We start from the raw sequence: 40541 nt of genomic DNA, 5'->3' as shown, positions 1-40541 counted from the left end.
CAACACCGTGCAGTTGATCTGCGGGGCGTTCGGTGCGGGCTTGGCCGGTGTCATGGTCAACCTCCGCGATTCCGCCGCCGCGGCCGGGCCCTCGGCCGGATCGTCGACACTTCCCATCGCCCAGGCCGACAGATGGGGCCACGCGATACCGATGCCGGCGCCGGTGGTCACCAGCGTTGCAGCCCAGCCCACCACCAGCCACGGCGCCATACCGTCCCGGATCAACATCGCTCCGGTGGCCAAACCGATTGCCATCACGAGCGGCGCGACTGCCACGGTGCGCCCGATCACCCGCCGGCTCTGCAGTGACGCGCTGACGATCTCCCCCGCCGTCCAGCCGACCGACAGCACCGCCCCGAAGAACCCGGCAGCCACCGGCGTCAGGTGCGCCAACCGTTGGCCGAACAGCGGGACGTACATGTCGACCATGGTGGCGGCCATCAGTACCCCGAGGCTCAGGTAGATCCACTTCAGCGGGCCGCGGCGAAATGTGCTGGGCGGCAAGACCGATGCGCGGGCCCGTCGGTCGACGAACACGAATCCGGCGACCAGCACCAGGCCGAGCACAAGCAGTGCCGTCGTGGCTCGAAGGTCGTGGGGAATGCCGGCCACACTGACGGCCATGGCCGCGGCACCCAGCATTGCCAGCGACCGCACCGGCACCGCCACCCGCGGTGCCGGTTCCGCGCCTCGCGCCGGCAACCCGATCGGCACGAGAACTGCCATCGCGACGGTCAGAATGACCAGCACGCCGAAAGCCCACCGCCAGTGTCCGAACTGGGCGAACAGCCCACCGGCCGCGGGCCCGATCACCGTGCCGACGCCCCACATCGCCGATACCAGTGCAGAGGCCTTGGTCCACAATGCTTTCGGCAACGCGGTATTGATGACCGCGTAACCCAGGCCGGCCACGAGCCCGCCGGCGAACCCCTGCACGGTGCGTCCGGCGAGAAGCACCTCCATGCTGGGTGCCAGCGCGCAGCCCAGGCTTCCGGCACCGAAAACCATGAGCCCGGACAAATATGCCCGCCGCGGGCCCAACCGCATCAGCGTCGAGTGGACGGTGGTCGCCGCGATCACCGAGGCAACCAGGTACACCGTCGTCACCCAGGCGTAAAAACGCTGGCCTCCGATCTGGCCCACCGCGCTGGGCAGCAGGCTGATCGTCAGAAACTCGTTGGTGGCGTACAGCAACACGCCACCGCCCAGCACCGTCGACGCCCCTAGGTACCTGGCGCCCAACAAGTGCCGCCAGGTCCCGGCATCGGGCGTCACGGTATCGGTCACACCGATGACGCTAGAAGCTGAACTGCGGTTGAGGTCAATACCGGCCTATTTGAGCCCGGCCGCGTCCATCCCCCGCAATTCCTTCTTCAGATCCTGGATCTCGTCCCGGATCCGCGCGGCCAACTCGAATTGCAGATCCCGGGCCGCCGTCATCATCTGCTCGGTCAGATCCTTGATCAGATCGGCCAACTCGGCACGCGGCATGTTCGTGGTGTCGCGGCCTTCCACGATGCCGGCGCTGACCGCCCGCCCAGGCTCACCCTGGGCGCGACGGCCACGCGAGGCGTTGCGTCCGGAACCACCGACCTCGACCGACTCGCTATCGTCGGCCTCGCGGTACACCTGGTCGAGGATGTCGGCGATCTTCTTGCGCAGTGGCTGCGGGTCGATCCCATTCGCCTCGTTGTAGGCGATCTGCTTGGCCCGACGCCGTTCGGTCTCGTCGATCGCCTGCCGCATCGAGTCGGTGATCTTGTCGGCGTACATGTGTACTTCGCCGGACACGTTGCGGGCCGCGCGGCCGATGGTCTGGATCAGGCTTCGGGTAGAACGCAGGAAACCTTCCTTGTCGGCGTCGAGGATCGCCACCAGCGACACCTCGGGGAGGTCCAGACCCTCACGCAGCAGGTTGATGCCCACCAGCACGTCGTACTCGCCCAGCCGCAGCTGCCGCAGCAGCTCGACCCGGCGCAGGGTGTCGACCTCCGAATGCAGGTAGCGCACCTTGATGCCGAGCTCGAGCAGGTAGTCGGTGAGGTCCTCGGCCATCTTCTTGGTCAACGTGGTGACCAACACCCGCTCGTCCCGCTCGGTGCGGGCCCGGATCTCGCCGATCAGATCGTCGATCTGCCCCTTGGTCGGCTTCACCACCACCTTGGGATCGACCAGCCCGGTCGGACGGATCACCTGCTCGACGAATTCACCGCCGGACTGGCTGATCTCGAAATCTCCCGGCGTGGCGGACAGATACACCGTCTGCCCGATCCGATCGGCGAACTCCTCCCACGTCAACGGGCGGTTGTCCACCGCCGAGGGCAACCGGAAGCCGAAGTCGACCAGATTGCGCTTGCGCGACATGTCCCCCTCGTACATGCCGCCGATCTGCGGCACCGTGACGTGGGACTCGTCGATCACGAGCAGGAAATCTTCCGGGAAGTAATCCAGCAGGGTCGCCGGCGCCGATCCGGCCGGCCGGCCGTCGATGTGGCGCGAATAATTCTCGATGCCCGAGCAGAAACCGACCTGCTTCATCATCTCGACGTCGTAATTGGTTCGCATCCGCAACCGCTGGGCCTCCAGCAGCTTGCCCTGCCCTTCCAGCTCGGCCAGCCGTTGCTCCAACTCGGCCTCGATGGTGGAGATCGCATGCGCCATCCGCTCCGGGCCGGCCACATAGTGCGTGGCCGGGAAGATCCGCAGCGAGTCGACCTGACGGACGATGTCACCGGTCAGGGGATGCAGGTAGTACAGCGCCTCGATCTCGTCGCCGAAGAACTCGATACGCACGGCGAGTTCCTCATACGACGGGATGATCTCGACCGTGTCACCGCGCACCCGGAAGGTGCCGCGGGTGAACGCCATGTCGTTGCGGGTGTACTGCACGTCGACCAGCAACCGCAGCAATCCGTCGCGCGGCACTTCCTGACCGACCGCCAACTCCACCGACCGGTCGAGATAGGACTGCGGCGTGCCCAGGCCGTAGATGCACGACACCGACGCCACCACGACCACGTCGCGGCGGGACAACAGGCTCGAGGTCGCGGAGTGACGCAGCCGCTCCACGTCGTCGTTGATCGAGCTGTCCTTCTCGATGTACGTATCGGTCTGGGCGATGTACGCCTCGGGCTGGTAGTAGTCGTAGTACGAGACGAAGTACTCGACGGCGTTGTGCGGCAACATCTCCCGCAGTTCGTTGGCGAGCTGGGCGGCGAGCGTCTTGTTCGGCGCCATCACCAGCGTCGGGCGCTGCAGCCGCTCGATCAGCCAGGCCGTGGTGGCCGACTTTCCGGTGCCGGTCGCACCCAGCAGCACCACGTCACGCTCGCCCGCCTTGATCCGCCGTTCGAGTTCGTCGATGGCGGCCGGCTGGTCACCGGCAGGGTCGTACTCACTGACCACCTCGAACCGCGCACCGGTCCGGACGATCTCGTCGACAGCCCGATACTCCGAATGCGCGAGCACGGGGTGTTCGGTCGCGAAGGCCATGCTCACCAGCGTAGAACTGCACACCGACAACTTCCGCTCGTGTTCACTGTCCGCGTAGGCTGACCGCATTCACCCGCCCAAACATGAGACCTTCGACCTGCAGGCCCGCACGAACACCGATCCCAAAGGCATCGTGCGGGCCGTCGACGTCTACACGATCGAGCCGTGGGGGCTGTACATGGCCCGGCCGACACCGGGCCGAGCCCAGTTCCACTACCTGGAATCGTGGCTGCTGCCCTCGCTCGGGCTGCGGGCAAGCGTGTTCCATTTCAACCCCGGTCATGAGCGGGACCAGGACTTTTACCTCGACGTCGGTCGATACACCGCCGGGTCCACCGTCTGGCAGTCCGAGGATCACTACCTGGATCTGGTGGTCCGCACCGGCCGCGGCGTCGAACTGTGTGACGTCGACGAACTGCTCACCGCGGTGCGGCACGGCCTGCTGAGCCCCGAGGTCGCCGAGGAGGCGGTGCAAACCGCCGCCCGCGCGATCGAGGGCCTGGCCAGCTGCGGCTATCAGCTCAACAGCTGGCTTTCCGGCAACGGAATGGCCCTGACGTGGCGAGCAGCGTAAGGTCAGGATTCATGAGCTCAGCTAAGTACGCCTGGAGAGCGACTGCTGCACTGGCCGGACTCATCTTCGGCGCGCTGTTCATTCCCGCCGCGGCGCACGCCGACCCAGAAGCTCCGCCGCAGGTCGAGCCCCAACCCGCCCCGCAACTGCACAACGTCACCTACCGTGCCCGGATCGACGGTGTCTCGCGCAACGCGACGATCGCCTACAAGATCGACGACGACAACATCAATACCGCCGACCCGTCGATGCTGCCCGGCCGTGTCTTCGAAGCCACCGGCGTGGTGTCCGATCCGCAGTCTGCCGGCATGGCGGTACGGATCGACTGGCCGTACTCGGCGAACCTGCACTGCGAGATCCTGGTCGACGATCAGATCGTGGCCCAGGCCGACACGTTCGTCGCACCGCGTCTCACCCGGCCCAAGGATGACCCGGACTACGGCAGTCTGCCCTGTGGCGCCGCGCTGAACACCCCGGCGCCCGTCAACGTCGCTCCCGAGGGTCCTGACGCCGGCCTCCCCGAGCCTGCCGTCGCCCCAACCGTGGAACCTGCGCCGCCCGGTGCGGCCGCCTGACATCAACGCTGGAGCCAGGATTCGACCGTGCGCCTGGTGTCGTTGATGTGAGCCTCCATCTGTGTGGCGGCGATTTCCGGTTCGCGGCTCTCGATCGCCGCCAGGATTGCCTCGTGGAAGTCGTTGGCATTGGGCTCCAGACGGCCGAACATCGCACCGACCGGTAGCCACATCCGCCTGCGGGCGTCCGCCACCGCGTCGAGCAGCCGGTCGTTCTGGGCGGCCTGGGCGATGCGGAGATGAAAAGCTGAATCCAGGGTCTGGAACTCGGTGGTGTGCCGGGCCGACTGATCGTTCATCCCGGTCTTCAATGCGGCCTGCATGCCCGTGAGCAGCTTGTGGAGTTCGGTCAGGTCGGTGGATCGGCGTCGCTCGGCGGCCAAACGGGCGGAACCGGTTTCGACGATGACGCGATAATCGAACGCGTCGCGGATTTCTCTGCGGTTTCGGCGCAGCTCACGACGCATCTCGGCCGGATCGTACTGCGGCGCCTGGACGGTGAACCCCCCGCCACGGCCACGGCGCACCGTGATCAGGCCCTCCCCTTCCAGGACCGCGACCGCGGCGCGCACGGTCGTGCGGGACACGTCGAGCATGTCGGAGAGTTCACGTTCGGTGGGCAGCCGGTCACCGGGTCGGAACTGGCCGAGTTCCAACGCCCGCCGCATCTGGTCCACGACCAGCTCATGGGCAGCGATCTGACGAACCGGTACCAACGCGGACTTTGCGATTGTCATGCGCCCCCCTTTGGACGCATCAGACGCTACCGCACCGTCACTGCGGAATTGTGGTACAGCCCAGGGAACTAAGGTGTCCAACCGGTGGCGTCGGCCCACTCTCCGACCCGCCGGTAGGCGTCCAGAAACCACGGCTCTTTCGCCACGGCGTAGTCGGGAGTCTCCAACGCAGCACGCTTGGCGGCCAGGTAGTCGGCCTGCACGCCGGGGTTGGCCCGCAACCAATCGACGAACATCAGAGCGAACCGCTGGTTGGGCCGGCCGTCGACTCGAAGATGCACATTGGTCGGCCGGCCCGGATCTGCCGACGCATGGAATCGTTTGTGCCACATGGCCGGATCGTCGGTGTGCGGGGTGTCGGCGGTGATGGCCGGCACCACGGGATAGCCGGCCGTCAACAGGGCGTCGGCGAGTTCGTCGGCGACGGCCAGGGACTCGACCGTCACCTGCACATCGATCACGTCCTTGGCGTCCATGCCGGGCACCGCCGTCGACCCGATGTGGTCGATCCGCACCGCCCGGTGTCCGCAGGCCGTGTTGAGCCGGGCGACGATGCGCCGGGCCTGCTCCGGCCACGTCGGGTCGTAGGGCACCACAGTGGTGTCGCGCCGGGCCGGCTGCCGGGTCTGAACATTGTGCGCGAACGGCAGGATCCGCTCGTGCCACAGGGCGCGGGCCGCTTCGACGACGGCGCCGGGGCTGCCCGAGTTGTCCAGCCAGACATCGGCAACGGCGCGGCGCTGGTCCTCGGTGGCCTGTGCGGCGATACGGGCACGGGCGTCGGACTCGGTGAACCCGCGGTATTCGATGAGCCGCTTGACCCGGAGCTCCGGGTCGGCATTGACCACGACGACCAACGGGAACATCGGCGCCATCTGCGATTCCACCAACAGCGGGATATCCTCGACAATCACGGCATCGTCATGGGCGGCGGCGATCAGCTCCGAACGACGATGCGCCACCAGTGGGTGCACGATGCCGTTCAGGGTGGCGCGCTTCTCGTCATCGCTGAAGGCGACGGCGGCCAGTGCCGGACGGTTCAGCGCTCCCTCGGGCAGCAGGATCCCGTCACCGAAGGCTTCGACCAGCTTGGCCAGCCCCTCCGTTCCGGGCTCGACCACCTCCCGGGCGATGACGTCACCGTCGACGATGATGCCGCCGAGATCGCTGAATGTGGCCGACACCGTCGACTTGCCCGCACCGATCCCACCTGTCAGTCCAATTCGCAGCACCGGGACACCATACCGTCCCCCCGAACGTGAAGTAGTTGGCGAGTTTTCGCCCGAACATCGCCATTTTCTTCACTCTCGGCGAGAACGACGAACGCCCCGACCCATTGGGTCGGGGCGTTCGTTGTTGCGCTGTTTAGGCGTTGCCTGCGAGCTTCTCACGCAGTGCAGCCAGCTGTGCGTCGCTGGCCAGCGTGCCACCGGTGGACTCCTCCGAGCGCGAGGAACCGTTGGACACCGGACGGGCAGCTTCCTCGGCCTCGGCCGCGGCGAACTTCTCCATCTGCGTGGTGTGCATCTTGTGCCGGCGCTCGGCCTCGGCGTAGCGGGCCTCCCACTCCTCCCGCTGCTTGTCGAAGCCTTCGAGCCATTCGTTGGTCTCGGCGTCGAAGCCCTCGGGGAAGATGTAGTTGCCCTGCTCGTCGTAGCTGTCGGCCATGCCGTACTTCGACGGGTCGAACTCTTCGGTGTAGTCCTCGTTGGCCTGCTTGAGGCTCAGCGAGATGCGGCGACGCTCCAGGTCGATGTCGATGACCTTGACCATCGCGTCGTCGCCGACCTGGACCACCTGGTCCGGGACCTCGACGTGGCGCTCGGACAGCTCCGAGATGTGCACCAGGCCCTCGATGCCCTCTTCGACGCGGACGAACGCGCCGAACGGCACCAGCTTGGTGACCTTGCCCGGCACGATCTGACCGATCGCGTGGGTGCGGGCGAAGTGGCGCCACGGATCTTCCTGAGTCGCCTTGAGCGACAACGAAACCCGCTCGCGATCCATGTCGACGTCGAGCACCTCGACGGTGACCTCGTCGCCCACCTGAACCACCTCGGACGGGTGATCGATGTGCTTCCAGGACAGCTCGGAGACGTGCACCAGGCCGTCGACACCGCCGAGATCGACGAACGCGCCGAAGTTGACGATCGAGGAGACGACACCCTTGCGGATGGCACCCTTTTGCAGCTGGTTGAGGAACTCGCTGCGAACCTCAGACTGCGTCTGCTCCAGCCAGGCACGGCGGGAAAGCACCACGTTGTTGCGGTTCTTGTCCAGCTCGATGATCTTGGCCTCGATCTCCTTGCCGATGTACGGCTGCAGATCGCGGACGCGACGCATCTCGACCAGCGATGCCGGCAGGAAGCCACGCAGACCGATGTCGAGGATCAGGCCGCCCTTGACGACCTCGATGACGGTGCCCTTGACGGCCTCGTCCTTCTCCTTGAGTTCCTCGATGGTGCCCCAGGCACGCTCGTACTGAGCGCGCTTCTTGGACAGGATCAGGCGGCCTTCCTTGTCCTCCTTGGTGAGAACGAGGGCCTCGACCTCATCGCCCACGGAAACGACCTCGTTGGGGTCGACGTCGTGCTTGATGGAGAGTTCGCGGGAAGGAATGACACCTTCGGTCTTGTAACCGATATCGAGCAGGACCTCGTCACGGTCAACCTTGACGATGGTTCCCTCGACGATGTCGCCATCGTTGAAGTATTTGATGGTTTTGTCGATGGCGGCGAGAAAGTCCTCAGCCGAGCCGATGTCGTTGACGGCTACTTGCGGCGAGGTGACGGAGGGACTTGGCATGTGGTGGGTTGCTCCGGACAGGTTTACTCGTAGGGACAATTGTGTTGCGTGTATTGCGTTCGTGCAGATCCGTGACGATGACTAGACGATCACTAGCTGTACGCACAGATACGTAACGAGGGTACTCGACCAGGTACACGCAGGACAAACTGCCGTGCCCGCGGGCGCCGGGCTCACACCGAATTCATGTCCGGAAGACCACTGTCCCACGGCTACGCTTCTGCGGTGGCGTACTACCCGACACCCGGGCCGATGATGCACGGCCCCGCGCACCGGCCGTGGTTCCCGGTCGCCCCACCACTGCCCAGACCGGTCCGCAAGGTCGGGGCGCCGCTGGCGGCGATCATCGCCTGTGGCGTCGTCATCGGCGCCCTGGTCCTGCTGTTCACCGCGCTCAACCCGGTCGGTGCGATCATCGGGTTCACGCTGTCCAGCATCGTGATGACCGGCGCCGTGTTCGCCTACCTGTGGCTGGACCGCTGGGAGCCCGAGCCACCCCGGCTGTTGCTGCTGGCCTTCGGCTGGGGTGCCGCGGTGGCCATCGTCTTGTCCCTCGTGTTGAGCCTGTTCACCGACGCACTGCTGGCACCGGGCGTGGACTCCGCCGAATCGGCGCGCAGTTTCGCCTCGGTGGCCGTGCGGGCGCCGTTGATCGAGGAGGCCGCCAAGGGCCTGTTCCTGCTGATCATGATGACCGGCCGGCGCCGCAACGAGCTGAACTCGCTGACCGACTGCCTGGTGTATGCCGGCCTGGTCGGGCTGGGCTTCGCCTGGCTGGAAGACATCATGTACATCGCCAGCGCCGATTCACTAGCCGGATCCCTGCTGACCGCGGCGATGCGGCTGATCATGGCGCCGTTCGCGCACTCGTTGTTCACCACCATGACCGCGATCGGGGTGTACTTCGCGCTGCAACGACGCAGCGGCCTGGCCAAGACGCTGTGCATCCTCGCCGGCTACCTGGGCGCGGTGCTGATGCACGGGCTGTGGAATGGTTCGTCGCTGGTGGGCGCCGGCACCTACTTCATCGTGTACCTGGTGTGGATGGTGCCGATCTTCATCGCGATGATCGTGGTCGCCGTCCTCAGCCGACGCCGCGAACAACACGTGGTGGCGGCCAAACTGCCCGGCATGGTCGCGGCCGGACTGATCACGCACAACGAGGCCACTTGGCTCGGCTCGTTGAAGACCCGCCACGACGCGATCCGGCAGGCCACACTGGCCGGTGGCCGCCCCGCCGGAAAGGCCGTCGGCGCGTTCGCCGCCGCCGTCGTCGAACTCGCCTTCGTCCGGGACCGCATCGACCGCGGCTTCGGGGACGCACAGGTCTACGCCCTCCAACAAGAAGAGGTGTATGCCGTCGCTGCCGCCCGGTCAGCCGCGCCCATCCTGCACTGGATGATGCACTACCAGGCACCGGTCCGGTACTGAGCCGCTAATGCGCAGCTCGCCGCCTGGCGAGTTGCCAGATCACCAGCCCGGCTTGCAGACCGAGTGCCACCGAGATCATCGAGATCACAGTGGCAGGAAACGCGGAGTCGCCGTCCGCGCCGAACAACTCCGTCACTCCGATCAGCCCCATCGACCCAGGAACCAACAGCCAGAAGCCGGGCAGGATCAAGGTGATCGCCGGGGGCGCGGTGGACCTTCGCGAGATTGTCAACGCAGCCACGGTGAGCGTCAGTCCGCCACAGAACCCGCTGGCATAACTGCCCAGCGCCAGATCACCGACGAACTGTGCGGCGAACGCGGTGTAGGTGATGAGCAGCAGCCAGGGCATGAAAGACAGCGGAGGAGCCAGGAAGAGCATCACACCGACCGAGTAGACGGCGACCCCCAACCAGGGCGCCCACGGCCCGATCTTGTTGATGGACTCGGGACTGAGCTGGCTCCCGTCGACCCCGAGTACCTGCGTCGCGATCAGGATGCCGAAAGCCAACTGGGCGATCTGCATGAAACCTGCGATCAGTCGAGAAGACCCGGAGATGACGTCGCGTGCGGTCAACTCGACCACCGCCAGCGTGATCGCCGCTCCAGGCAGGAACATGGCCAGCGGCGGAATCAGCGCGCGCAGACTCACGTGGTCCAGACCCAGACGCTGGGCACCTGCGATGCAGATCGCCGAAACTGCAAACGCGCTGACCGCTGGGACCAGATGCTGCAGCAGGCCGACCCGGCGCCCGACTGCACAGAACATTCCCACCATGAACCCGAGGACCGTGGCGACCAGAAGGTTCAGCGGTGACGGCTCGAGCACCAGCGCCAGCCCCGCGCTCTGGACGCCGTAGCCCAAGACCGTCACCCAGCCGGGATACCTGCTGGGCGTCTCCAGGATGCGATCCAGCCGGGCCTCGCCCACAGCCGGAGCCACGCGGCCCGTCATCGCGTCGGATACCAGGCGCGCCAAGGGGAACGTCTGGTCGAAACGTAGATCCTCCTTGAGGTGGGCCGCTTTCACCGGGGTCCCGGACTCCATCGTCGGACCGATCACCTGCACGTGGTTGGGGAAGGCGACGTAGTCGTTGGGCACCCCGTACGCGGTGGAGGCTCGTTCCACCATCTGACGCACCAGGGTGACCGGATAGTTCGCGGCCCCCATCGCCGCACCCAGCCGGGCCAGGAAACGGATCTGCTGAGTGGTCGACGTCTCGGTCATGATCAACTCGGTGCGCGTCCTCGGCGGTTGTGCCGCTAGTGCGCGGCGGCATCCCAGCTGCGGCCGTACCCCACCGACACCTCCAACGGCACGTCCAACGGATACGCGTTGCCCATGTGTTCGCGAACCAACGCCTCCAGGGCGTCGCGCTCCCCCTCGGCCACCTCGAACAACAACTCGTCGTGGACCTGCAACAGCATCCGGGACTTCAGCCCGGCGTCCTTGATCGCCGCGTCGACATTGATCATCGCGACCTTTATGATGTCGGCAGCGCTGCCCTGGATCGGTGCGTTGAGCGCAGCCCGCTCGGCGGCCTCGCGCACGTTGCGGTTGCTGCTGTCCAGCTCGGGTAGGTAGCGACGACGGCCCAGGACCGTCGAGGTGAAGCCGTCCTTGCGGGCCTGGTCGACCACGTCGCGCAGGTAGTCGCGAATGCCGCCGAACCGGTCGAAGTACTGCTCCATCTGCACCTTGGCCTCTTCGGTGGAGATCTTGAGCTGGCTGGCCAGCCCGTACGCACTGAGCCCATAGGCCAGGCCGTACGACATCGCTTTGACCCGGCGGCGCAGTTCCGCGGTGACCTCGTCGATCGGCACCGAGAACGCCCGCGATGCGACGAACGAGTGCAGGTCCTCTCCGGTGTTGAAGGCTTCGATCAGGCCCTCGTCCTTGGAAAGATGCGCCATGATCCGCATCTCGATCTGGCTGTAGTCGGCCGTCATCAGCTCGGCATAGCCCTTGCCGACCACGAACGCGTCCCGGATGCGCCGGCCCGCCTCGGTGCGGATCGGGATGTTCTGCAGGTTCGGTTCGGTCGAGGAAAGCCGGCCCGTGGCCGCGATCGTCTGGTTGAACGTGGTGTGGATGCGGCCGTCGGAGGCCACCGCATTGAGCAGACCGTCGACGGTCACCTTGAGCCGGGTGGCGTCGCGATGGGTCAACAGGTGCTGCAGGAACGGGTGGCCCGTCTTGTCGAACAGGGACTGCAGCGCATCGGCGTCGGTGGTGTATCCGGTCTTGGTGCGCTTGGTCTTGGGCATCTCCAGCTCGTCGAACAGCACCGCCTGCAGCTGCTTGGGCGAGCCGAGGTTGATCTGCTTGCCGATCACCGCATAGGCGGCCTCGGCGGCGTCGCGGATCTGGTCGGCGAACTCGCTCTGCAGCTCCTGCAGTTTGTCCAGGTCGACGGCGATGCCCGTTGACTCCATCTCCGCCAGTGCCCGCTGCACCGGCAGCTCCATCCGGCCCAGCAGCGACGACGAATCAATGCGGGCCAGTTCTTCGTCGAGCGCGTCGGCGAGGTCCAGCACCGCGCAAGCCCGCAGGATCAGGGTCTGCACGGCCTGCTCATCAACCCCTTCGGAATCGTCGAGAAGCGAAAGCTGTTGCTGCTCAGGGGATTCCGCCCGCAACTCGCGGCGCAGGTACCGCACCGCGAGATCATCGAGGGCAAAGCTGCGCTGCCCCGGCCGCACCAGGTAGGCCGCCAGCGCGGTGTCGGAGGTGACACCGCGCAGTGTCCAACCGCGCCCGGCGAGATCGTGCATCGCCAGCTTGGCCTCGTGCAGAGCCTTGGGCGGACCCGGATCGGCCAGCCAGCGCGCCAGCGCCTCCTCGTCGTCAGGGGTGAGGGACGCGGTGTCGATATAGCGGCCGTCGCCGTCGGCCGCCACGATGGCCAGCGCGGTGGCGTCGGCGTCGTAGGCCAGGTGAGTACCGACCACCGCCAGGCCGAACCGGTTGCCCAGGCTGTGCTCGGCCAGCCAGGCCGCCAGCTCCCCCGGCTCCAGGGCACGGCCACGCACGTCGAAACCGTGCTCGACCTCCGGCTCAGCGGCGACCAGCGTCTCGAACAACCGGTCGCGCAGGACCCGGAACTCCAGATCGTCGAACAGCCGGTGGATCTGGTCGCGATTCCACGGCTGCATCCGCAGGGTGTCCGGGGTCTGGGCCAGCGGGACGTCGCGCACCAGCTCGGTGAGATCGCGGTTGAGCACGACGCTGGACAGGTTGGCCCGCAGCGCGTCACCCACCTTGCCCTTGACCTTCTCGACGTTGTCCACCAGCTCCTGCAGGGAGCCATATTCGACGATCCACTTGGTCGCGGTTTTCTCACCCACCCCGGGGATGCCGGGCAGGTTGTCGCTCGGGTCCCCGCGCAGGGCGGCGAAATCGGGATACTGCGCCGGCGTCAGCCCGTATTTCTCCACCACCGCCTCCGGGGTGAACCGGGTCAGCTCGCTGACCCCCTTGCGCGGGTAGAGCACCGTGATGTTGTCGGTGACCAACTGCAGCGAATCACGGTCGCCGGTGACCACCAGCACCCGATAGCCCTCTTGCTCGGCCTGGGTGGCCAGCGTGGCGATGATGTCGTCGGCCTCGAAGCCGGGCTCGGCCATCGCCGTGATGCCCAGCGCGCCGAGCACCTCCTTGGTGATGTCGATCTGGCCGCGGAACTCGTCCGGCGTCGCGGACCGGCCCTCCTTGTACTCCGGGTACTTGTCCTTACGGAAGGTCTGGCGCGACACGTCGAACGCCGCGGCCACGTGGCTGGGCTGCTCGTCGCGCAGCAGGTTGATCAGCATCGAGGTGAACCCGTAGACCGCGTTGGTGGTCAGCCCGCCCTGGGTCTTGAAATTCTCGGCGGGCAGCGCATAGAACGCCCGGAACGCCAGCGAATTGCCGTCCAGCAGCATCAGCGTGGGCTTGTCGTCAGTGGTCGACGTCGGCGCGGTCTTCGTCTCGGTCTTCGCAGGGCTCACGGCCCACACTCTATGCGGGGGTACCGACGGGTAGACGGCGACGAGCCAACTGGATCTGGTGCGGGCCGGCGATCACTTAGGTGGCGGATTGCTGCTCGATCGTGACTGCAATCCGCCACTTAAAGTTCTCAATCGTCACAACGTAGAGCGACCGGATAGAGCCTTAACTCAACGACGATGCGGGTGGTTATCGTCGAGACTGCCTACCAGTTCGCCCGACTGGAACGATCGCACAAGTTCGCTGAACATAGCCGGAAGCCCATCGGCCGACCCTCTCTACCGGGTCAGCTGTTGGCACATGCACGGATACGCCCCACGGCCGTCGACGACCCCGCGTCCAATCCACGCCACGACCGTTAGGAGCTCTGCGCGCACGGCCAAACCTCTGGTTACCCATGAGCTTCTCCACTTCCGGGCCTCGGCCGGATGCCGCGACTGGGCACGACTCACAACTAATGCCAAAACTGCTGCACAACCAGCTGCCAATCGACTGTTAGCCTGATGTCGCCTGCCTGACAGCAGGAACCGAAGTGGTTGCTGCTTTTCCAGAAAGCAGTAGCCGCGGCATCAGCTGCCGACGCTAGGGGGGTCAGGCCAATGGATTATCCAGAGCCTTCGAATCGGGGTGCCGGTACGGCAGATGGGCACGGGCGACCTGCGAGTCATATACCGGTCGACAGACAATCGATAAGCCCCCCTCAGTGGGAGGCGCCTCCAGGCGAGATACGTCCGCAATCAGCCCCTGTCCAGCAGTCGAACAGACACTCCGGTCCGGGGCCCACGCGGGGCCGAGTCGAAGGTCCGCCAGTTCACCATAATGTCGACATTGCGGATGGCGTCAGCGAGAAGCAGGCGAGACCGAAAGCAATCCCGCGTGACTTTCCACCTGTCGTCTATTTACCGTGCGCCGAGGAGGTCGATGATCCAAATGACGCACGAATCGACATGCGTGAGACTCGCGATGGACGGACGGCACTCCTCGCATATTCGGCGCTCGATCGATTGCACGAATGTTGCGGCGACGACCAAGCATGGATTGTGGCACCGACTGCCATCTTATCCCAGCTGCAGAGTCTTCATCCGTTTCAATTGCTAATGCTCGATGTTGAAATCCCCGTCGAACAACGCCGAGGGCAAAAATGACACTTTATGTCAATCACGAATCACTCAATAAGATTTCCCAATCCTTGGCGAGGGCCAGCGCCGACCTCGATAGCACAAGCGCGTCAGCACCGACCTCGGTTGACGGCGGATGGGGGACGCCGGCGATTCTCGGGATTCTGGCCCAGCTCACCGACAACGCCGGTCAGCTCGTCGTGGCCGTCAAAGCAGTCGCCGATGGAGTCGCTTCGGCCAGCGCGAGCTATCTCAGCCACGACGAAGCAGGTGCTGAGGCACTGGATGAAGCCATGCGACCGGAGTGATTAAGTGACAATCGACACAAAGATCGAGGGAGACCCGAATTCCGTCCGCGCAACAGCCGATTGGCTTCGGGCGCCCCTCGCAAGCAAGGTGTCACACACGGGCGATGAGATACGTACTGCCCGAACGACGGCAATGGCCGACTGGCACGGGGAGGCGGGGGACGCCTTCGTTGCGCGAATGGGGAGTGGAGCAACGAAAGTTGATGGTCTGGAAATCGCGATCACTGAGGGTGCGCAAGCAATAGAGGCTTTCGCCTCGGAGCTCGAGCGAGCTCAGTCCGAAATGCAAATAATTCGCGATGTGGCGATGAGCGCGGGATTGTCCGTGGATGGTTTCATGATTCAGGACGCCACGGAAGAAGCATTAATTGATGCATATAATTCAGCTTTCCACGCCGCAGAGGCCGTCCGCACCATGGAGAAACTCGGCGCCGATACACTTAAAAATGCTTGGACAGATCTTAGGACCAAATGGTTCTTTGTAGTGGCTGATCTGATCAACGGCGGTGCCGCCACACTTATCGACCTGAACGTCTCAACGATGCTAAAACAATCCAACTTCCTGGCCGAGGAATCGGCGAGAACCATGAGTCTAGCGAAATCAGCACCCCCCGGCACTCCTGCCGCGATGATTTATCGAGACGTTGATTACGCCCGCACCCTCGCGAACCAGGCCGATGACATAGCGAAGAATGCAGAGAGCACCAAGGCCACAGCCGGTCGGATCGGCTTCAAAGTCGGCGGAGCTCTCGCTGCGGCTGGCGTCGTCTACGACATTGCGAATGGTAAAGACGTCGATCAAGCCATTGTGTCCGGAGCCGCCGGCTTCGGAGCTTCGGTCGCCGCCGGCGCGCTGATCGGTACCGCTATTCCTGTGCCGGTCCTCGGAACAGCATTAGGCGCCTTGGGCGGCGCGGCCGTCGGGATATTCGCCTCGGGTGCCGTTGATTCTCTCTACCAGAACGGTATTGGCAGCCTCGGTGAAGCGATCAGCGATGGAGCGACCGCCGTTGCCGATGCAGGGAAGGCCGTTGGCGGACTTGCGAAAGGCGCGTGGGATGCGATCTTCTAAACATCCGGACATTCCCGAAGGATGGACAGACGTTCATGGTGATGCCCGGTACTACCTCTCAGTCGCGGTACTCCTCATCGGTGCCGTGTTCTCCGCTCTGTTCGGAATCGTCGTCGCAGCAGCAGGCAATGTCATCGCACTCAAATATTTCTTGCTGTTCGCGCTGTTGATGGTTCTTACCGTCGCTTATGGCCTCGTCGTGCGGCACCAGCGAGTGGTTCTTTCGGCCGCGATTCGGACAGAAATGACGCCGGATGGTGTTCTGGGGACGGAAATCCGTTACTCAAGCTGGCAATTCACCATCCTGGTTGCCTTGATGGGGTGCGGCACCCTCTTTTGCGCGACGGCTGCAGTCGAGACATTCATTTACCAAGATGAGGGGTTTCCCGGCTTCGCCGCGGTGATTGGTGCCCTGGGAATCATGTTTGCGTCCTTCCTCGCAGTTGTGGTTTCCGGACACGTCCGCCGCGGCGGCGTCACACTGACGAGTCAGGGAATTACCCAACGCGGACGAAGCTTCGAGTCACGACTGGACTGGTCGGCCTTTGCGGCCTTCAAGGCGGCAACCAACGGGTACCCGGTCATCCTGGCGATCGCGTATACCAATGCCGATTGGCCCCACCGGTACACCACACGGCTCTGGCGTATCGACCGCCTACCGCCGGCACCGATGATCGAATTCGACTGCCGACAGTTCGATGTCGACCCCTACATTCTGTACAGCTACGTACGGACGTACGTCGAAAACCCAGAGCTACGTGCCGAACTCGGCACCGAAGCGGCCCTCAACCGCGCCCGCTACCTACAACCGACGGGGTGATGTGGCCCCGTGCGGATAGCTGCTCAGCGGTGACTGCAATCCTCCGGACAAACAGTCTCCGGCAACTGGCCACACCACTCACTGGGACAAAACTGCAACACGTTTCAATTTCAGGTGCGGGATCGTTTAGGCTGACCGCGTGCCAGCAGCATCTTCGCAACCCGCGATCGACGGATGGTTTTCCACCGACGACGCCGGTGCCACGCATCTGATCGGCGGCAAGTGCACCCAGTGCGCCACGTACGTGTTCCCGCCGCGCGAGAACAACTGCCCCAACCCGGCGTGTGACAGCGACACCCTCGACCTGGTCCCACTGTCGCGCCGCGGCAAGGTGTGGAGTTACACCGAGAACCGGTATCTCCCACCTGCGCCGTATCCGAAGTCGGACCCGTTCGAGCCGTTCGCGATCGCGGCGGTCGAGTTGGCCGATGAGGGATTGATCGTGCTCGGCAAGGTCGTCGAAGGCACCCTTGCCGCCGATCTCAAGGTCGGCATGGAGATGGAGCTGACCACCATGACGCTCTACACCGACGACGAGGGCGTCGAGCGCACCACCCACGCCTGGAGGATCCCCTGATGAGCCCAGAGCCTTTGTACATCCTCGGCGCGGGCATGCACCCGTGGGGCAAGTGGGGACGCGACTTCACCGAGTACGGCGTCGTCGCCGCCCGCGCGGCCCTGGCCGAAGCCGGGCTGGACTGGCGCCAGATTCAACTGGTCGCCGGCGCCGACACCATCCGCAACGGCTACCCGGGCTTCATCGCCGGGTCCACCTTCGCTCAGAAGCTGGGCTGGAACGGCGTGCCGGTGTCGTCCTCCTACGCCGCGTGCGCGTCGGGTTCGCAGGCGCTGCAGAGTGCCCGCGCCCACATCCTGGCCGGGTTCTGCGACGTCGCGCTGGTGATCGGCGCGGACACCACCCCCAAGGGCGCCTTCGCCCCCGTCGGCGGTGAGCGCAAGAACGATCCCGACTGGCAGCGCTTCCACCTGCTCGGTGCGATGAACCCGGTGTACTTCGCCCTGCTGGCCCGCCGGCGCATGGACCTCTACGGCGCCACCGCCGAGGACTTCGCCCAGGTGAAGGTGAAGAACTCCCGGCACGGCCTGCAAAACCCGAATGCGCGCTACCGCAAGGAATCCGCGATCGAGGACGTGCTGGCCAGCCCGGTGGTCTCCGATCCGCTGCGTCAGCTCGACATCTGCGCCACCTCCGACGGCGCCGCCGCGCTGATCGTGGCGTCGAAGTCGTTCGCCGAGAAGCATCTCGGCTCGCTGGAGGGCGTGCCCTCGGTACGCGCGATCTCCACGGTGACGCCGCAGTACCCGCAGCACCTACCCGAATTGCCGGACATCGCAACGGATTCCACCGCGGTCGTGCCCGCCCCGGAGCGGGTGTTCAAGGACCAGATCCTCGACGCGGCCTACGCCGAGGCCGGGATCGGCCCCGAGGACGTCAGCCTGGCCGAGGTGTACGACCTGTCCACCGCACTCGAGTTGGACTGGTATGAGCACCTGGGGCTGTGCGCCAAGGGTGAAGGCGAGCAACTCCTCCGTTCTGGAGCCACCACCATCGGCGGCCGGGTTCCGGTCAACCCGTCGGGCGGTCTGGCCTGCTTCGGTGAGGCCATCCCGGCACAGGCCATCGCGCAGGTGTGCGAATTGACCTGGCAGCTCAAGGGCCAGGCCACCGGTCGTCAGGTCGAGGGCGCGAAGGTCGGCGTCACCGCCAACCAGGGCCTGTTCGGCCACGGCTCCTCGGTGATCGTCGCGCGCTGACGCCGGCGCCGAGCGTGAAGACGATGTCGACTTGAGCACGAAAATTCGCACATGTCTTCACGTTCGGCGCACGCGCGACTAGTCCAGGTTGCGGTTCCACTCCAGCCAGCCGACACCACTGCGGCCGTCGGCGGTGCGCACCTTCGCCCACGCCCGGGGGAACTGGCTGACCCGGCCATCGGGTGCCGTCAACAGCACCGGGGCATGCGCCACGATTTCGACGTTTGCCTCGATGTCGCCCGGCTGCAGCGACAGCGTCGTGGACACCGGCAGGTCATCGGCGCCGAGCGCGTATTCGGCTGTCACGCTCTGCAATTCGACAAGCGGTTCACCGGCGCGCTGGCTGTAGCCGATACCGATCGGCGGCATGCCAGGGATCCGGATGTCCACGCCGTGCAGGTGGGTGCCGTCGTCGAGGTGCAATGCACTCCACACCCAATTCATCGACCACCAGTCCCGCACACCCCAGGAGTGGTCACGCTGACCTGCAACCGCGTCGACGGTATGGGTCTGGTCGCCGATGATCACCGTTCCCGAGACCGAGCACGGCAACTCGTAACGCGGGGTGATCCGGTATTGGTACGGCGTGCCCGCGGTGGTCCAGGTCAACTCCATCGTCACCGGGATCGGGCGCCCGGCCTCGCCACGAAGCAACGCCGACGGATCGTCGTAGGCCTGACCGGTCCCGGTGGCGGTGAGCCGGTAGACCTCAAGCGGCTCGTCGACGTGCAGCCGCAACTCCACGTCCTCGCCCTTGACCACGGCCGGTTCGGCCAGCGGTGCATGAAAGTCGTTGAGCGCAATGGTGGGCATGCCCGGGCCGCAGAACAGCACGTTGATCCACGCGGTGTCCTGATTGGGAATCAAACCCAGGCGGACCCAGCCGCCCAGACCCGCGTCGGCATCGACGAAATCGAAATACCAGCTTTCGTTCCATAGCTCTTCGGCGCCGGGCGGATGCGCGTACTCGTCCTCGACCGCGGGTGCCAGCGGCTCCGGAATCGCCGGGGGCGCAAGAATATCCAGTGCGTTGGTGTCCAGCACATGGCTGCAGTGCCGGTCAAGCAGCGTCATGAACATCTGGTCGCCGCGCTCGGTCCGCTCCACCAGCATCGAGGAGATGATCGCCATCATCACGCCGAAGAAGCTTGCCCGGCGTACCCCTTCGCGTACCTGCCCCAGCGTCAGCGTCGTGTCCGGCCCCAGCGCCTGGTGATATGCGGCGAGCAGCTCGTCATAGTGAGCGCGGCGCTGCTCGACGGCAAGCGCACAGCCGATGAAGTAGGCGACGTCGGTGAACGCCGGCCCCTTGGTGACGGTCTGCCAGTCGACGACGGTCAGCGCCCGGTCGGCCCCGTCCGCGCCGAACAACATGTTGTCCAACCGATAGTCGCCGTGCACCAGGCCCTGCGGCCGCTGTGGTGCGCCTTCCTCGGCCAGGTAGGCGTCGAAGCTGTCGACGAGCCGTTCGCACACCTCACGCTGTTCGGGCGTGATCAACTCCGCATACCGCTCGACGAAGGCCGCATACAGACCCGAGATCAGGGCCTGGTTCACCGGCGCGTCACGGTTGAGCCACTCGGCCTGGTCCACGACGGCGAGATCCTGTACCGACGCGTGCACGCGGCCGAGTTCGGTCAGCGCCACCGTGGCCTGTTCGGCTGTCGCGCCGCGGATCTCGTCGCCGACGACGGCCGGCATCGCATCACCGAGCAGCAGGTCGAACGCACCGGTCTGCGGGTCGAACGCAGCGTGGTAACACGGCGCCACCGGACCACCGGCCAGGGCGGGCGCGATGTCGGCGTAGAACCGCACCTCGCGTTCGTAGAGTCCCATCGCCAGGCCGGTCTGGCGGCTGTTGGGGTCGGTCGCGGCGACCTTCAACACGACCGACGCGGGACCGGCTGCTCCCTCGGCATAGGTCACAGCCACCCGGTAGCACTCGCTCATCTGCCCGGTGCCGATGCGCTCGAAACTGAATCCACTCACTGGGCCAGAGTCCAGCGCGGCGGTGAGCCACTCACAGGTCAGATCGTCGGGGCGTTCCAGTACGGCTGTCTGAGTCGGGTGCACACAGGCAACCTAGCAGTGTTCCGGATCACATATGACAGGTGTCAACTAATGGTGAGCCGCTTTGGCGTGCCCGTGGGTGCAGGCGTCGGGCGGGGTGGCCGGCACATCCAGTGCGGGGTTACGGTCGAAAAACCCGAAGGGCTTGAGCCAGAACGACACCACGTCCACGGGCATCACCGGCCAGTCCTCCGGCCGGGTGATGTGGTGGATGCCGAAGACGTACCAGAGCACGACGTCGGTGTTGTCGATCGAGCGGTTGGCCTTGGTCCACTCCCCCAGCCCGGTATCGGTGACCGACTGGTTGACGAACTCACCGGCCGGCCAGCGTTCGTCCGGCCGGTTCGGTGTCACCCACAGGGTGTGGCCGATGACGTTGGCGCGCTGCAGCACCGGGGAGGACGGATCGAACATCGCCGGGATCGCCCCGGTGGGCACGAGTTTGTACGACGGATGCGCGCCCAGACCGTTGACGACGTTGGTGTTGACCACCTTCCAGGCCCGTTGGCTGGCGAAGTTGACGTCCTGCATCCCTTCCTGTTCGGTGCGCAGGGCTTGGTTGCGCACCACCAGCGACAGTCCGTGTGGGTTGTCCGGGCCGATCGGCTCGGCGTAGGACTCGGTCATGTAGACCGTGTTGTCGGTGCCGTCGACGTCCAGGTCGAGCCGGGCGATCAGGAAATGCTGATGGAACGGCGCATAGGTCCGCTCGTCGACCAGCGTGCCGTTCTTGGGTGTCGGCCCGGCCGGAAACGGTGTGGTGACCATGATCCCGGTGGCCCGGACTTCGCACTCGATGCTGCCGTCCTGATAGAGCCGCCAGTACACCAGGTACTCGTAATTGGCGACGGTCACGTGGAACGACAGGGTGAGCCGGCGCATCCGGCGCACCTCGGCACCGGCGTCATGGTCGACGTGCTTCCACAGCACGGCGTTGTCTTCCTCGTGGATACAGATCGCGTTGGTGATGGTGTACGGCTCGCCCGTGCTGTCGTGCAGAACCGCGTCCAGATAACGGATCTCGCCAAGACAGTCACAGCCGAGCTCAAGGGAGGTGGTCATGAAGCCCAGTCCCCACTCCCCGATGTCGAAGGCGGTGCGGCGGTAGTGATCGACCGAGGAATCCCGGTACGGCACCACCATCTCAGCAAAGGACATCCGGTGCGCCACAGAACGTTCCGTCTCACCGTCGCGGTAGCGCACGGTGTGCAGCGTCATGCCCTCACGATGGTTGAACCCCACCCGCAACGACCAGTTCTGCCACTGCAGCAGGTTGCCGTCCAACGTGAACGACGGCCCGTCGGGTTGGGTGATGTTCAGCGGCTTGAGCGGCTCGCGCCGTGAGGCGGCCCGGATCCGCTCGGGGATGTGATGCGGTACGTATTCACCCATCACGTCGGGCATCTCGGCGCTGCCGTCGTCTTCGACCCGCAACACCTCCATGGTGTTGACGTCGATGACGCAGTGCAGACCGCTGATCTGGTGGGCGTACGGATTGGCCCCGGCAGCCTTCTTGTACCAGGTGTCCGACCAGCCGAGCCGGCGCTCCCGGTACTCCGGTGGGGCGACGGCATCCCCGTAGGTCCAGGTGTCCATGAACACGTTGTCCAGATCGGTGATACCGCGTCGCGACAACGCGGCGATCACGTCGGGATGGCGCCGCAGTACCTCGTCGCATTCGACGAACTCGTCGACGGTGAAGTTGGCCTGCACGCCTGGGACGTGATCGAAGTTCTCGACCCTGTCCTCGGTCAGTGACACCACGCCCTTGTAGGTGGCGTTGGCCGATCGGTCCAGACAGATCACTGCGGCCCGGCGGGCCGGCACCGTGCCGCCGGCGTCGAAAGCCGCCAGTTCGGCCTTGGTCGGCTCGACGAGTTCCACCGAGGTCACCCGCCAGCCGCGGGCGACCCCCTGCTCACGCCGCAATATCGCTGCCACCGCGCGGAACTCGTCGGCAGACAGCGGATCCAGAGGATGCTCCACGTGACCACGCAACCACACCCGAGCGCGTCCCGGCGGCGAAATCACCGAGAGCCGCCCGCGCACACGTCAGGACTCGGCGAGCGTGAACCCTTCCCAGGCCTGCCGCCGCTCGGCTCGGGGGTCGTATTCCACGCGCGGCCGTCGGTCGAACACCAACACCGACCGCTTGTCGCGGTCATAGGCCGGCCAGCCGGGCCCGGGTGCACCGGTCTGGCTGAATTCCCGCCACCGCCGCTGCACATCCCGGCTGACCCGTCGAGCGGTTCTGCGGTCACCCACTGCGGTCAGCAGTGCACCGTAGGTCGTGTGGTACGTGTCGAACACGGCGAGCAGTTCCATGGCATGTGTGGCGCCCAGCCCCGCCCAGTGCAGGGTGCGCGGCGCGTAGTCGTACCGATACACATAGGTGGGCGCATGCCTGCTGTGCGCCTCGGCGATCTGCCAGGTCGCCGAGGCGAACGCGAAGTCACCGCCGAGCCGCACGCAGGCGGCGCTGCTCGGGTAGTCCGGATAGGCCGCCATGATCCGCCGACGATCCTCGGGATCGGTACCGGCGAACAGCTTTTCGATCATCGGCTCGTTGGTCGGCAACAACGGCATGAACCGGGTGAAAAGCCGACCCTCGTCGGCGTTGTTGCCGACGATCAGCGGCACCCGGTGTGCAGTGCCGTCGGCCATCGCCGTCACGGGATCGACCGGCAGGTATTCGGTGCCGAACGTCGGACCGACCGGAAACGCCCCCGGCATGTCGGTCTGGCCGCGCATGATCAACGTTTCCAGCGCGCGGCCCAATTCGGCCGGACGGGCCGTCATCAATGCCGCGGCCGCCGGGCCCCCCGCCGGACTGACCAGTTGGGCAAGCTGGTCGGCGAGCCGGGCGGCCACGGCCGCCGAGCTGATCATCCCGCTGGCCGGGCTCTGCGAGATCACCCGAGCGAACAGGCCTTTGGCCTCGGGCACCGCGAGCAGGGTGGCGACGGCATGCGCGCCCGCACTCTCGCCGAAGATCGTGACGTTCTGCGGATCGCCACCGAACACCGCGATGTTGTCGCGTACCCAACGCAGGGCCAACACCAGATCCCGCAGGAACAGATTGTCGTCGATCGGGTGCTCCGGGGTCGACAACGACGACAGCTCGACACACCCGAGCATGCCGAGCCGGTAGTTGACCGAGACGAAGACACAGCCGCGACGGGCCAGCGCGGCCCCGTCATAGATGGGAGTCGCCGAACTGCCCATGATGTAGCCACCACCGTGGACGAAGAACATCACCGGCAACGGATCCTGGGACGGTTTCTCCGGGGCCACCACGTTGAGCGTCAGGCAGTCCTCACCCATCGGCTGGTACTTCCCCACGCCGACGAGGGTGTAGCGGCGTTGCTGGGGGGCGCAGTACCCGAACCCGTGGCAATAACGGACGCCGGGCCAGGGCTGCGCCGGCTCAGGCGCCCGGAACCGCAGGGGACCCACCGGCGGTTTGGCGTAAGGGATGGAGCGCCAACGATGTACGCCGTCGCGCGTGAAGCCTTCGACGATGCCGGCGTTGATCTTTGCCCGGACAGTACGTTCGTGCATGAACCGACCGTATCTAACGACGGCCGCGGCGGCGGGCAGGCACTGGGCGTGCCACGCGCCCGCTAGCCTTGCGGGTATGCGCATCGCTGTGACCGTCGGGGCTGCTGTGCTGTTGGTGGCCTGCTCGCCGGGAGGAGGGGACGAGTCCCAGCCGACCTCGCATCCCCGAATGTCGGCTCCTGCCAATGCCTCACCGACCAAGAGCGCCAAGCCGACCCCGACCACCACCTCTCCGCTGCCCACCACGGCACCCGCCCCGGGAACACCGATGAGCCGGGTGATCAAGTGGGTCGAAGCGGGCACCTCGGCCGATCCGGCCGGTTTCCACACCGCCACCCGCGACGGGCAGCCCACCGATCTCGGCGACGACATCGCGTTCGTCGCCCCGTCGGGCTCGGCCCGCTGCGCCACCGACAAGAACCTCGGCGGCCAACTGGCCTGCCTGATCCATGCCGACGGCCTGCCGTCGAAACCCTCCGACGTCGAGGGCCAGTGGATTCCGGGCTGGGTGGATTTCGCCGGCGAGACGGTCGATATCGGCTCGCTGCACGGGGATCCGGGCCGGTTCGGCTACGGCGACGGGGCGGAACTGACCGCAGGCGAATCACTGGCCTTCGGTGACTACCGCTGCCGCGCGGACGCCACCACACTGGTGTGCGTCAACTACGCGCATCAGTCGGCGATCCTGGTGAACTCCTCGGGTGTCGAGCCGCTCGGTTGTCTCAAGCCGGTGCCGCCGCCGGTGGGCGTCGGGCGCCAGCTCAGCTGTCCGCCCGATTAACGCCAGCCGTCAGCCGCCTTCGCCGCCTCCAGCAGCGCGTCACACAACTGGCGCAGCTCGTCGGTGTCCGCGCCCTCGTCGACCGCGATGGCGACGTCCTCGGCCGCGCACCTGACCTGGTACACCCGATCGGCCAACTGCGCCGCCTCGTCGGCGGACAGCACCACCGAATCCGGGGCCAACGAGGTGCCCTTGACCATGGCGCGCTGCTCATAGGCGCGTTGCCGGCACGACTGCCGGCAGTACTGACGACGGCGCCCCATCTGTGCGTCGGCGACCTCTCGCCCGCACCACCGACACGGTTGCGGACGGTCGCGTCTGCGGTTCCCGGTCGTCATGGGTCAAGACTGTAGACGGACGTGCTCTGTGATCGGCGTATCATGGACGGTCGAGTCGGGAACTTGGCAACGCCGTGCAGCGTTGAGATATCCGGACCAAATCGCCTGATAAGGAGTGTTGACGATGGCTGATCGCGTCTTGAGAGGCAGTCGCCTCGGAGCTGTGAGCTACGAGACCGACCGCAACCATGACCTGGCTCCGCGTCAGGTCGCGCGCTACCGCACCGAGAACGGTGAAGAGTTCGACGTCCCGTTCGCCGACGACGCCGAGATCCCCGGCACCTGGCTGTGCCGCAACGGTCTCGAGGGCACCCTCATCGAAGGGGACGTGCCGGAGCCCAAGAAGGTCAAGCCGCCGCGTACCCACTGGGACATGCTGCTGGAACGGCGCTCCGTCGAGGAGCTCGAAGAGCTGCTCAAGGAGCGGCTCGACCTGATCAAGACCAAGCGTCGCGGTAGCTGAACCGTCAAAAAACCGCGAGCGGGCACGCACGTGCCGGCTCGCGGTTTTTTGTGTCTCAGCGCACGACGCCCCGGGCGCGGTCCAGGCGGCCGCGAATACCCCACTCGGCAACCTTGAACATCGCCTCGCGGATGTTGGAACCACTCATCTTCGACACGCCGAGCTCACGTTCGGTGAACGTAATGGGCACCTCGACGACGTTGAACCCGTTGTTGATGGCGCGCCAGGTCAGGTCGATCTGGAAGCAGTAGCCCTTGGAATCGACCGCGGACAGGTCGATCTTCTCCAGCACCTCACGTCGGTAGGCGCGGTACCCGGCGGTGATGTCGTGAATGCCGACGCCCAGAAGGAGCCGGGAGTAGGTGTTGGCGGTCTTTGACAGGACCAACCGCCGCACCGGCCAGTTGCGTACCGTGCCGCCGGGCACATACCGCGAGCCGATCGCCAGATCCGCGCCCGCGTCGACGGCGTCCAGCAGCCGGTTCAGCTCCTCAGGGGCATGGCTACCGTCGGCGTCCATCTCGACCAGCACCGCGTAGCCCCGGCCCAAACCCCAGGCGAAGCCGGCCAGATAGGCCGCACCCAGGCCCGCTTTACTGGTCCGGTGCATGACGTGCACTCGGTCCGGATCGGCCAGCGCCAACTCGTCGGCCAGCTGGCCGGTGCCGTCGGGGCTGCCGTCGTCGACGACCAGGATGTGCACCTCGGGGTTGGCGTGATGCACCCGTCCGACGATCAACGGCAGGTTCTCCCGCTCGTTGTACGTGGGAATGATCACCAGGGCGCGCTGACTGGGGCGTTCACCATCCTGGCGAGGGCTGGATCCCCCGTGTGCACGCGCTCCGTCACCAGGGACTGTCATGTGACTCCTTCATCGTCGCGGGCCCTCGCCGGTGCGACGCCTCAACATTCTTTGCACGAACCCTCCATTGTGCAGCATGGAAATGACCAATGCCGCCCCGACTGCTCCCAGCCCGACCGTGACCAGTACCACTTGGAGGACCGGTCCCCACTCGGTGGCCGGCGTCAGCCCGGTTTTCAACCTGATCTGACTGTCCAGATAGGCGGGCTGGAAAAACTCTGTGCGGGCCAGCGCGCGCCCGTCCGGGGCGATCACCGCGCTGATTCCGGTGGTCCCGGCGACGACGACGTACCGATCGTGCTCGACGGCCCGCAGCTTGCCGAACGCCAATTGCTGAGCGCTCATGTTCTCGTCGAACGTGGCGTTGTTGGTCGGAACCGTCAGCAACTGGGCGCCGCTACGGACCGCTTCCCGCGCGGCCCGATCGAAGATCACTTCCCAGCACGTGGTCACGCCGATCGGCACCCCGGCGGCATGCACGACGCCGTTGCCCTCCCCGGGCACGAAATAGCCGGCCCGATCCGCATACGACGACAGATGCTTGAAGAAATCACGCCAGGGCAGGTACTCGCCGAACGGCTGCACGATCTTCTTGTCATGCCGCTCGCCGGGCCCGTGATCGGGATCCCACACGATCACGGTGTTGGTGGCCACCGGGTTGTCCGGGGTGTAACCGTCGGCCTTGGTGACAGTGCCCACCAGGATCGGCGCACCGATGGCATCGGCTGCCGCGGTGATCTGGGCGGCGGCATCGGCATTGGCCATGGGATCGATGTCGGACGCGTTCTCGGGCCAGACCACGAACATGGGCTGGGCGGCTTTCCCGGCGCGCACATCGTCGGCCAGTCTCTGCGTCTCGGCCACATGGTTGTCCAGCACCGCACGGCGCTGGGCGTTGAAATCGAGGCCCAGCCGCGGCACGTTGCCCTGGACGGCGGCCACGGTGACCGTCTGTTCGTCGCCCGCGCCGATGCCGGAATGGCGGACCTGTGGCCACAGCAGTGCGGTGCCCAACAGCACCACGGTGATGCTCAGGCCGGGCATCATCACCGCAGGAGCCGGGAAGCCCGGTTTGTGTCCGTGCCGCCACCACCGGACGATCTCCAGCACCAGCAGCGTCGCGCTGAACCCGATCAGCGCCACCGCGAAAGACAGCAGCGGTGCGCCGCCGAGACGGGCGATCGGCAGCAGTGGTCCGTTCGTCTGGCCGAAACCGACCACGCCCCAAGGGAATCCGCCGAACGGGACGCTCGACTTGAGCCATTCCTGCGCCACCCACAGCGCGGCGAACCACACTGGCCAACCGGGCAACGCTCTGACTACTACCGCAGACAGTCCGAACAACCCGCAGAACAGGGCTTGCACCACGGCCAGCGCCAGCCAGGGCACCGCGCCCACAAAGCTGGCGATCCACGGCAGCAGCGGGATATAGAACGCCAGGCCGAAGAGGAACCCGTAGCCGAAACCACCGGCGCGGGTGGTGGACCGCAGGGTCAGTACCCAGCCGAGCAGGGCCACGCCGACGACGGCCGCCCACCACCAGCCGGTGGGCGGGTAACTCAGGCACATCGCCAGCCCGCCACCCACGGCGGCGGACAGCTGTGCCCATCGCGCGGCTGCGGCCCGACCGAATCGCGAGGCCCGCACCGTCAGTGCCGACCAGCGGTCCGGTGTGCCGTCCACGGTCAGGCGTACGCCGCGATCGTCGGGCTCGTCGTCGGGATCCATGTCGGCCACGGGGTCACCGGTGGCGCCTTCGTCCAACTCGTCGAAGGCCTCGTCATCAAGCTCATCGAGCTCGGCAAGCTCGTCGTCCTCGATCGCCGGAATGACGTCGGTGGTCTCGGTCGGGCGCGGCCGCCCGAAACCGTCGAGCCGCGAGCGGCCGGATCTGCCTCGGGGACGGTCACTGCCCATGGATCACCACACCCCGGTGAACCGTCTGACGGCAGCGCGGCAGTTCCGCGTCGGCGGACAGCCGTGGCAAGGCCGGCACCCGCGAGCGTGGATCGGTGGACCAACGTTGGACCGCGTTGGCCGGGGCGCTGACCTCCAGCTGTTCGGCATCCCATACCGCGTAGCTGGCCGGGGCGCCGGGAACCAGAGTGCCGCTGACCCCATCGCGCACACCGCACGCGCGCCAGCCACCACGGGTGGCCGCGGCGAACGCCGCACGCGCGGAGATCGCACTGCCCGCGCTGCGGTGCGAAATCGCCGCCCGCACGGTCTGCCAGGGATTCATGCTGGTGACCGGGCTGTCGGAGCCGAACGCGAGAGGCACACCTTCGGAGGCTAACAGCGCAAACGGGTTGAGCCGATGCGCTCGATCAAGCCCGAGACGCTGGGCGTACATGCCCTCGTCACCGCCCCACAAGGCATCGAAATTGGGTTGCACGCTGGCCGCCACACCCCAGGCGCCCAACTGGGCGGCCTGCGTCGCCTCGACCATCTCCAGGTGCTCGAGGCGGTGGCCGCAGCGCGCCACGGCCGGTGCGCCCAGCTGGGACACCACGGTCGCGAGCCCGTCGACGACGGCCGATACAGCGGCATCGCCGATCACATGGAATCCAGCGGGGATCCCGGCCTCGGTGCAGGCTTGCAGATGTGTGGTGATGGCCTCGACGTCCAGGTACGTGTTGCCGCAGGTGTCCGGCGCGTCGTGATAGGGCGCGTGCAGCCAGGCCGTGCGGGAGCCGAGGGCACCGTCGACGAACAGGTCCCCGGCCAGGCCGCGGGCCCCGGTCTCGGCGATCAGATGACGCGCGTGCTCGGCATCGGTGGCCGGCTCACCCCAGTAGCCGATGACCTCCACGCCATGCTGCAGTGCGTTCAGTTCCTGCCAGTCCAGCAGGCCGCCGATCTGAGGTCCGGCGCACTCGTGGACCGCGGCGATACCCAACCCGGCCGCGTGGTCGAGGGCCGCGAGGCGCGCCCGGTTGCGCTGTTGCGGAGTCAGCTGTTCGCGCGCGGCCGCGCGCACCAGGTGATGCGCGTCGGCGGTGAGCGGACGTTGGGGATCGAACCCGGCGGCATCTGCCAGGGCGGGCACCAGCCGGCGAAGCGCGGTGGTCGTGGCAGCCGAATGCACATCCACCCGGGCCAGATAACCGGGCCGATCCCCCAGCACCGCATCGAGATCCGCGGTACTCGGCCCGGTGCGCTCGGGCCAGCCGGACTCGTCCCAGCCGTGTCCCCACACCGGGCCCTCGGGGTGTTCACGTGCGTACTCACCGACCAGCTGCAGACAGTGCTGCAGGGAGATGGCCCCACGCAGATCCAGACCGTTCAAGTTCAGCCCGGTGGCCGTCAGATGCACGTGACTGTCGACGAACGCCGGGGCGACGAAACCGCCGTCGAGGTCGATGATCTCGGCGCCCGGGAACTCCGAGCGGCCGACGTCATCGCTTCCCAGCCATGCCACTACTCCGTCGCGCACGGCCAATGCGGTCGCGTCGGGGTAGCTGGGGCTGTGGATACGCCCGTTGATCAGAAGTGTGGTCAAGCTCTTTCGGGTGGCGGTTAGGCCTTGGGAGGCAGGCGGTATCGGTCCGCTTCCCTGGCGTCGGTTACGTCGATGACTTCGCCGTCAATGTAGTCGCCCGCGCCGCGTCGATAAGCGGCGGTACCGGTGGACCGGCCGAAACCCGCGGGCGCGGTGATGATGAGCGGCACCCGTCGGGCAACCAGCCCGGCCAGCATCGGCCGAGCGACCGTCCGGGTCGGTGGCAAGAGAAGCAAGACGCCCGCGACCGAACTGGCCAGACCCGGGACGACCACCAAGATGGTGCCCAGCGCGACCAGCAGACTGTCGGACACGGCGCCGCGGGACTCGGTCACACCGCCGGACAGGCCGGCCTGCAGCCGACGGAGCTGCCGTTTGAGCTGCGACCCCGCCAGCGCCAGACCGACGGCGAACGTCGCTGCGAGCACCAGGACCGTCCACCCGAAACCGATCGTCGCGGTCAGCGCGACGACAACCGCCATCTCGATGACGGCGTAGATGAGGAACAGCCGCATAGCCATGTCGGATCAACGATTCGACGGCCGGTTCGGTTCCGGCTCAGTTCCCCGGTTTGAGCAGGATCGAAACATTGTTCTGCATGCCACCGCGCAGCTTGGAGAAGACGTTGAAGGTCTTGCCGAGCAGGCCGTAGCGCTTGCCGATCGCGTCATACGTCGCGCCGTTGGCCGATTTGGGCAGGATCTCGGCGATAGCGTCGACCGCCTCACTCTTCTGATTGCCGCGCACATCACACACCGCGACGGTGACCCGAGAGGTGTTGCGGATCCGCTTGACCTTCCAGGACTTCTCCTGAGTGATCACGACCAGTCCGTCCGGAGATGGCGCGGCCCAGATCGCGGTCGGCTTGGGCCTGCCGTCTTTCGTGAAGGTGGTCAGCAGAACGTAATCGGCCTTGGCGACATCGGCGAAGGTGAGAGCCATGCTGCCCAATCTAAGCCAACAAGTCGCGGGCGCTGACGCTGCGAACAGGCCGCTAATGTGCGAGACCGGTGCGCCCTAGTCGCAGAGTCAGCGCGGTCAGCCCTCGAGCTCGCCTTCTGTCTCCAACAGCACCTGCCGCAACCCGTCGAGGGTGGCCTGCTCGGGTTGGGCCCACATGCCACGGCCGGCTGCTTCCAGCAGACGCTCGGCCATGCCGTGCAACGCCCATGGGTTGGATTCGGACATGAACTTGCGGTTCTCGTCGTCGAGCACGTATTCCGCCGAGAGCCGCTCGTACATCCAGTCGGCCATCACATGCGCGGTGGCGTCATAGCCGAACAGGTAGTCGACGGTGGCCGCCATCTCGAAGGCGCCCTTGTAGCCGTGCCGGCGCATCGCGGTGATCCAGCGCGGGTTGACCACCCGAGCCCGGAAGACGCGGTTGGTCTCCTCCGACAGCGTGCGGGTGCGCACGGCATCGGGGCGGGTGTTGTCACCGATGTAGGCCGCCGGCGCCTGGCCGGTCAGCGCCCGCACGGTGGCCACCATCCCGCCGTGGTACTGGAAGTAGTCGTCGGAGTCGGCGATGTCGTGTTCGCGGGTGTCGGTGTTCTTGGCGGCCACCGCGATTCGACGGTAGGCCCGGTTCATGTCGTCACTGGCGGCGACTCCGTCCAGGCCGCGGCCGTAGGCGAAGCCGCCCCAGGCGGTGTACACCTCGGCCAGATCGGCGTCATCGCGCCAGTTGCGGCTGTCGATCAACTGCAGCAGGCCCGCACCGTAGGTTCCCGGCTTGGAGCCGAAGATCCTTGTGGTGGCCCGCCTTTGATCACCGTGTTCGGCCAGGTCGGCCTGGGCGTGGGCGCGCACGTAGTTGTTCTCGGCCGGCTCGTCGAGTCCGGCCACCAGTGCCACCGCATCGTCGAGCATGGTGACCACGTGCGGGAAGGCGTCGCGGAAGAAGCCGGAGATGCGCACCGTGACATCGATGCGCGGACGACCGAGTTCGGCCAGGTCGATCGGCTCCAGGTTCACCACCCGACGCGAGGCGTCGTCCCAGACCGGCCGCACGCCCAGCAGGGCAAGCACTTCGGCGATGTCGTCACCGGCGGTACGCATGGCCGAGGTTCCCCACACCGAGAGGCCGACCGACTGCGGCCACCGGCCGTAGTCGGTCCGGTAGCGGTCGAGGAGTGAATCCGCCATCGCCACACCGGTTTCCCAGGCCAGCCGCGACGGGACCGCCTTGGGGTCTACCGAGTAGAAGTTGCGGCCGGTGGGCAACACGTTGACCAGTCCGCGCAACGGCGAACCGGACGGACCCGAGGCGATGAAGCCGCCGGCCAGGGCACGCAGCACCTGGTCGATCTCACCGTCGGTGCCCGCCAGCCGGGGCACCACCTCCGTGGCGGCGAACCGCAGGATGCGCGCGATCTCGGGGTTGTCGGTGAGCTCGTCGACAGTGCTTGCGTCCCAACCGGTTTTCTGCAACGCAGCGACCAGTTCGCGGGCGCCGGCCTCGGCGGCGTCGACGGCTGCGCGGTCGTCACTACCGTCCTCGGCCAGGCCCAGTGCCTGCCGCAGGCCGGGTACCGTCTGCTCGCCGCCGAACAGCTGGCGAGCCCGTAGGATGGCCAGCACCAGGTCGAGTTCGCCGTCTCCGGTGGGCTTCTGCCCCAGCACGTGCAGGCCATCGCGGATCTGGACGTCCTTGATCTCGCACAGCCAGCCGTCGACGTGCAACAGCATGTCGTCGAAGGATTCCTCGTCGGGACGGTCTTCCAACCCCAGGTCGTGATCCATCTTGGCGGCGCGCATCAGCGTCCAGATCTGCTGGCGGATGGCCGGCAGTTTGCCGGGATCCAGCGCCGACACCGTGGAGTGTTCGTCGAGCAACTGCTCGAGTTTGGCGATGTCGCCATAGGTTTCGGCACGCGCCATCGGTGGGATGAGGTGATCGATGAGGGTGGCGTGGGCCCGGCGCTTGGCCTGAGTGCCCTCCCCCGGATCGTTGACGAGGAACGGGTAGATGAGCGGCAGGTCGCCGAGGGCCGCATCGGTGCCGCAGACCGCGCTCATGCCGAGCGTCTTGCCTGGCAGCCATTCCAGGTTGCCGTGCTTGCCCAGGTGCACCACGGCATCCGCGCCAAAGGACCCCGGGAACGACGAGTCCAGCCAGCGGTAGGCGGCCAGGTAGTGGTGGCTGGGCGGCAGATCGGGATCGTGGTAGATCGCCACCGGGTTCTCCCCGAAGCCGCGCGGCGGTTGCACGATCAGCACCACATTGCCGGCCTGGATGGCGGCGATGACGATCTCGCCGTCGGGGTCCCGGCTGCGGTCGACGAACAGCTCACCCGGCGGCGGGCCCCAGTGTTGCGCCACGGCGTCGGCGAGTTCGGCAGGCAGGGTGGCGAACCAGGCGCGATAGTCCTTGGCCGGCACCCGAATCGGGTTGGCGGCCAGCGCCTCGTCGGTCAACCAGTCCGGGTCTTGTCCACCGCGTTCGATCAGCGAGTGGATCAAGGCGTCACCGTCACCTGAGTCGACGATCGTGGCGAGATCACCGGGTGTGGCCGCCTCGCCGATGTCGTAACCGGCCTCGCGCATGGCGCGCAGCAGCGCGACAGCGCTGGCCGGAGTGTCCAGGCCGACGGCGTTGCCGATGCGGGCATGCTTGGTGGGGTAGGCCGAAAACACCAGGGCGACACGTTTTTCCGCGGTCGGGATGGCCCGCAGCCGGGCGTGTCGGACGGCCAGGCCGGCCACCCGCGCGCAGCGTTCGGGATCGGCGACGTAGGAGATCAGGCCTTCGGCGTCGATCTCCTTGAACGAGAACGGGACCGTGATGATGCGTCCGTCGAACTCGGGAACGGCGACCTGGGTGGCGACGTCCAACGGGGACATGCCGTCGTCGTTATCCGACCATTGGTCGCGCGAACTGGTCAGGCAGAGGCCTTGCAGAATCGGAATGTCCAGTGCGGCAAGGTGAGCGACGTTCCAGGAATCGTCGCTACCTCCCGCGCCGACGGCCGCCGGGGTGGCACCTCCGGCCGCGAGCACCGTGGTGATCAGGGCGTCGGCCGTGCCGAGCAGCTCGAGGAGTTCGGGTTCGGCGGTACGCAGTGAGGCACAGAACACGGGCAGTGCCCGGCCGCCAGCCTGCTCGATCGCGTCGCACAGCGCCTCGACGTAGGCGGTGTTGCCGGCGAGCTGCTGGGCGCGGTAGTAGAGCACGGCGACCGTGGGCCCGCCTGCCGGGGCCGCGGCGGGCCGCTCCAGCACTCCCCAACTCGGGGTGGTCACCGGAGCGGCGAAGCCGAATCCGGTCATCAGTAGCGTGTCGGACAGGAAGGCGTGCAGGTTCGTCAGGTTTTCCAGGCCGCCCTGGGCCAGGTAGATGTGGGTCTGCAGAGCGGCGCCCTGCGGGGCGGTCGAATGCCCCATCAACTCGGCATCGGGTGACTGTTCACCACTGACCACCACGGTCGGCAGGCCGCTGGCCACCACGGTGTCGATGCCGTCCTGCCAGGCCCGGTAGCCACCGAGGATCCGGATCACCGCAATGTCGGCACCGTCGAGAAGTTCCTCAAGTTCGCCACTGACCAGTCGCGACGGGTTGGCCCAGCGGTAGCGAGCCCCGCTGGCCCGCGCGGTGATCAGATCGGTGTCCGAGGTCGACAAGAGCAGGACAGTAGGAGCTTGCACCCCCCATTCGTACCGCACCGGCCACCCGATCGGGTGGCCGGTGCGGCACCGGGCCGTCAGGTTCAGGGCTGGGTTTCCCCGAAGCGGTCGTGCCAGGACTGCCGGTACGGCAGGCCGGCCCCCGCGACGAGCGCCAGGACGAACACCGCGAATCCACCGAAGGCGAGCATGGTTGCTCCTTTCGCCAGAGGCTCTGATCAAGATTTCGATTTCCCGGTACCGGTGGTCCCGGGTATGCCCCTAAAAGGTACGTCCGGTGACCCGAAATCGGGCCGATCTGTAAGCGACCGAACAGCTTTCCGAACCAGTGACCGATGTCACAGCACGGGGCGAAAGTAGGATGGACGGCGTTATGACGAGGACCCGCGACCAGGATGCCTGCCCGGGCGCACTCACGGTGCACCAGGCCGCCGACGGCGCCCTGATCCGGGTTCGGCTGCCCGGCGGGATGATCACGCCCGGCCAACTGGTCGCCGTGGCCGAGGTGGCCGAGCAATTCGGTTCTCCGGCAATGGAACTTACATCCAGAGGCAACGTCCAGATCCGAGCGGTCAGCGATACCGGCGCGGCGGCCTCCGCATTGGCCGAGGCCGGCCTACTGCCGTCACCGACGCATGAGCGGGCCCGCAATATCGTGGCCTCGCCGTTGTCCGGCCGGCACGGGGGCCTCACCGACATCCGGCCTCTGATCTCCGCACTCGACCAGGCCATCCAGGCCGATCCCGCGCTGGCGGCATTGCCCGGCCGGTTCTGGTTCAGCCTGGACGACGGCCGCGGTGACGTGTCGGGGATCGATGCCGATGCCGGTGTGCACGCGCACGACGACGGCACCTTCGCGCTGCTGTTGGCCGGACGCGACACCGGGGTACGCCTGGACACCGGCGATGTCGTAGAGACCCTGATCGACATCGCCCGCAGGTTCGTCGCCATCCGCGGCAAAGCTTGGCGGACAACCGAACTCGACGACCCCACGATACTGCTGGAGGGGCTCGCACCCACCGCCCCGGCCGGGGCCACCTGGCCGCCGACCCTGACCCCGCCGGTCGGTTGGATCGAGCAGCGGGATGGGCGGGTGGCACTGGGGGCCGCCGTGGCGCTGGGTGTGCTGCAGGCCCGCGTCGCCCATTTCCTGGCCGTGATCGAGACCCCGCTGATCATCACACCCTGGCGCTCGGTGCTGGTGTGTGACGTCTCCGAGGGCGTAGCGGACACCGCGTTGCGCGTGCTCGCGCCGCTGGGTCTGGTGTTCGACGAGGCTTCGCCCTGGCTTCGGATCAGCGCCTGCACCGGTAGCCCCGGATGCGCCAAGGCGGCGGCGGATGTCCGGGCCGACGCCGCCGAGGCGATCGACACTCCCTCCGACGCCCACCGGCATTTCGTCGGCTGCGACCGGGCCTGTGGCAGCCCGCCCGAGGCCGAGGTGCTGATCGCCGGCGAGGACGGATACCGGCTCCGCATCGCGCCCGCGAGGAGCAAGACCACTTGAGCTCCCATTAGGGTGTTCGGGTGCTCGACTACATCCGTGACGCAGCCGAGATCTATCGGCAGTCGTTCGCGACGATCCGTGCCGAAGCGAATCTGTCGCGATTCCCCGAAGATGTGTCGCGGGTGGTGGTTCGGCTGATCCACACCTGCGGTCAGGTGGATGTCGCCGATCACGTGGCCTACCGCGACGACGTCGTCAGCCGAACCCATGCCGCGCTGGCGGCCGGCGCGCCCGTGTTGTGCGATTCGTCGATGGTCGCGGCGGGCATCACGCGTTCCCGGCTGCCTGCCGACAACGAAGTCGTGTCGCTGGTGGCCGATCCCCGGGCTCCCGAGCTGGCCGCCAAACTCGGCAGCACCCGCTCCGCGGCGGCGGTCGACCTGTGGGCGGACCGCCTCGGTGGCGCCGTGGTTGCCATCGGTAACGCGCCGACGGCACTGTTCCGCCTGCTGGAATTGCTCGACGAAGGTGCCCCGATGCCGGCAGCGGTGCTGGGCGGGCCCGTCGGCTTCGTCGGATCCGCCCAGTCCAAGCAGGAGCTGATCGAGCGGCCACGCGGAATGTCCTACCTGGTGGTGACCGGCCGGCGCGGTGGCAGCGCCATGGCCGCGGCCGCCGTCAATGCGATTGCGAGTGAACGCGAGTGACTGTGCAGGACCAGCCACAAGACAAACAAGGCACCCTCTACGGCGTCGGCCTGGGCCCGGGCGATCCAGAACTCGTCACGGTCAAGGCAGCCCGGCTCATCGGGGCCGCCGACGTGGTGGCCTACCACAGCGCCAAACACGGGCACAGCATCGCCAGGGGCATCGCCGAGCCGTATCTGCGGGCCGGCCAGCTCGAAGAACATTTGGTCTACCCCGTCACCACCGAGACCACCGAGCATCCCGGCGGGTACGTCGGCGCGATGGAGGACTTCTACACCGCCGCTGCCGAGCGCATCGCCGCCCACTTGGAGGCCGGCCGGGACGTGGCTCTGCTGGCCGAGGGCGATCCACTGTTCTACAGCTCGTACATGCACATGCACACCCGGCTGACCGAACGGTTCGACGCCGTCATCGTGCCCGGGGTCACCTCGGTCAGTGCGGCCTCGGCCGCCACCGGCACCCCGCTGGTGCAGGGCGATGACGTGCTGACCATCCTGCCCGGCACGCTGCCCACCGCCGAACTGGAGCGCCGGCTGGCCGACACCGACGCCGCGGTGGTGATGAAGCTGGGCCGGTCCTACACCCGGGTGCGGGAGGCGCTGTCGTCCACCGGGAGGCTGGATGAGGCGTACTACGTCGAGCGGGCCAGCACCGATCGGCAGCGGGTGTCCCCCGCCGGCGAGGTCAGTGGTGAGGCCAAGGTGCCGTACTTCTCGCTGGCGATGGTCCCGGGCCGCTCCCGGTCAGTGACGGCGCAGGGCAGCGTGGTGGTGGTCGGGCTCGGGCCCGGTGACTCGGACTGGATGACCCCGCAAACCCGTCGCGAGCTGGCCGCCGCCACCGATCTGATCGGCTATGGCCCGTATCTCGACCGGGTCGGTGCCCGCGCCGGCCAGCATCACCACCCCAGCGACAACACCGACGAGCCGGCCCGCGCGCAGCTCGCCTGCAAGCTGGCCCAGCAGGGCCGCACCGTCGCCGTGGTGTCCTCGGGAGATCCAGGCGTGTTCGCCATGGCCACCGCGGTACTGGAGGAGGCCAAACTGTGGCCCGGTGTCGAGGTCCGGGTGATTCCGGCGATGACGGCAGCACAGGCGGTCGCCAGCCGGGTCGGGGCGCCCCTCGGCCACGACTACGCGGTGATCTCGCTGTCCGATCGGCTCAAGCCGTGGGAGGTGATCGCCGCCCGGCTCACCGCTGCGGCGAAGGCAGATCTGGCCCTGGCGATCTACAACCCGGCGTCGAAGACCAGGACCTGGCAGGTGGAGGCCATGCGCGAGCTGCTGCTCGAGTACCGCGATCCGAGCACGCCGGTGGTCGTCGGGCGCGCCGTGTCGGGTGCCGAGCCCGGACCCGGTGAACGGGTGAGCGTGGTGCGACTGGCCGATCTGGATCCGGCGCAGGTCGACATGCGGACCATGCTGATCATCGGCTCGTCGCAGACGCAGTGGTACACGGGGTCGGCGGCCGGCGACACAACCGAGGACCGGGTGTTCACCCCCCGCAACTACCCTGGCTGACACCGCTCTGACTCACGTCGATTTTTGTTGACTGCTGTCAGAAAGCCCGATAGTGTCCGGCGTCACACCCAATCGAGGGAGATCCGTGACATCACCGGGCGCACCCACGCGGTCACCGCTGGACCGTCGGCAACCGCAGCGCAGCGACCAACGTCGCGCTGCGATCCTCGCCGCGCTCGATGAACACTTGAAGCAGACCGGGTTCGACGCGCTCAACATCGCCGAGGTGGCCCGGCAGGCCGGGGTGGGACGCTCGGCCTTCTACTTCTATTTCGAGAACAAGGCCGCCGCGGTGGCCGCGTTGCTCGAACCCATGCACGAGGCGCTGTTGGCGGCCAACACGATCCTGGCCGACACTGCCCAACCACCGCGGTCTCGCGTCCGCGACACATTGGAGGCGGTGCTGCAGACCGCCGAGGATCACCGCTATCTGTTCCAGGCGATGTGGGAGGCCCGCGCAGCCAACAGCGCCGTGCGTGACATGTGGGACGAGGCCCGAGAGTCGTTCGTCCCCACGGTAGCCGCGGTGATCGCCGCCGAACGCGCCGACGGCCGCGCTCCCGACGGCCCCGACCCGCGGGTGCTGGCCAGCCTGCTGATGGAACTCAACGATCGACTGGTCGAACGAATCATCATCGGCGGGTCGCTGGCCCGTCACGAACTACTGGAAGGCGCAGAGGCGATGTGGATGGGCACGATCTACGGGACAGTGCAGTGACCGCCGCCGGATCGCTCCCGAGGTCCATTCCGAGCAAGCCTGACGAGGTGACCGCCGGATGGCTGTCGCAGATCCTGGGCGCCCACGTGGACACGGTGCACACCGCGCCGATCGGCACCGGCCAGACCGGCGCCACCTACCGGGTGTCGGTGACCTACCGCGGCGACAGCCACCTGCCGGCCACCTTCGCGATCAAACTGCCGTCGCAAGATGAGACCGTGCGCGACCGGGTCTCCATCGGTTACCGCTCAGAGCACGCCTTCTACACCAACGTCGCCGATCACGTGCAGATCCCGGTACCACACTGCCATCACTGCGAAATCGCCGGAGAGGGAGCCGATTTCGTCCTACTGCTAACCGACCTGGCGCCGGCCGAACAGGGCGACCAGATCGCCGGGTGCACGCCCGCCGAGGCCCACCTCGCGGTGCTGGCGCTCGCCGACCTGCACGGGCCGACCTGGGCCGACCCGCAATGGGCCAACTTTCCCGGTATCGCGATGCCCAAGCCGGAACCCGACTCCGCCAAGGGTTTCGGCGACGTCGCCAAGATGGCCGCCGACATCACGTTGGACAAGCTCGGGGCGCGCCTGAGCGCCGAGGACCAGGACACCCTGCGCACAGCGATGTCGGTCGTCACCCCCTGGCTGCTGGCCGAACCCGATCGATTCGCCATCCTGCACGGCGATTACCGACTGGACAACATGTTGTTCGACCCCGACCGCAGCCGGATCACCGTGGTGGACTGGCAGACGCTGGGGTCCGGCCTGCCGGCCCGCGATCTGTCCTACTTCACCGCGACCAGCCTGGATCCTGCGATCCGGGCCGCGGTGGAAGCCGACCTGGTCGGGGCGTACCACGACCGGTTACTGTCGCACGGCGTGACCGGCTACGACCGTGAAACATGTTGGCACGACTACCGTTTGGGCATGCTGCAAGCGCCGTTGATCACCGTGCTGGGCACGGCCTTCGCCACCTCCACCGAACGCGGTGACGACATGATGGTGGTGATGGCGCAGCGTGGCTGCCAGGCCATCCGCGAACTCGGCACGCTCGACCTGATCAGTATCTAGCCTCACAGGCGCTGCCCGCTCCTCCACGACTTCGAGCCACCATCATGTCTGTCGACCTGGGCACAGAAAGTCTTCGGTGTGGCACAGGCGGCGCGGGGTGACGACTTGCCCGCCTGTTAGCGACAATCGAGCGACAATCGCCACGCTGGTCACCATTTACCTCACTAAACCCATTGTCGCTCA

33 protein-coding genes are annotated in these 40541 nt (G+C 66.7%); 16 read left to right on the top strand and 17 right to left on the bottom strand.

Features of this window, described 5'->3' with window-relative positions; all coding sequences use genetic code 11:
- Both A5699_RS09160 and uvrB read right to left on the bottom strand, forming a co-directional pair.
- On the bottom strand, positions 1–1287 hold a 1287-nt coding region (locus A5699_RS09160; RefSeq protein ID WP_082957632.1), incomplete at its 3' end, for an MFS transporter.
- Between the two features lie 45 nt (positions 1288–1332).
- Complete coding sequence (uvrB, locus tag A5699_RS09155; protein WP_067768415.1) at positions 1333–3492, bottom strand: excinuclease ABC subunit UvrB; 2160 nt, start codon at positions 3490–3492, stop codon at positions 1333–1335.
- Between the two features lie 67 nt (positions 3493–3559).
- Here uvrB and A5699_RS09150 point away from each other — a divergent pair, with 67 nt between their 5' ends.
- Positions 3560–4066, top strand: a complete 507-nt coding sequence (locus A5699_RS09150; protein ID WP_197508243.1) for a DUF402 domain-containing protein — start codon at positions 3560–3562, stop codon at positions 4064–4066.
- 11 nt (positions 4067–4077) lie between these two features.
- Entirely contained in the window at positions 4078–4641 is a 564-nt protein-coding gene (locus A5699_RS09145; protein WP_067768407.1) for a hypothetical protein, read from the top strand.
- A 2-nt stretch (positions 4642–4643) separates the two neighbouring features.
- Here A5699_RS09145 and A5699_RS09140 read toward each other — a convergent pair whose 3' ends face one another.
- The 3 genes from A5699_RS09140 to rpsA all read right to left on the bottom strand — a co-directional run bounded on the left by A5699_RS09140 (position 4644) and on the right by rpsA (position 8183).
- A complete protein-coding gene (locus A5699_RS09140) occupies positions 4644–5378 on the bottom strand; it encodes a FadR/GntR family transcriptional regulator (RefSeq protein ID WP_067768405.1) in 735 nt (244 codons plus the stop codon).
- 68 nt (positions 5379–5446) lie between these two features.
- A complete protein-coding gene (gene coaE, locus A5699_RS09135; RefSeq protein ID WP_067768403.1) occupies positions 5447–6610 on the bottom strand; it encodes a dephospho-CoA kinase in 1164 nt (387 codons plus the stop codon).
- Between the two features lie 133 nt (positions 6611–6743).
- Positions 6744–8183, bottom strand: a complete 1440-nt coding sequence (gene rpsA / locus A5699_RS09130; RefSeq protein WP_003884756.1) for a 30S ribosomal protein S1 — start codon at positions 8181–8183, stop codon at positions 6744–6746.
- 255 nt (positions 8184–8438) lie between these two features.
- On the opposite strand from rpsA, the gene A5699_RS09125 reads away from it, so the two are divergent.
- A complete protein-coding gene (locus A5699_RS09125) occupies positions 8439–9614 on the top strand; it encodes a PrsW family intramembrane metalloprotease (RefSeq protein ID WP_067768402.1) in 1176 nt (391 codons plus the stop codon).
- A gap of 4 nt (positions 9615–9618) precedes the next feature.
- Here A5699_RS09125 and A5699_RS09120 read toward each other — a convergent pair whose 3' ends face one another.
- On the bottom strand, positions 9619–10839 hold the full coding sequence (locus tag A5699_RS09120; protein ID WP_067768398.1) for a threonine/serine exporter ThrE family protein: 1221 nt from the start codon (positions 10837–10839) through the stop codon (positions 9619–9621).
- A gap of 35 nt (positions 10840–10874) precedes the next feature.
- Complete coding sequence (polA, locus tag A5699_RS09115; RefSeq protein WP_197508242.1) at positions 10875–13535, bottom strand: DNA polymerase I; 2661 nt, start codon at positions 13533–13535, stop codon at positions 10875–10877.
- 663 nt (positions 13536–14198) lie between these two features.
- Between polA and A5699_RS30245 the strand changes: the two genes are divergently transcribed.
- The 6 genes from A5699_RS30245 to A5699_RS09090 all read left to right on the top strand — a co-directional run bounded on the left by A5699_RS30245 (position 14199) and on the right by A5699_RS09090 (position 18693).
- Positions 14199–14744 (top strand): SAV_915 family protein, encoded by a 546-nt coding sequence (locus A5699_RS30245; RefSeq protein WP_369806678.1) that lies wholly within the window; start codon positions 14199–14201, stop codon positions 14742–14744.
- Positions 14741–15025 (top strand): hypothetical protein, encoded by a 285-nt coding sequence (locus A5699_RS09110; RefSeq protein WP_067768394.1) that lies wholly within the window; start codon positions 14741–14743, stop codon positions 15023–15025. Before A5699_RS30245 ends, A5699_RS09110 begins: the two co-directional genes overlap by 4 nt.
- A gap of 133 nt (positions 15026–15158) precedes the next feature.
- A complete protein-coding gene (locus A5699_RS09105; protein ID WP_082957631.1) occupies positions 15159–16097 on the top strand; it encodes a DUF1269 domain-containing protein in 939 nt (312 codons plus the stop codon).
- Positions 16084–16917 carry a hypothetical protein gene (locus A5699_RS09100; RefSeq protein WP_157561167.1) on the top strand — a complete coding sequence of 278 codons (834 nt, stop codon included), beginning with the start codon at positions 16084–16086 and terminating at the stop codon, positions 16915–16917. The genes A5699_RS09105 and A5699_RS09100 overlap by 14 nt, the downstream gene beginning before the upstream one ends.
- 139 nt (positions 16918–17056) lie before the next feature.
- Entirely contained in the window at positions 17057–17494 is a 438-nt protein-coding gene (locus A5699_RS09095) for a Zn-ribbon domain-containing OB-fold protein (RefSeq protein WP_067768388.1), read from the top strand.
- Positions 17494–18693 (top strand): lipid-transfer protein, encoded by a 1200-nt coding sequence (locus tag A5699_RS09090; protein ID WP_067768386.1) that lies wholly within the window; start codon positions 17494–17496, stop codon positions 18691–18693. The genes A5699_RS09095 and A5699_RS09090 overlap by 1 nt, the downstream gene beginning before the upstream one ends.
- Before the next feature lie 78 nt (positions 18694–18771).
- Here A5699_RS09090 and A5699_RS09085 read toward each other — a convergent pair whose 3' ends face one another.
- The 3 genes from A5699_RS09085 to A5699_RS09075 are packed head-to-tail and all read right to left on the bottom strand — an operon-like array spanning position 18772 to position 24324.
- Complete coding sequence (locus tag A5699_RS09085) at positions 18772–20766, bottom strand: phosphotransferase (RefSeq protein WP_067768384.1); 1995 nt, start codon at positions 20764–20766, stop codon at positions 18772–18774.
- Between the two features lie 45 nt (positions 20767–20811).
- A complete protein-coding gene (locus A5699_RS09080) occupies positions 20812–22767 on the bottom strand; it encodes a primary-amine oxidase (RefSeq protein ID WP_067768382.1) in 1956 nt (651 codons plus the stop codon).
- A gap of 48 nt (positions 22768–22815) precedes the next feature.
- Entirely contained in the window at positions 22816–24324 is a 1509-nt protein-coding gene (locus A5699_RS09075; RefSeq protein ID WP_067768380.1) for a carboxylesterase/lipase family protein, read from the bottom strand.
- Positions 24325–24400: 76 nt separating this feature from the next.
- Here A5699_RS09075 and A5699_RS09070 point away from each other — a divergent pair, with 76 nt between their 5' ends.
- Positions 24401–25105 (top strand): hypothetical protein, encoded by a 705-nt coding sequence (locus tag A5699_RS09070; RefSeq protein WP_067768378.1) that lies wholly within the window; start codon positions 24401–24403, stop codon positions 25103–25105.
- Here A5699_RS09070 and A5699_RS09065 read toward each other — a convergent pair.
- A complete protein-coding gene (locus tag A5699_RS09065; protein WP_067768376.1) occupies positions 25102–25443 on the bottom strand; it encodes a hypothetical protein in 342 nt (113 codons plus the stop codon). The genes A5699_RS09070 and A5699_RS09065 overlap by 4 nt on opposite strands.
- 124 nt (positions 25444–25567) lie before the next feature.
- Here A5699_RS09065 and rbpA point away from each other — a divergent pair, with 124 nt between their 5' ends.
- Positions 25568–25906, top strand: coding sequence for an RNA polymerase-binding protein RbpA (gene rbpA, locus A5699_RS09060; RefSeq protein WP_003880369.1), 339 nt, complete (start codon positions 25568–25570; stop codon positions 25904–25906).
- A gap of 55 nt (positions 25907–25961) precedes the next feature.
- Here rbpA and A5699_RS30240 read toward each other — a convergent pair whose 3' ends face one another.
- The 6 genes from A5699_RS30240 to cobN all read right to left on the bottom strand — a co-directional run bounded on the left by A5699_RS30240 (position 25962) and on the right by cobN (position 34917).
- Positions 25962–26768: a polyprenol monophosphomannose synthase gene (locus tag A5699_RS30240; protein WP_067768374.1), complete on the bottom strand. Its 807-nt coding sequence runs from the start codon at positions 26766–26768 to the stop codon at positions 25962–25964.
- A 9-nt stretch (positions 26769–26777) separates the two neighbouring features.
- Positions 26778–28685 (bottom strand): apolipoprotein N-acyltransferase, encoded by a 1908-nt coding sequence (gene lnt / locus A5699_RS09050; protein ID WP_157561166.1) that lies wholly within the window; start codon positions 28683–28685, stop codon positions 26778–26780.
- Positions 28675–30270 (bottom strand): amidohydrolase, encoded by a 1596-nt coding sequence (locus A5699_RS09045; RefSeq protein ID WP_067768372.1) that lies wholly within the window; start codon positions 30268–30270, stop codon positions 28675–28677. Before A5699_RS09045 ends, lnt begins: the two co-directional genes overlap by 11 nt.
- A 17-nt stretch (positions 30271–30287) precedes the next feature.
- Complete coding sequence (locus A5699_RS09040) at positions 30288–30791, bottom strand: FxsA family protein (protein ID WP_067768370.1); 504 nt, start codon at positions 30789–30791, stop codon at positions 30288–30290.
- 37 nt (positions 30792–30828) lie between these two features.
- The gene (locus tag A5699_RS09035) at positions 30829–31212 is read right to left on the bottom strand and encodes a PPOX class F420-dependent oxidoreductase (protein ID WP_067768368.1); all 384 of its coding nucleotides are present in this window, start codon (positions 31210–31212) and stop codon (positions 30829–30831) included.
- 96 nt (positions 31213–31308) lie between these two features.
- A complete protein-coding gene (cobN, locus tag A5699_RS09030) occupies positions 31309–34917 on the bottom strand; it encodes a cobaltochelatase subunit CobN (protein WP_197508241.1) in 3609 nt (1202 codons plus the stop codon).
- A 352-nt stretch (positions 34918–35269) separates the two neighbouring features.
- Between cobN and cobG the strand changes: the two genes are divergently transcribed.
- The 5 genes from cobG (at position 35270) to A5699_RS09005 (ending at position 40358) form a co-directional block, all read left to right on the top strand.
- Positions 35270–36403, top strand: a complete 1134-nt coding sequence (gene cobG / locus A5699_RS09025; RefSeq protein ID WP_067768411.1) for a precorrin-3B synthase — start codon at positions 35270–35272, stop codon at positions 36401–36403.
- 20 nt (positions 36404–36423) lie between these two features.
- A complete protein-coding gene (locus A5699_RS09020) occupies positions 36424–37050 on the top strand; it encodes a precorrin-8X methylmutase (protein WP_067768364.1) in 627 nt (208 codons plus the stop codon).
- Positions 37051–37052: 2 nt separating this feature from the next.
- Positions 37053–38570 (top strand): precorrin-2 C(20)-methyltransferase, encoded by a 1518-nt coding sequence (locus A5699_RS09015; RefSeq protein WP_067768361.1) that lies wholly within the window; start codon positions 37053–37055, stop codon positions 38568–38570.
- 85 nt (positions 38571–38655) lie between these two features.
- Positions 38656–39288 carry a TetR/AcrR family transcriptional regulator gene (locus A5699_RS09010; protein ID WP_067768359.1) on the top strand — a complete coding sequence of 211 codons (633 nt, stop codon included), beginning with the start codon at positions 38656–38658 and terminating at the stop codon, positions 39286–39288.
- Positions 39255–40358 (top strand): phosphotransferase family protein, encoded by a 1104-nt coding sequence (locus A5699_RS09005; protein ID WP_369806677.1) that lies wholly within the window; start codon positions 39255–39257, stop codon positions 40356–40358. Before A5699_RS09010 ends, A5699_RS09005 begins: the two co-directional genes overlap by 34 nt.
- Positions 40359–40541: the final 183 nt, after the last annotated feature.

The sequence above is a fragment of the Mycobacterium sp. E802 genome, assembly GCF_001666875.1.
Classification (GTDB): domain Bacteria; phylum Actinomycetota; class Actinomycetes; order Mycobacteriales; family Mycobacteriaceae; genus Mycobacterium.
Note: the sequence above shows the minus strand (reverse complement) of the source record. Positions and strands in the feature narration are given on the sequence as shown.

What these genes read in the sequence shown, in the direction of transcription:
- uvrB (WP_067768415.1), bottom strand. Translation starts at nt 3,492, where the DNA reads ATGGCCTTCGCGACCGAACACCCCGTGCTCGCGCATTCGGAGTATCGG.
- A5699_RS09145 (WP_067768407.1), top strand. Translation starts at nt 4,078, where the DNA reads ATGAGCTCAGCTAAGTACGCCTGGAGAGCGACTGCTGCACTGGCCGGA.
- A5699_RS09140 (WP_067768405.1), bottom strand. Translation starts at nt 5,378, where the DNA reads ATGACAATCGCAAAGTCCGCGTTGGTACCGGTTCGTCAGATCGCTGCC.
- rpsA (WP_003884756.1), bottom strand. Translation starts at nt 8,183, where the DNA reads ATGCCAAGTCCCTCCGTCACCTCGCCGCAAGTAGCCGTCAACGACATC.
- A5699_RS09125 (WP_067768402.1), top strand. Translation starts at nt 8,439, where the DNA reads ATGCACGGCCCCGCGCACCGGCCGTGGTTCCCGGTCGCCCCACCACTG.
- A5699_RS09120 (WP_067768398.1), bottom strand. Translation starts at nt 10,839, where the DNA reads ATGACCGAGACGTCGACCACTCAGCAGATCCGTTTCCTGGCCCGGCTG.
- polA (WP_197508242.1), bottom strand. Translation starts at nt 13,535, where the DNA reads ATGCTGCTGGACGGCAATTCGCTGGCGTTCCGGGCGTTCTATGCGCTG.
- A5699_RS30245 (WP_369806678.1), top strand. Translation starts at nt 14,199, where the DNA reads ATGGATTATCCAGAGCCTTCGAATCGGGGTGCCGGTACGGCAGATGGG.
- A5699_RS09110 (WP_067768394.1), top strand. Translation starts at nt 14,741, where the DNA reads ATGACACTTTATGTCAATCACGAATCACTCAATAAGATTTCCCAATCC.
- A5699_RS09105 (WP_082957631.1), top strand. Translation starts at nt 15,159, where the DNA reads ATGGCCGACTGGCACGGGGAGGCGGGGGACGCCTTCGTTGCGCGAATG.
- A5699_RS09100 (WP_157561167.1), top strand. Translation starts at nt 16,084, where the DNA reads ATGCGATCTTCTAAACATCCGGACATTCCCGAAGGATGGACAGACGTT.
- A5699_RS09090 (WP_067768386.1), top strand. Translation starts at nt 17,494, where the DNA reads ATGAGCCCAGAGCCTTTGTACATCCTCGGCGCGGGCATGCACCCGTGG.
- A5699_RS09075 (WP_067768380.1), bottom strand. Translation starts at nt 24,324, where the DNA reads ATGCACGAACGTACTGTCCGGGCAAAGATCAACGCCGGCATCGTCGAA.
- A5699_RS09070 (WP_067768378.1), top strand. Translation starts at nt 24,401, where the DNA reads ATGCGCATCGCTGTGACCGTCGGGGCTGCTGTGCTGTTGGTGGCCTGC.
- A5699_RS09065 (WP_067768376.1), bottom strand. Translation starts at nt 25,443, where the DNA reads ATGACGACCGGGAACCGCAGACGCGACCGTCCGCAACCGTGTCGGTGG.
- rbpA (WP_003880369.1), top strand. Translation starts at nt 25,568, where the DNA reads ATGGCTGATCGCGTCTTGAGAGGCAGTCGCCTCGGAGCTGTGAGCTAC.
- A5699_RS30240 (WP_067768374.1), bottom strand. Translation starts at nt 26,768, where the DNA reads ATGACAGTCCCTGGTGACGGAGCGCGTGCACACGGGGGATCCAGCCCT.
- lnt (WP_157561166.1), bottom strand. Translation starts at nt 28,685, where the DNA reads ATGGGCAGTGACCGTCCCCGAGGCAGATCCGGCCGCTCGCGGCTCGAC.
- A5699_RS09040 (WP_067768370.1), bottom strand. Translation starts at nt 30,791, where the DNA reads ATGGCTATGCGGCTGTTCCTCATCTACGCCGTCATCGAGATGGCGGTT.
- A5699_RS09035 (WP_067768368.1), bottom strand. Translation starts at nt 31,212, where the DNA reads ATGGCTCTCACCTTCGCCGATGTCGCCAAGGCCGATTACGTTCTGCTG.
- cobG (WP_067768411.1), top strand. Translation starts at nt 35,270, where the DNA reads ATGACGAGGACCCGCGACCAGGATGCCTGCCCGGGCGCACTCACGGTG.